Raw genomic sequence first — 55,654 nt, 5'->3', positions numbered from 1 at the left:
CGAGCGGGCCCGCATCCGGCAGGCGCAGGCAGCCCGCGCCCGGGCCGTCGCTGCCGCGGCGGGCACGGTGCTCGAGTTTATCGCCGCGTCGATCGCCGCCGCGGAAGGGCTCCGGGCGGCCGCCGAGCGGCGCGCGGCCGACGCCGAAGCCCAGCTGGGCCAGGCCCGGGCGGCTCATGAGGCGCTGGTGGCCGAACTGGCCCGCCTGACCGACGCCCTGCACCGCGACGAACTGGTCCGGGCCGGCCAGCGCCTGCGCATCGAGGCACTGGAGAACCGTTCGGTCGAAGAGCTCGGGCTCACCCCCGAACACCTCACGGCCGAATACGGGCCGCACCTGCCCGTCCCCTCGGCCACGGCGTCGGAGGACAAGTGGGCCGACCTGCGGCTCCCGGTGGACGACGACGGCCGCGTCATCGCCGAGGGCGTGCCCTTCGTGCGGGCCGAGCAGGAGAAGCGGCTCCGGCGCGCCGAGCGTGACCTGGCCGCCCTCGGGAAGGTCAACCCGCTCGCGCTCGAGGAGTTCGCCGCCCTCGAGGAACGCCATACCTTCCTCAGCACGCAGCTGGGAGACCTCAAGGCCACGCGCAAGGACCTCCTCGACATCATCCGCGAGGTCGACGAGCGGGTGGAGCAGGTCTTCACCGCCGCGTACCGCGACACCGCCGTCCAGTTTGAGCACGTCTTCGGGCGGCTCTTCCCCGGCGGCGAGGGACGGCTGGTGCTGACCGACCCCGAGGACATGCTCGCCACCGGGATCGAGGTGGAGGCCCGGCCCGCCGGTAAGCGCATCAAGCGGCTGTCGCTGCTCTCCGGCGGTGAGCGCTCGCTGACCGCCGTCGCCCTGCTGGTGGCGATCTTCAAGGCCCGGCCCTCCCCGTTCTACGTGATGGACGAGGTGGAGGCCGCCCTTGACGACACGAACCTGGGCCGGCTGCTCTCCATCTTCGAGGAGCTCCGGGAGTCGAGCCAGCTCATCATCATCACCCACCAGAAGCGCACCATGGAGGTCGCCGACGCCCTCTACGGGGTGTCGATGCGCGGAGACGGCGTCTCGGCGGTGATCAGCCAGCGGCTGGTGGGCGCCTGAGCCGTCAGGCCTTCGTAGGCGGTGCGGCCTTGCCGCGGGTGGGGAGCGTCTCCCGGGAGCCGAGCCACAGCACGAAGGCCGCCATGGTCAGCGCCCCGGTCACCACGAACGCCAGCGCGAACGACCCGGAGGGGAGCTGGTCGATGATGATCCCGGCGAGGATGGGGCCGAAGATGGCACCGGTGTCGCTGGCCATCTGGAAGACCGCAAGGACCTTGCCGCCGCTGCGCTCGCTGCCGACGACGTCGGCCACCACGGCCTGCTGGGCCGGGTTGAGGATGCCGGCCCCCACGCCGCCGATGACACAGATAGCGAGGAAGACCGGAACGTCTCCGGCGAACCCGAGGGCGGCCATGGCAAGGCCGTTGACGGCCAGTCCGATGAGGAGCATCGGACGGCGCCCCCAGGTGTCGGCGAGGCGGCCGGACACCGTCAGGGCCAGGGCCGTCCCTCCGGCGAAGAACGCCAGCGAGATGCCCGCAATGCCGGGGCCGGCGTCAAGCACGACGGTGGCGAACAGCGGCACCAGGGCCAGCCGCACGCCGAAGGAGGACCAGCCGTTGGCGAAGCTCGACAGCAGCGACGCCCGGTACGCCGAGTCCTTGAGGGCTTCCCTCACCGTGAGCACCGACTGGGCGGCTCCGGCCCGCCGGTCCCCGAGCCGGGTGTCCTTGAGCTGGAAGAACACGACGGCGGAAGCGATCAGCAACGCCCCCGCATAGACAAGGAAGGGAACCCGCAGCCCGAAGCCGGCCAGCAGCCCGCCGAGGATCGGGCCGCCGATGCTGCCGAGCAGGAAGGCCGACGCATAGGCGCTCGAGATCCGGCCCCGGATTCCGGCCGGCGCCAGGCGGACGATCAGGCCCAGCGCGGAGACCGTGAACATCGTCGAGCCGATACCGCCGAGCCCCCGGAAGATCAGCAGCTGCCAGTAGTTCTCCGCGAAGGCGCACGCCGCCGTCGAGAGCGCCACGATCAGCAGACCCACCACGTACACCGGCCGCTCGCCCAGGCGCTCGATCAGCCGCCCGCCGGCCGGGGCGAAGATGAGCCGGGTGAAGGCGAAGGCGCTGACAATCACCGAGGAGGCGGTCACTCCCACGTCGAAGCTCTGTGCGAACTGGGGGAGCACCGGGGCGACGAGCCCGAAGCCGATGGCGATGACGAACGCCGAGGCGATCAGCACCTTGATCTCACGCGGAATCCGCTCCTGCTCCTTGCGGATGGGCCGGCCGGCCGGAGGGAACGGAAGCAGCCTGCGAAGGGCGGAGCGCTGGGGATTTCGAACCATAGTAAGAAGAAGTCTTCCACTGCAGGCGGCCGGATGCTCAATCGCCTCGTGTGAGAAGCTGGAACAGTGAATGAGACTCTCCAGATCGTAATCTTTTTCGTGATCGCCATCGCGGTCGTCGGCTCCGCCGCCGTCCTGCTGCTCAAGGGGCGCCGCACGCCTCCCGGGGCCTACCCGACGATTCGGGATGCCGATGACAGGGGCGGTCTCAATGTTCACGGGGCGACCTCCGTCGACCTTGTCGACGGCGAGCTGGCGACCACCCCGGGCGTCGTCGTCCCCGACGATCTCAGCGGACTCGACGAGGCCGTCACCGAGCTGCCGACCACCGAGCGGCCGGAGCCGGTGCAGGGCAGGCTCGCCCGGCTGCGCGCCCGGCTGGTGCGCTCCAACACCGCCCTGGGCAAGGGTCTGCTCGCGCTGCTGTCCCGGGACAAGATCGACGAGGACGTCTGGGATGAGGTGGAGGAGACCCTCCTGCTGGCCGACCTCGGCACCGAGCCCACCACCGAGCTGGTCGACGCACTGCGCGCCCGGGTCAAGGTCTCGGGCAGCCGAAGCCCCGAAGAGGTCAAGGCGATGCTCCGCGAGGAGCTCATCAAGCTCGTCGACCCCACCATGGACCGGTCGCTGGCGACCGAACGCCACCTCGACCGCCCCGCCATCGTCCTCGTCGTGGGCGTGAACGGTGTGGGCAAGACCACGACCGTGGGCAAGCTTGCCCGGGTGCTCGTCGCCGAGGACAAGGACGTGCTCCTCGGCGCGGCCGACACGTTCCGCGCCGCCGCCGCCGAGCAGCTTGCCACCTGGGGCCAGCGCGTCGGGGTGCCCACCGTGAAGTCCGACATCGACGGCGCCGACCCCGCCTCGGTCGCCTTCGAGGCGGTCAAGGCCGGGATCGACCAGGAGGTCGATGTCGTGATGATCGACACCGCCGGACGCCTGCAGAACAAGGTCGGCCTGATGGACGAACTCGGGAAGGTCAAGCGGGTCATCGAGAAGCAGGGCACCGTCGATGAGGTGCTCCTCGTCCTTGACGCCACCACCGGTCAGAACGGGCTCAACCAGGCGAAGGTGTTCTCCGAGGTCGTCAATGTCACCGGCATCGTCCTCACCAAGCTCGACGGCACCGCCAAGGGCGGCATCGTCGTCGCCATCCAGCGCAGCCTTGGCGTGCCCGTGAAGCTGGTGGGCCTCGGCGAGGGTGCCGACGACCTGGCGCCCTTCGAGGCCGAGAGCTTCGTGGACGCCCTCCTCAACTAACGCCGGGCGGCGCTCCCCGGCTTCGGGGAGCGCGGCCGGGCACAGGGGCGGGACGGTCCGTGGTGCGGTGGGAAACACCGCCGAAACACGGCCGTCACCGCCCTTTTACGTGAGCGCGGAACCAGTAACCTGCGCGAAACCTAAACCCTCATGCCCGGAAACACCGGCACGTCACTCTTGAGGAGCGGGAAGTGCCCGCCACCTCTGAGAGGACGTGAATATGGATCTGACAGCAGGTCACGTCTGGGTCATGGTTTCGGCCGCCCTGGTACTGCTTATGACGCCGGGTCTAGCCTTCTTCTACGGCGGCATGACCCGCGCGAAGGCCGCCCTGAACATGATGATGATGAGCTTCATCGCGGTGGGCCTCGTGGGAATCGTCTGGGTGTTGTGGGGCTACTCAATGACCGGCGGGGACGGAGTGGCCCAGCTCTTCGGGAATCCCTTCGCCTCGTTCGGGCTTCAGGAACTGATCGGCACCGAGGACCTGATCGGCGCCGGCTACGGTGTGACGTTCGCGATCATCACCGTCGCCCTGATCAGCGGCGCGATCGCCGACCGGGCGAAGTTCGGCGCGTGGTCGCTGTTCGTCCCCATCTGGGTCACCCTTGTCTACTGCCCGCTGGCCTTCATGGTGTGGGGCGGCGGTCTCCTGAGCGCCGACGGCCTCATCGGCGGCGCCGTGGGCGAGGCGATCGACTTCGCCGGCGGCACCGTGGTGCATATCAGCGCAGGCGTCGCGGCGCTGGTGCTCGCCGTGATCCTGGGCAAGCGCCAGGGCTTCGGCAAGGACCCAGCGCAGCGCCCCCACAACATCCCCCTGGTGATGCTCGGCGCCGCCCTCCTGTGGTTCGGCTGGTTCGGCTTCAACGGCGGCGCGGCGTCAACGGCCGAGGAGGCCGGGCTGATCTGGATCAACACGATGGCCGCCCCGGCCGCCGCAATGGTCGGCTGGCTCGTCACCGAACGCTTCCGCGACGGACGGCCCACCTCCCTTGGTGCCGCCTCAGGCATTGTGGCGGGCCTTGTCGCCATCACCCCCGCCTGCGCCAACGTGAGCCCGATCGGCGCGGTCTGCCTCGGCCTCGTCGCAGGGTTGCTGTGTGCGCTCGCCGTGGGCATCAAGTACCGCCTTGGCTTCGACGATTCCCTGGACGTGGTCGCGGTGCACCTGGTGGCCGGCGTCACCGGCACCCTGGCCCTCGGCTTCATCGCCCTTCCGGTGGACGGCGCCGGCGGCGGCCTGTTCTACGGAGGCGGGGCTGCGCAGCTCGTCGCGCAGCTCGTCTCGGTCCTCGTCGCCATCACGCTGTCGGCCGTCATGACCGCACTGATCGGCCTGGCCATCCACCGGACCATCGGCTTCCGCATCACCTCCGACAACGAGGTGGCCGGCGTCGACCTGTCCGAGCACGCGGAGACGGCCTACGAGTTCGGCGGCCTCGGCGTCGGCGGGTCCTTCCACCCGTTCGCCGACCAGTTCCGTGACAGGAAGACCATCGAGCAGACGGAGAGCGTGAACTCATGAAACTGGTGACAGCGATTGTCCGACCGGACAAACTCGACAATGTGCGCGGCGCCCTTGAGACGTACGGCGTGCAGGGCCTGACCGTCAGCCAGGCCAGCGGCTACGGCAGGCAGCGCGGGCACACCGAGGTCTACCGGGGTGCGGAGTACACGGTGGACCTGCTGCCCAAGGCGCGGGTCGAGGTGCTCGTCTCTGACGAGTGGGTCCGCGACATCGTCGACGTCCTCGTCTCCACCGCCAACACCGGAAGCGCCGGCGACGGCAAGGTCTGGGTCATCCCGGTCGAGGACGCCGTCCGCGTCCGCACGGGGGAGCGCGGCGAGGCCGCGCTCTGAACCCTCCGCCGTCAACCGGCACGCGTTCAGGCAAACGGCATCAAAAAGGAGGCACCCCCGGCCGGGGGTGCCTCCTTTTGTCTGCGGCGACCTCTCGTCTGTGGCGATGTGGGCCGGCCCGCCTGGGCGGGCCGGCGGTCAGCCGGTCGGGGGAGTCCCCGCCGTCAGGCGCCCGGCAGCGGAGTGTCCAGCGTCGAGGTCTCCCACAACGTCGGGCCCTGGGATCCGGCGGGGTACTCCTCGAGGGGCACCTCACCGGCGGCCCACGCCGCAAGCACCGGCTCGACGATGCGCCAGCAGTCCTCGGCGATGTCGCTGCGCACCGACAGCGTCGGGTCGCCGGAGAGGACCCCGTCAAGGACTTCGCCGTACGGCAGCAGGTCCGTGGCGTTCAGTTCGGCCGTCAGGGTCGCGCGGTCGAGGGAGAACATGTCGCCGGGGCCGTTGACGTCGAGGTCAAGCTGAAGCGTGTCCGGGCCGAAGCCGATCCGCAGGCGCGTCGGGGTATCCATCCCGGTGAAACCGTCGGGCAGGTGGTTCACCGGTTTGAAGGTGATGAGGGCCTCCTTGCGCTTCACTCCGAGGGCCTTGCCGGACCGGAGGATGAACGGCACGCCCGCCCAGCGGTCGTTGTTGATGGAGACGGTCACCTCGGCGAGGGTCTCGGTGCCCAGGGAGCTGTCGACGCCGGGCTCCGCGGTGTAGTCGGGCACCTCACGGCCCTTGATGCTGCCGGCGGTGTACCGTGCGCGGCGGCTGCTGCCCGGAACACTGACGTCGATCGAGCTGGCGCGGAGCACCGAACCGATGTGGTCGCGGAGGTCGCGCTCGTGAAGTGTGGAGGGGGCGTTGAGGGCCAGCAGTGCCATGACGTGGAGCAGGTGGCTCTGGATCATGTCGCGCAGCGCACCGGCGCGGTCGTAATAGCGGGCACGGTTCTCAAGCGCCAGGTCCTCGTCGAAGATCACCTCGACCTTGTCGATGTGGAGGTTGTTCCAGACCGGCTCGAGGATCCGGTTGGCGAAGCGCATGCCCAGGATGTTGAACACGGTGGCCTTGCCGAGGAAGTGGTCGACCCGGTGGATGTTGTGCTCCGGGACCAGCCTGGCGAGGCCGAGGTTGAGCTGGTGGGCCGACTCACGGTCGGTGCCGAACGGCTTCTCCATCACCAGCCGCGTGTCGGCCGGAAGGCCGAACGGGGCGGCGGCGGTGCAGGCCAGCTGGCTCACCGTCGGGGGAAGGGCGAAGTAGATCGCGACGGGACCTTCGAGGGAGGCGACGAGCTCAGTGAGCACCCCTCCGGCCGTGACGTCGACGTGGTGGTAGGTGCTGGTGTCCCGCACCTCCTGCAGGGCCCGCCTGCCTTGCTCACCGCTGGTCTCAATCGCCGCAGCGAAGGACTCGTCGATCCGGGCGCGCCACTTTTCGTCGTCCCAGGGATCCGACCCGGCCCCGACGAGGGAGAGCCCCTTGGCCCGGCCGGTACGGATCAGCCGGGCGAGTCCGGGCAGCAGGAGCCTGCCGGTGAGGTCACCGGAGGCACCGAGGATCAGGAGCGTCCGGACGCGCTTATCGGCCGTGGCGGCAACCGTTCCGGGTTCTGTAAGGGAAGAAGTATTCACCCCTACACCCTGCCACTTTCGGGCGCTCATGTCTTGCGGTCGGGCGCCCGGCGGACCCGCTCCCGCAGCCTCCTTGGTACCCTTGAGGTTGAGTCTTTCCAACCTCCGATGAAAGTAGTTCACGGCCTGTGTTCAATTCACTCTCCGACCGGTTGACCGCGACGTTCAAGAATCTCCGCGGCAAGGGGCGCCTGACCGAAGCTGACATCGACGCGACGGTCCGGGAAATCCGCCGTGCCCTGCTTGACGCCGACGTCGCCGTTCCCGTGGTGCGGGCCTTCACCGCAAGCGTCAAGGAGCGCGCGCTCGGGCTCGAGGTGTCGCAGGCCCTGAACCCGGGCCAGCAGGTCGTGAAGATCGTCAACGAGGAACTCGTGGGCATCCTCGGCGGGGAGACCCGCCGGATCCGGCTGGCCAAGACGCCGCCGACGGTGATCATGCTCGCCGGTCTGCAGGGCGCAGGTAAGACCACGCTGGCCGGAAAGCTCTCCAAGTGGCTCAAGGGCCAGGGCCACAGCCCCCTCCTGGTGGCCGCCGACCTGCAGCGCCCGAATGCCGTGCGCCAGCTCCAGGTCAACGGAGAGCGCGCCGGCGTCCCGGTGTACGCACCGCACCCGGGGGTCAGCTCCGAATTCGAGGCCGCCACGGGGGACCCCGTCGCCGTCGCCCGCCAGGGCGTGGCCGAGGCCCGCACCAAGCTCCACGACGTCGTCATCGTTGACACCGCCGGACGGCTCGGCGTCGACGCCGAACTGATGCAGCAGGCCGCGGACATCCGCGCCGCGATCAGCCCCGACGAGGTGCTCTTCGTCATCGACGCCATGATCGGCCAGGACGCGGTGAACACCGCGCTCGCGTTCGACGAAGGCGTCAACTTCACCGGCGTCGTGCTGACCAAGCTCGACGGCGACGCACGCGGCGGTGCCGCCCTCTCCGTCGCCTCGGTCACGGGCAAGCCCGTCATGTTCGCCTCCACCGGCGAGGGCCTCGGGGACTTCGAGCTGTTCCACCCCGACCGCATGGCCTCGCGCATCCTCGACATGGGCGACATCCTGACCCTGATCGAGCAGGCCGAGCAGTCGTGGGACAAGGACGAAGCGGCGCGGATGGCGCAGAAGTTCGCCGACCAGGAGGACTTCACCCTCGACGACTTCCTCGCCCAGATGCAGCAGATCCGCAACATGGGCTCGATGAAGAAGATGCTCATGATGATGCCCGGCGCCGCCGGCATGCGCGAGCAGCTCGAAAACTTCGACGAGCGCGAGATCGACCGGGTCGAGGCGATCGTCCGCTCCATGACACCGCACGAGCGCCTCGCGCCCAAGATCATCAACGGGTCACGCCGGGCGCGCATCGCCCGCGGTTCGGGCGTCCACGTCTCCGAGGTCAATGGGCTGCTCGAGCGGTTCGGGCAGGCCCAGAAGATGATGCGCAAGATGGCCTCCGGCGGCGGCATCCCGGGCATGCCCGGGATGGCCGGCCCAGGAGGGTTCGGCGGCCAGCGCAAGAAGGCCGCCGCGGCCAAGGGCAAGAAGAAGGCCCGCTCGGGAAACCCCGCGAAGGCCGCCCAGGAACTTGCGGCAGCCGAGGCCCGGCGCAGCGCGGCCCGCAGCGCCGCACCGACCGGTGCGGCCTTCGGAAACGCCGGCGACTTCGACCCGGCGTCGCTGAACCTGCCCAAGGGCTTCGAGAAGTTCCTCGGCAAGTAGCACCCCGACCCGGCCCGCAGGCCCGGCCTGCCGGCACCGCCGGCGGGCCGCGGCACAGGCTGAAGGCAACAGATTGGCAGCATGACGCAGGAACGCATTGTCTTTGTCCATGGCAGCGGCTCGTTCGGAGCGGCCGCCTGGCCGCGGCAGCACGGACTGGCCCTTCGCTATGACTGCCTGTTCCTGCGCCGGCACGGCTTCGACGCCGAGGCCGAGCCGCTGCCGACCGACCACGGCGAGGACCAGCGCATCATCACGGAGGCGCTCGGCGACGGCGGCCACCTGGTGGCCCATTCCCAGGGCGCGATCTCGGCGATGATCACCGCCGTCGAGCGGCCCGACCTGATCCTCTCGCTCACCCTGATCGAACCGGCCTGCCTGTCACTCACCGCCGACCTGCCCGTCACGGCAGCCCACATCGAACTCGTCACCCCCCTGTTCGAGCAGCGCGGTGAACTCACCGACGAGCAGTTCCTCCAGCAGTTCGTCCGGCTGCTCTACGCGGCCGAGGCCGAGCAGCCCACCACGGAGGACGAGCGCCGCAGCGCACGGCGGCTGCGGCTGCAGGCCCCGCCCTGGACCGCGCCCCTGCACATCGTCCCGGGCGTGCCCACCCTGGTGCTGACCGGGGGCTGGGAGCCGCTGTACGAGGAGGTCGCGGGCTACCTTGCGGGAACCGGGGCCGTGCACCGCGTCACTCCCGGAGCCCACCGCCCCCACGACACCGACGAAGGGGACCGGGTGGTCCGGGACTTTCTGCGCTCGTCCGCTGCCTGACCACCGCCCCTCCGGGAATAAGTTGAAGCTTCAAGTGTTAACTCCATAAGGACTTTACCTAGGAGGACACCATGACCATCGATCTGCTGCCGCCGGACACCGGAATGGCAACCGTTACGCTCAAGGTCGGCAACCTGGACGCCATGGCCCGCTACTACACCGACGCCCTTGGCCTCGAGCAGCTTGCCGGGCCCGACGGCGGTGACGGGGCCGGGCTGTACCTGGGGCGCGGGTCCACCCCGCTGATCCACCTTTCCCCGGCCGCCGGGCTCCGCCTTCCGGCGCCCACCGAGGCGGGCCTGTTCCATACGGCGCTTCTCTTCGGCAGCCGGACGGACCTCGCGGCCACAGTGGCCAGCGCCGCACGCCACCCGGACAGCCGGTATGTTGGAAGCGCCGACCACCTCGTCAGCGAAGCGTTCTACTTCACCGACCCCGAAGGCAATGGGATCGAACTGTACTTCGACAAGCCGAGGACGACGTGGCAGTGGACCGGCACCGGCCCGTCCCGGAGCGTGGTCATGGACAATCGAGCCCTGCCGCCGGCTCAGTACCTCACCAACCACCTGACCGAATCGGCCGTCGGTGACCTGCGGAAGGCCGGCGCCGGCGTCGGGCACGTCCACCTCCAGGTCGGGGACATCGACACTGCGCAGGCCTTCTACGTCGACACCCTCGGCTTCGAGCGCACGGCGGGCTGGCACGGGCAGGCCCTTTTCGTATCCGCTGGCGGCTATCACCACCACATGGCAATGAATGTCTGGAACAGCAGGGGGGCCGGGCCGCGGCAGGACACCCTCGGGCTCGGCGAGGTCCTCATCACCGTGTCGGCTGCCGACGACGTCGACGCACTCGCCGACCGGCTGCGGTTCGCGGGCATCGAGCGGCACTCGACGGGGGCGGAACTGCGCTTCCGCGACCCCTGGAACAACAGCATTAGGGTCGCCGTGGGCGCGCCCGCCGCAGGAATCGCCCAAACACCCCACCGTCTGGCACAATAGATTCGTACTCGATCCGTGCAGCCCCTCTCTCTGTGCGTGAATTGTGTCCTTTGAACCCCTCCGAATGGCCCGCCCCACGGGAGCAGGATGACGGGTTCGCCCCTTTCATTATCAAGGAGTGACCACACAAGTGGCCGTAAAGATTCGCCTCAAGCGCATGGGCAAGATCCGCGCACCTTTCTACCGTGTCGTCGTCATGGATGCACGCGCCAAGCGTGATGGCCGTGCCCTCGAGGAAATCGGTAAGTACAACCCCACCGAGGAGCCCTCGTTCATCGAGATCAACTCCGACCGTGCGCAGTACTGGCTCGGCGTCGGCGCCCAGCCGACCGAGCAGGTCTCGGCACTGCTGAAGATCACCGGTGACTGGCAGAAGTTCAAGGGCCTGGAGGGCCAGGAAGGCACTCTGCGGACCAAGGCACCCAAGGATGCATTCGTTGCTCCCGAAAAGGGTTCTGTGATCGTCCCCGAGGCCATCACGCCCAAGGCTAAGAAGGCCGACGAGGCCGCGGAAGCACCCGAGGCCGAGTAAGTTGCTTGCTGAAGCGCTGGACCACCTCGTCCGCGGCATCGTGGATCACCCGGACGACGTCCAGGTGTCCGCAAAGAGCAACCGCCGCGGCGAGACCCTCGAAGTGAGGGTCCACCAGGAGGACCTGGGCCGTGTCATCGGCCGCCAGGGCCGCACGGCACGCGCCCTGCGCACCGTCGTTTCAGCACTTGCGGACGGCGAGCCGGTCCGGGTCGACGTCGTCGACACCGACCGCCGGCACGCCTGAGCCCGCACCCCTGCTTTACCGTTCGGCCCCTCACCAGTTGATGGTGGTGGGGCCGAACCCGTTTCGCCGCAGAATTTTCCCCGATGTCCCTCACCGGAACGCAGGAGCAGCACCATGGAAGTACTCGTCGCAAGGATCGGCAAGCCCCACGGAATCCGGGGTGAGGTCACCGTCCAGCTGTTCACCGACGCCCCCGAGGACCGCTTCGAGCCCGGGGCGGTCTTCCGCGCCGAGGGCATCGCGCTGCCGGAGCTGACGGTGGCCAAGGCCCGCTGGAATAAGGACACGCTCATCGTCGCCTTCGAGCAGGTGCCCGACCGGAATACGGCCGAGACCCTCCGCGGCGGAACCCTCTTCATCGACAGCGACACCACCGACGATGAGGACGACGACGCCTGGTACGAACACGAACTCGTCGGACTCGACGTGCGCCACGAGGGGAACGTCGTCGGGAAGGTGACCGCACTTCGCACCATGACCGTCCAGGACCTGCTCGTCGTCGAGCTCACCGACGGCCACGAAGTCCTCGTTCCGTTCGTTGGGGAGATCGTCCCCGAGGTCAACCCCGAGGAGGGGTTCGTCACCGTGAATCCTCCCGCCGGCCTGTTCGAGCTGAACCTGCCCGGCTCCAACTCCGCGCCGGATGACGGGGAGGACGAGCTGGACGGCGACTCCAGCGACGCCGGTGAGCTGCCCGACAGTGCAACCCGGGCGGCCGGGGAAGGCCGATAGTGCGCGTCGATGTCGTCACGATTTTCCCGGAGTATCTGGCGGCCCTCGATGTCTCCCTGATCGGCAGGGCCCGGAAGGACGGCCTGCTCGATGTGCACGTCCACGACCTGCGGGACTTCACCGTCGACAAGCACCGCACGGTTGACGACACCCCGTACGGGGGCGGCGCCGGAATGGTCATGAAGCCCGAACCCTGGGCGCTTTCCCTTCTCTCGATCTCCGAGCAGAGTCCCGCGGGCGCGCGTCCCCTCCTGGTGGTGCCCTCACCCGCCGGCACGGTGTTCAACCAGGCCCTGGCCCACGAGTTCGCCGCTCGCGAGCACCTCGTCTTCGCCTGCGGCCGCTACGAAGGCATCGACGAGCGCGTGCTCGACTGGGCGTCGGAGTCCTTCGACGTGCTGCCGGTCAGCCTCGGCGACTACGTCCTCAACGGGGGAGAGGTGGCGGTGCTCGCCATGGTCGAGGCCGTCGGCCGCCTCATCCCCGGCGTCGTCGGCAACCCCGAATCCCTCGTCGAGGAGTCCCATGCCGACGGGCTGCTCGAATACCCCGTCTACACCAAGCCCTCCTTCTGGCGCGGCCGCGGCATCCCGCCCGTGCTGCTCAGCGGCAACCACGCGAAGATCGCCGAGTTCCGCCGCACTGAGCAGTTCCTCCGCACCGCCGCCCGGCGTCCGGACCTGCTGGACGCCATCGACGTCCCCTCGCTCACCGCCGCCGACCGTGCCGCCCTGGCCAAGGCGGGCATCGACATCGTCGATGGGCGGCTCGTTCCCCGCCCGGACGCCGCAGATTAGCCCCTGTCTGTTCTCTATGGAATAATTGGGGCTTGTGCCTGCTGGGCCCGCCCCTGCCACAGGGGGAGCGCAGCCAACAGCTCGGCACGCCGGCCCCGGGTAGCGGTGCAGCCGGCTAACTTTCTTCGGCGGTAATTGCCTGCTTCACCGGCCTTGACCGCTGCGACCAACGTGAATGACCTGTGGCGTTCACCAGGAGTATAAAGATGCATATTCTCGACTCGGTCGACGCCGGTTCACTCCGGAACGACATCCCGGACTTCCGCGCCGGCGACACCATCAACGTCCACGTGAACATCATTGAAGGCAAGAACACCCGTGTTCAGATCTTCAAGGGCTTCGTGCTCGGACGCCAGGGTGACGGCATCCGCGAAACCTTCACCGTCCGCAAGGTCAGCTTCGGTGTCGGTGTGGAGCGTACCTTCCCGGTTCACTCCCCGGTCCTCGACAAGATCGAGGTCGTCTCCAAGGGTGACGTGCGCCGCGCCAAGCTGTACTACATGCGCGATCTGCGCGGCAAGGCAGCCAAGATCAAGGAAAAGCGCGATCCCAAGACGGTCAAGTAACCCGTTTTTGGTGCGGAAAGACAAAGCTCCCGGGCCTCCGGCCCGGGAGCACACAAAACGCCGGTCTCCTGTGTGGGGCTGGCGTTTTGTGCTACCGGTCCTGATTCTCGCAATCGTGCTCACCTCCGTCCTGCGGGCGCTGGTCATCGACGTGTTCTTCATTCCGTCGGCCTCGATGGAACCCCTGCTGCGCCAGGGCGACCGCATCCTCGTCAGCAAGAGCGCCTTCGGCGACCGGCCGATCCAGCGGGGCGACGTCATCGTCTTTGACGGCCGCGGGTCCTTCGATCCGATCAGCGATCCGCGCAGTACCGCCCAGAAGGCCGCAGGGATGGTGGGGCAGTGGCTTGGGCTGCGCGGGTCCGATACCGTCTACGTCAAGCGGGTCATCGGCGTCGGCGGCGACCGGGTCGAATGCTGCGGAGAGGATGGCCGGGTGAGCGTCAATGGAAAGACCCTCGATGAGCCGTACGTCTCCGTCGGCGACGCGCCCAGCGAGACTCCCTTCGACGTCACCGTTCCGGAGGGTAGGTTGTGGGTGATGGGTGATCACCGCTCCGAATCGGCCGATTCGCGCGCGCTGCTCGGCGCTCCGGGCGGCGGATTCGTGTCCGAGGAGCGCGTCCTGGGGCGGGCGGAACACCTGGTGTGGCCGCTGGACCGGGCCGGCGCCATCGATTGACCGGGGGAGGGCGTTGAGCGGAACGCCACAGAGATTCAGTAGGAACAGAACGGCAGCTCCACCGCCGGCCAAGATGCAGAGGATTTCCTAAATGCCACGACGCTTCCACTGGAAGTCGGCCGCCCGAGCCGGCGGCCCGCAGCCGGCCGGTGCCACCCCCGCTGGACCCGACGCTGTACCCGCCGACGGTGGCGCAACGGGTCCTGAGCCCTCTGCCGGTGCGGGATCTTCTGCGGGTGCAGGCTCAAGGGCCGCAGCGAAAGATTCCGGCGGCAAGGGCGGCGGCTTCCTCGGCTGGCTCAAGGAGATCGCGACGATCGTGGTCATCGCCCTCGTCCTCTCCTTCCTGATCAAAACCTTCCTCTTCCGGGCCTTCTTCATCCCCTCGGGATCAATGGAGAACACGTTGCAGATCGACGACCGGATCTTCGTCAACCAGCTCGTGCCCGAACCCTTCGCGCTGGAGCGCGGCGACGTCGTCGTTTTTCGGGACGATGAAAAGTGGCTGCCCGAAGCGGCGGCCGACGCCGACACCAGCTGGCTCAGCGAAGCGCTCGTGTTCGTGGGGCTCGCCCCGGACGAGTCGCAGCAGCACCTCGTGAAGCGCGTCATCGGGCTCGAGGGTGACCGGATCGTGTGCTGTGACGCCGAGGGCCGCATGACCGTCAACGGGGAACCGCTTGACGAGCCGTACCTCTTCCCGGGGGCGGCGCCGTCAGACACCCCCTTCGACGTCACCGTGCCCGAGGGCAAGATCTGGGTGATGGGGGATCACCGCAACGCCTCCGCGGACTCGCGGGCCAACCAGGACAAGGACGGCGGGTTCATCGACGTCGACGCCATCGAAGGCAAGGCCTCGGTCATCGCCTGGCCCCTGAGCAACGCCTCCGGCCTCGACAGCTACCCCGAGGTGTTCGAGAACATCCCCGCACCGGCCGAAGGCGCATCGGGGAACTGATGGCTTCGGTCCGTACCGCCCGTTCCAAGGCACCCACCCTGTCCTTCGAGCGCACCTTCACTTCGACCGGCCACCGGTATGTCGCGGGGTGCGACGAGGTGGGCCGCGGAGCGCTTGCCGGTCCCGTGTCGGTGGGCCTGGTGGTGATCGACCTCGACGCGGTCAAGGGACTGCGCGGGGTGCGGGACAGCAAGCTCCTCTCGGCCGCCGACCGGACCGCCCTGGTGCCGCGGATCCGGCGCTGGGCCGCCGCCTACGGCGTCGGGCACGCGAGTGCGGCCGAGATCGACGCCGACGGGCTGATGGCCGCCCTCCGGGCGGCGGGCAACCGGGCGTGGGAGCAGGTCCTCGCGACCGTCCGCCCCGACGCCGTCATCCTTGACGGCAACCACGACTGGCTCTCGGCGGGCGGCCAGGGCAGCCTCTTCGACACCGGACCCGTGCCCACCGGCTGCGACTCGCCGGTCACCACCCGCATCAAGGCCGACCTCGACTGCCTCAGCGTCGCGGCCGCGAGTGTCCTGGCCAAGGTCGAACGGGATGACCTGATGGCGTCGCTCGCCCGGGAGCACCCGGAGTACGGCTGGGAGGTCAACAAGGGCTACGCGACGGCCGCCCACCGGGCCGCCATCGACGGCCGCGGACCAACCGACTACCACCGCCGATCCTGGCGGCTGGGAAGCACTGAACGGCCGGGAAGCCCCGGCCTCGAAATTGGGGGATGATGGATTCATGAGCGCCGAAGATCTTGAAAACTACGAAACCGACATGGAGCTCCAGCTGTACCGGGAGTACCGCGATGTCGTGGGTCTCTTCAGCTATGTCGTCGAGACCGAGCGGCGGTTCTACCTTGCGAACCACGTCGACCTGCAGGCACGCTCCGCGGACGGTGAGGTCTACTTCGATCTCACCCTGCAGGACGCCTGGGTGTGGGACGTGTACCGGTCGGCGCGCTTCGTGAAGAACGTCCGGGTCATCACGTTCAAGGACGTCAATGTCGAGGAACTCTCGAAGTCGGACGACCTCGCATTGCCCAAGGACGGGCCGTTGGGGGGCTAGGCTTCCGGTTTTGGTGCCTGCGCACGTCGATGGGCGGCGTGCCCCTCGGCAGCGCCGGGCCGTTCCTCAGGCGCGGCTATTCCTCGTCGCTGTCCCGCGGGTATTCCGAATCGGAATCTTCGGGCAGGTCAACGGACTGTTCGAGGACGTCGGCCTCCGAGCCACCGTTGCCTACGGCGAAAACCCCGGCGCTGGCATCATCCTCGCCGCCATCCGAAGCGACCGGCGTCTGCTGCTCAAGCTGGTCCGCCTCCGACCCTCCGGCCGTCCTGTCTTCGATGGGTGTCATTGCTGGTCCCTCCTCGTGCGCGGTTGATGAGCCGGTTTTATAGCATGCGAGCTTACTCGCCTTCGGACTCCATGGCGTCGGCGTACCGCATACTTCCTTGGTGAATCTCTGGCTTAGGGCTGAGCCGCGTTCGATCTCGACCGGCGGGTTATCCACATAGCGGCTGTCGCTCATCAGCTTCGCCCGAGAACCTTCCATCCTTGTCGTGGAGGTGGCGTTGATGGCGGCGAAGGACGAACTGGGACGGCGGGGCGAGGAGGCCGCTGCGGCGTTCCTCGAAGCGCGGGGACTGCAGGTGGTGGACCGGAACTGGCGGTGCCCCACCGGCGAGATCGATCTGGTGGCGGTGGACGGCGCGACCCTGGTCATCGTTGAGGTCAAGACGCGCACCTCCCAGGATTTCGGGCACCCGCTGGAGGCGATCAGCACGGCGAAGCTGGAGCGGCTCTACGTGCTGGCCTCCAAGTGGGCCCGGGCGCACGGGCAGCGCTTCGCAGGTTTCCGCGTCGACGCCGTGGCCATCCTCGATGATGGTGCGGGCAGTCCTCAGATCGAACACGTCCGGGCGGTGATCTAGGTGGCGTTGGGCCGCGCGTACTCGGTCGCGTTGGTGGGGCTCAACGGCTACATTGTGGAGGTCGAGGCCGACATCGGCCAGACGCTGCCGGCGTTTGTCCTCCTTGGCCTGCCGGATGCTTCTTTGAACGAGGCGAAGGAACGCATCCGGGCGGCCGCGCGGAACGCGGGGGTCCCCCTCAGCCGCCGCAAAATCACCGTTAACCTCGTTCCGGCGTCGCTTCCAAAGGGTGGTTCCGGTTTCGACCTTGCCATCGTGATGGCGGCGCTGGCCGCCGCGGGGGACATTCGGGGCTGCGGACGGACCGTGTTCCTCTCCGAACTCGGCCTCGACGGTCGGCTCCGCCCGATCCGAGGCGTGCTTCCGGCGGTCATGGCGGCCGTATCTGCCGGATACAGCGACGTCGTCGTGGCCCTCGGCAACCAGGCGGAGGCTGCACTTGTCCCGGGCGCCGAGGTATGTGGTTACCGTTCACTTGCAGAGGTGCTCCTGGCATATGGTGCCGATCCTGCTGCCGTGCAGTCGCTCAATGGGAGTGAGCCCGAGCAGCAGGAGGCAGACCCAGCCCAGCCGGAGGCGGGAGCGCAACGCGATCTTGCGGATGTTGCAGGCCAGGCTGAGGCACGGTTCGCCCTGGAGGTCGCTGCCGCCGGCGCCCACCATCTGATGATGGTCGGTCCACCCGGTGCGGGAAAGACGATGCTCGCCGAACGGATGCCTGGCATCCTGCCGGACCTTGATGACCAGCACGCCATGGAGGTCACGGCCATTCACTCGCTCAGCGGTACGCCGTGCAATTCGCTTCGGCGTCGCCCGCCCTTTGAGAACCCTCATCACACGGCAACGGCGGCCGCGATCATCGGAGGTGGGAGTGGCATACCGCGACCCGGGGCGGCCTCCCGTGCGCACCGGGGCGTTCTGTTCCTCGATGAGGCTCCCGAGTATGAGCGGCGGGTGCTTGAGGCCCTGCGTGAGCCGCTTGAGAGTGGTTCCCTGGTGCTCCACCGCTCGGCGGGAACGGCGGCCTATCCCGCCCGGTTCCAGCTCGTGCTCGCCCTCAATCCGTGCCCGTGCGGCCTCGCCTCGGGCAAGGGTACTGAATGCCAGTGCACTGCACAGCAGCGCCGTCGTTACTTCAATCGACTGTCCGGTCCCTTGCTTGACCGGGTCGACCTGCAGCTTGCGGTCAACAGGGTTGCACTGAACGACTATGTCAGCGGGACGGCAGGGGAGAGCAGCTCCGCCGTTGCTGCTCGGGTGCACACGGCGAGGAGCGCACAGGCTCAAAGACTTTCCCGCTGGGGTTGTTCGACGAATTCGGAGATCCGGGGCAGGATCCTGCGGGATGAACTCCGCCTGCCGCGCGGGGTCACCGCAGCATTGGACAGGGCCCTGGAGCGCGGCCTGGTCAGCGCCCGAGGCTGGGATCGGGTGCTCAAGGTCGCCTGGACCGTTGCGGATCTCGCTGGACACGTTCACCCCGACCCCGACGACGTGTCGGTAGCTCTGGGCTTCCGCCTGCAGGAGCGGGCCGCATGAACGTCCCCCAAGACAGCAGGACCGCGGTCGCGCGCGCAGCTTTGTCCCGGCTATTTGAACCTTCGGACGCCGTCGGACTCGCCCTGGTGGCTGCGGCCGGACCTCTTGACGCGCTCCGCATTGCCACCGGAGGTCTGAAAGCGGCCGGCGACCTGAGGCAGGAGATCCAGGAGCTGCTCGCGCCGGGCGAAGGCCAGAGCAATTTGCTTGACCGGGCGCTCGAACGCTGGGCACCCCGCCGGAACGACCTGGCACCCGAACGGGACCTCGCGACACTGGCCAGATTTGGCGGGCGCCTGCTGACCCCCGAAGCGGAGGACTGGCCGGCCGCCCTTGAGGACCTCCAGCTTGCAGCACCGGTGTGCCTCTGGGTCCGCGGATCGGCTGAAGTACCCCCGCTCCAGCGGATGGTGGCGATCGTCGGATCCCGCGACAGCACCAACTACGGTGCCTCGGTCACGGCCGAAATGGCATCTGGTTTGGCCATGAAGGGCCTTACCGTTCTCTCCGGCGGAGCCTACGGAATCGATGCCCAGGCCCACCGCGCAGCGTTGGGAACGTCAGGCACGGCCCAGCCTCCGACGATCGCCATCATGGCATGCGGTGTGGACCGCTATTACCCGGCGGGGAACGAGGAACTGCTGCGTACCATCGCGCGGGACGGACTCGTCATCTCCGAGGTTCCGCCGGGCTCTTCCCCTACCCGATGGCGCTTCCTGGCGCGGAACCGGCTCATCGCAGCTCTGGGCGCCGTCACGGTTGTCGTGGAGGCCCGATGGAGGTCCGGTGCCCTCAACACCGCCCACCACGCCGCCGGGCTCGGGCGTCCCGTAGGAGCCGTCCCGGGATCGGTCTACTCAGCGAATTCCGCTGGCTGCCACCGCCTTCTCCGCGACGGAAGCGCGATCTGCGTGACGGATGCGTCCGAGGTGGCTGAGCTCGCTGGTCCACTCGGGACCCATCCTGAGACTGATGTGTCCGTTCCGTCCAGCGACCACGATGGGCTGGCCGTTCAGGACATCCTCCTGCTTGATGCCCTCCCGCTGAGGATTTACTCCTCCATCGACAAGCTCGCCTCGGTGGCCGGGCTCGGATCACGGGACGTCCTGGCCGGGCTGGCCCGCCTCGAGCTCGCAGGCCTCGCCCTCCGCGGCCCGGAAGGGTGGAGGCGGGCACCGAAATCCTGACAGAAGAAACCGGGAAGAATCCTGCACCTCAAGAAGAACGAGGAGAATCTGCGATGAGACAGCATTACCGCATCGAAAGTCCTATCGGCGGCTTGATTCTTGTGGCGGCACAAGGCGGACTCGTCGGTGCCTACCACGAACGGCACGACCCGCAGCCCGGAGTGGTGCTGCTGGGGGAGCCCTGGCAGGAACACCGGCCGGGCCACCGGGATGCCGGACACCCCAAGGCAGGGGCCCCGCCGGGCAGCGAGCCGAGCGTTACCGCCGGCACGGTAGTGAACGGGATCGTGCCAAGGGAGCACGGAGGCTCTACGGGAAGGGATGCGGGCGGAGTCCTCATCGACGCAGCCCGACAGCTCGAAGAGTACTTCGCGGGAACCCGACGCTCCTTCCAGCTGCTGCTCCTCCCAGCCGGCACGGGGTTCCAGCACCGCGTGTGGGCCGCCGTCGCTCGAATTCCCTACGGCCAGACACGCACCTACCGAAGCATTGCCGCGGCACTGGGCAACCCCGCCATGGGCCGGGCCGTCGGTGCCGCGGTACGGGCGAACCCCCTGTCGATCCTCATCCCGGGCCATCGGGTTGTTGCGGGAAACGGGGCGCTCGCGGGCTATGCAGCCGGGATCGACGCCAAACGGTTCCTGCTTGACCTCGAGGGAGCGGCCGTTTCGGAGGAGGTCAACACAGCGCGAAGTGCCGCCGGGGAATCAGGGCGGACAGGGATCACCGCCGGGCCGGTCATCGCAACGGATACCGCGGGCGTCTCGGCGGAGGGGAGTTCGGCCCTGAGAGCTATATCGGGAGCGGGCAGCCCACGGGGCGGCACTGGGCGGGGGCGGTCCCGTGGACAACAAAGGGACCTCGTGTCCGGAGCGCCTGTTGGACGCGGTCATCAGGAAGGAGCAGAGTAGAGGTCCAAGAATTGTACAAAGCCGGAAGGGAGCTGGACATCGCTGTTGCGAAGACTCCCGCAGGCAAGCCGGCGGCCGACCTCTCACCGTCCTTCGCTGACGCGGTCGACAGGTACAGGCGGTATCTTGAGGCCGAACGTAACCGTTCTGAGCACACGGTCAGGGCCTACCTGACCGACCTCGAACTGCTGCTGGGCTTCGTCCGGGCCCGGGGCACCGAACGGCTTGAGGACGTGGAGCTCAGCGACTTCCGGGCCTGGCTGGGCTCGCTCGACAGCGCGGGGCTGTCCCGCTCCACCATCGCCCGGCGCGCGGCGACCGCCCGCAGCTTCATGGCCTGGGCCGAGCGCGAAGAACTCATCTCGGTCAATCCCGCCCTCCGGCTGCGGGCGCCGAAGCGGGAAAAGTCGCTGCCCCACGTCGTCACCCGGGCCCAGCTTGACTCCATCTTCGCCTCGCTGGAGGAAGCCGCTGCGGCGGGGGAGGGAGGCGCCCTCCAGGCCCGCGCCATGGTCGAACTCCTCTACGGCACCGGCATCCGCGTCGGAGAGCTGACCGGACTGGATATCGACGACCTCAACACCGAGCGGCGCACCCTCACGGTGCTCGGCAAGGGCAACAAGGAGCGGACGGTTCCCTTCGGAGTGCCTGCGGCCCACGCGCTGGATGACTGGCTGCGGCGCGGCCGGCCCCAGTTCTCAACCGCAGCCAGCGGGCCGGCCGTGTTCCTCGGCCGGCGCGGCGGCCGGATCGACCAGCGCGCGGTGCGCGGCACCGTCCAAAAACTGTTCGCCGCACTCGGCGGCACCTCGGCCTCGGGGCCGCACGCCATCCGCCACAGCACCGCCACACACCTCCTCGACGGCGGCGCCGATCTGCGGGCCGTCCAAGAGATCCTCGGCCACAACAGCCTGGCGACAACCCAGATTTATACGCATGTCTCGGTGGACCGGTTGCGCCGGAGTTACGAGCAGTCTCATCCCCGCGCATAATACGTCCCGTGGACCGGAATTCAGAGGCTCGCCGGAAAGCAAGTAATTTCTGCAATTACCTGAGTAGTTACAGTGGCGCTCCGGTGAGTTGTACGGCACAATGATTCCTAGTTAGTCATCCGGCACACTGCACACAGGGCAGTGTCGTCAAAGCACACGCAAAGCTGCACCGTTTCATCTGCCATGCAGGTCGTTGGGGAAGACGTACCTAAAGCTATGGAGGATGGAATGTCTGTTGTGATGGCCCGCGGTGTTTTGTACGTGCACTCAGCCCCTTCCGCGTTGTGCCCTCATGTCGAGTGGGCCATTGGGTCGGTGCTCGACAAGCGGGCCGACCTGGACTGGAGGCCTCAGCCCGCCGCGCCCGGAATGCACCGCGCCGAGCTCTCCTGGACCGGACCCCAGGGCTCGGGAGCGCAGCTCGCGTCGGCCCTGCGCGGCTGGGCGCACCTCCGCTACGAGGTCACCGAGGAGCAGAGCGCCGGTGTCGACGGCGGACGCTGGTCCCACACCCCCGAACTCGGCATCTTCCACGCCACCACCGACGTCCACGGGAACATCATGGTCTCCGAGGACCGCATCCGCTACGCCTACGAGGCAGGCGCCGGCGATCCGTCGGCCGTCTACAACGAGCTGTCCCTCGCACTCGGCGAATCCTGGGACGAAGAGCTCGAGCCATTCCGCCACGCAGCCGAAGGCGCTCCCGTCCGCTGGCTCCACCAGGTCGGCTAACAGGCACCCGGCAGCTGCTGCCGGTTCGGCAAGGGGCCCTTGAGCAGAAGCGCGGCCGTACTGCCATAGCACAAAGAAGGGCACTCCCGGATGGGGGTGCCCTTCTTTGTGCTAGGTGAGGCTAGACGTTCCGGATGACGACGACGGCATTGTGGCCGCCGAAGCCGAACGAGTTGCTCAGCGCCACTATGTCTCCGCCGGGAAGCTTGCGCTCGGAGGTCACGACGTCGAGGGGGATCTCGGGGTCCTGGTTCTCCAGATTGATCGTCATCGGGGCGCTCCGGTCGTACACGGCCATGACGGTCATGACGGCCTCGACGGCGCCCGAGGCACCGAGGAGGTGGCCGGTCTGCGACTTGGTGGCCGAAACCGCAACGTTGCCGATGTGCGAGCCGAGCGCTTCCTTCAGCGCGATGTACTCTGGCTTGTCACCGACCGGCGTGGAGGTGGCGTGGGCGTTGATGTGGACGACGTCCGAGGGCAGGGCCCGCGCGTCGAACAGCGCGGCCTTGAGGGCGCGGGTCGCGCCCAGTCCGCCCGGGTCCGGTGCGGTGATGTGGTACGCGTCGGCGGTGACGGACGTGCCGGCCAGTTCGCCGTAGATGCGGGCGCCGCGGGCGAGGGCGTGCTCCTCTGCCTCGAGCACCAGGGCGCCGGCGCCCTCACCCATGACAAAACCGTCACGGTTGAGGTCGTACGGCCGGGAGGCGTGCTCGGGGTCGTCATTGCGGCGCGAGAGGGCCTGCATCGAGGCGAACGCGGCCATCGGCATGGGGTGGATCGCCGCCTCGGCGCCGCCGCACATGACGACGTCGGCCTTGCCGGAGCGGATCAGTTCGAGGCCCTGGTGGAGGGCCTCGGTGCCGGAGGCGCAGGCCGAGACGGGGGTGTGCGCGCCGGCGCGTGCTCCGATGTCGAGGCTGACCGCAGCTGCCGGACCGTTGGGCATCAGCATGGGCACGGTCATCGGCAGGACGCGGCGGGGGCCCTTTTCGCGCAGGGTGTCCCAGGCATCGAGCAGGGTCCACACTCCGCCGATGCCGGTGGCGAAGGCAACGGCCAGGCGGTCCGGGTCGACCTCTTCAATGCCGGAGTCGCGCCAGGCTTCGCGGGAAGCGACGACGGCGAACTGGGTTGAGGGATCCATCCGCTTGGCCTCGACGCGCGTGAGGACTTCGGTGGCCGGTGTGGAGACCTGGGCCGCGAACGTGACGGGAAGTTCGTATTTCTGGACCCAGTCGGCCTCGATGGTGTGAGCACCGGAAACACCCTTGAGGGCGTTTGCCCACATGGTGGGTACGTCACCGCCGATGGGCGTTGTCGCACCGAGGCCGGTGATGACTACTTTGCGGGGCATGGGGTCACTCTTTCAAAGCGTTGGGTCGGTCGACGCCTTCCGGCGGGAACCTAGGGTGAAGAAGGGCGGCTGCCTCCGGCGCTCGGGCCGGAGGCTGCCGCCGTCGCTCCTCGCGGAGCAGGTGTTACGCCTGCGCGCCGGCGATGAAGGTAACGGCGTCGCCTACGGTCTTGAGGTTCTTGACTTCTTCGTCCGGGATGCGGACGCCGAACTTCTCCTCGGCGTTGACGACGATGGTCATCATGGAGATCGAGTCGATGTCGAGGTCGTCGGTGAAGGACTTGTCCATCTGGACGGACTCGGGAGCGAGGCCCGTTTCCTCGTTGACGATCTCGGCCAGACCGGCCAGGATTTCTTCGTTGTTAGCCATAGTGGCTCCTTTTCTGTTACTGCCGGGCGGTCCCGGCGTGGTTGGGTCAAACCGCTGTCGGCGGCTTGGGCGTGGAAAGTCAGGGAAGGACGACGACCTGGGCGCCGAAGACGAGCCCGGCTCCGAAACCGATCTGCAGGGCGAGCCCGCCGCTCAGTTCCGGCTGTTCCTTCAGCAGCCGGTGCATGGCCAGCGGAATCGACGCAGCGGAGGTGTTCCCCGCATCGACTATGTCACGGGCCACGCTCACGTGTTCGGGAAGCTTCAGCTGCTTGACCATCTCATCGATAATACGGATGTTCGCCTGGTGTGGCAGGAAGGCCGCGAGGTCGTCGGCAGAGATTCCCGCAGCATCGAGTGCCTGCTGGGCGACCTTGGCCATCTCCCACACCGCCCAGCGGAACACCGTGGGTCCGTCCTGGCGCATCGTGGGCCACAGGGAGGCCTGCTCCGCGTCGGAGTCGGCGGCTTCGCCGTCGCCCTCCGAAGCGGCGAGGGCGCCGAGGGAGTAGTCGCGGATGTCGATGAGGGAGCGGGTCATGCGGATCGACTCGTGCTTGCTGCCGTCCGAGCCCCACACAGACGGGCCGATGCCCGCCGTGGTCGACGGGCCGACGACGACGGCGCCCGCGCCGTCACCCAGCAGGAAGGAGATGGTGCGGTCGGAGTTGTCGATGAAGTCCGAAAGCTTTTCGACGCCGACGACCAGGACGTACTCCGCCGTACCGGCGTGCACGAGGGCGTCGGCCTGCGCAATGCCGTAGCAGTAGCCTGCGCATGCCGCGGAGATGTCGTACGCCGGGGCGGGGGTCGCGCCGAGCCGGTCCGCGAGCTGCGCGGACGCCGAAGGAGTGGCGTAGGGGTGGGTGACTGTGGAGACGAGCACCCCGCCGAGCTGCTTCGCGTCGATGCCGGCGTTGGCCAGGGCCTCGCGGGCGGCCGCCTCGGCCATGTCGATGACGCTCACGTCGCGCGGAGCGCGGTGGCGGGTGACGATGCCCGTGCGCTGGCGGATCCATTCGTCGGAGGAATCGATCCACTGCACGACGTCGTCATTGGTGACGATCACCTCGGGCCGGTATGCCCCGACGCCGAGAATGCGGGTGTAGTCGCGCAGGGGAGCCTGCTGAAGAGCCGGAGTGCTCACTGATGTCCTTCTGCCAGGGATGAGTCGGTATCCAGGAGACGCGAATGCTCGTCGATGAAGGCGCGGGCCGCGTCGAGGTCCTCCGGAGATTTTACGGGCAATGCGGCCGTACCGCGCATTCCGCGTTTCGCCAGCCCGGTCAGGGTGCCCGCCGGGGCCAGCTCCAGCATGCCGGTCACCCCCATTTCCTGCATTGACGCCATGCACAGATCCCACCGCACCGGGCGTGACACCTGGGCGATGAGGCTGTCAAGGTTCGCCTCACCGGTGCTCACCGGCTGCCCGTCGTAATTCGAGAGCAGGGTCGGCAGGGGTTCGGCGGGAGTGAGCGAAGGGCGCAGGGCCTCAAGCGCGGTCACGGCCGGGGCCATGTGGAAAGTGTGGAACGCGCCGGCGACCTTCAGCGGGATCACCCGGGCCTTGGCCGGCGGCTCGGCGGCGAGGGCGGCGAGCTGCTCGAGCGTCCCGGCGGCCACCACCTGGCCGCCGCCGTTGGCGTTCGCGGCGGTGAGGCCGAGCCGGTCCAGGACCTGCGCGACGTCGTCGGGATCGCCGCCCAGGACGGCGCTCATGCCCGTGGGCACGGCCGCGGCGGCTTCGGCCATGGCGGTGGCACGGACGCGGACGAAGGCGATCGCGTCGGCCTCGGTAAGGGCGCCCGAGATGGCCGTCGCGGTCAGCTCACCCACCGAGTGGCCCGCGACGACGGTCCCGGCGGTCATCGGGCGGTTCTCGAGGAGCACCCGGGCGGCGACCAGCCCTGCGGCAACAATCAGGGGCTGTGCGACGGCGGTGTCCTTGATGGTGTCCTCGTCGGACACCGTGCCGTGCTTGACCAGGTCGACGCCGGCCTGGTCGCTGAGGAGGGCGAGGTGCCCGGCGACGCCGGGCAGTTCAAGCCACGGGCTGAGGAATCCTGGCGTTTGGGACCCCTGGCCGGGGCAGGCGATTGCGAGCACGTTTCCAGCTTTCCAAATCGGCGGTGCTTTCTCGGGTGTTTCGTCGAACCAAGCTGCGGCGGACGCTTTGTAGGAACTCTACAAGGTCCAGCCCTAGCCGGAGCGGGTCGGCGACCGTTCCGGGGAGGACTTGGAGGGCTGATAGAGCCGCCCGACGACCAGCGCCGTCTGCAGCACAAACGCCTCCCGGGGGAGCAGCGGGTCCCATCCGGTGACGTCGCACACCCGGCGGAGCCGGTATCGAACGGTGTTGGCGTGGACGAACAGCGCACGCGAGGTGGCCTCGAGCGAGTGCCCCAGCGTCAGGTAGGCGGAGAGGGTCTGCTCAAGGCCGTTTGAGGCGTTGATCAGCGGCCGGTAGATGTTGTGGACCAGGGCCTTCCGCGCCGAGTCGTCGCCGGAGACGACCCGCTCGGGCCAGAGGTCCTCCGCGGACACCGGCCGGGGCGCCGTCGGCCAGGCCTTCGCTGCGGTGAGGCCGGCGAAGGCGGCCTGCGCGGAGCTGCTTGCCGCGACGAGGGACTCCGCCTCCGGGCCGTACACCACGGGGCCCGGCCCAAACAGTTCGCTGAGGCGGGTGTAGGAGGCGTCGCGCTCGTGCACGCCGCCGAGGACCAGGATGAGGCGGTCGCCCTGGATACCGACGAGGGTGTCCTCCGCCAGGCGTCCGGTGACGCGCCGGAGTTCGTTGAGGAACCCGGCGTTGGGTTCGGGCGGCGCGCTGCCCACCATCACCGTGATGCGGCCCGTGGAGTTCCACCCGACCGCGGCGATGCGGGACCGCAGGGCATCGGAGCTCTCACCGCGCAGGATTGCATCGACCACAAGGGCCTCGAGCCGGGTGTCCCAGGATCCGCGCGTCTCGGCGGCACGGGCATAGACGTCGGCGGCGGCGAAGGCGACCTCGCGGGAGTAGCGGAGCACCGCCTCGCGCAGCGGTGCCTGATCGGCCGGCGGCGCCAGGAAGGGCACCTGGTCCTCGACCACCTGAACCACGACACGGATCAGCTGGAGGGCCTTCTGGAGGCTGATCGAGCGCGTCAGCTCCGTCGGGGCGGTGCCGAAGACGTCGCTGAGCACCCAGGCAGGGGAGACGGGCCGCTGGTACCAGTTGACGAAGGAGGCGATCCCCTTCTGGGCGACCATGCCTAGCGCCGAACGTTCATCGGGGCGCAGCCCGCGGTACCAGGGGAGGTCGGAGTCAAGCTGCTTCAGGGTCGCCGTCGAGAGGGCCCCGATCTTCGAGCGCAGCCGCTCCACGGTGTCGGGATCCGGAGGCGCGGCCGATGACCCTCTGGCGGCCCCGGCGGTCCGGGGCGGGGAGGCAGGGCTGTCGGGGAGCGGCATGAACCGAGCATACGGTTTTCGCCCGGGAAGCTCCATTTTGTGGGACAGCTACAAAGAAAGTGCTTAAACGCAATGGCGGGCGGTGGACTTTCGTCCACCGCCCGCCGTCACCGGGTCAGGCCCGGGGACCCCTTGAGCAGGATCAGCTGTCGCCTCCGGCGTTGCCGGTGGTTCCGGCGTTCACGTCGAGCAGCGAGTACTTCTCGATGGCGTCCTTCGGTGCATTCGCATCGACCTCGCCGCGGCGGGCGAGCATCTCCAGCGCCCGGACGACGACCGAGTGGCTGTCGATCTTAAAGAACCGGCGGGCGGCGGCACGGGTGTCGGAGAAACCGAACCCGTCGGCGCCGAGCGTTGCGAACTCGTTCGGCAGGAACTGCCGGATCTGGTCCGGAACGGCCTTCATGAAGTCGCTGACGGCGACGATGGGGCCGGTGGCACCCTCCAGCTGCTGGGTGACGAACGGCTTGCGGGCCTCCCCGCCGGGGTTCAGGAACGCCTCCTCCTCGGCGGCAATGCCGTCGCGGCGCAGTTCGTTCCAGGACGTGACGGACCAGACATCGGCCGACACCCCCCAGTCCTCCGCGAGGATCTGCTGGGCCTCGATGGCCCAGGGCACCGCCACGCCGGAGGCGAGCAGCTGCGTGCGCGGGCCGTCGACCTTCGCCGGCTTCAGGAGGTAGATGCCCTTGAGCAGGCCCTCGACGTCGAGTTCCTCCGGTTCGGCCGGCTGCACGAACGGCTCGTTGTACACCGTGAGGTAGTACATGAGGTTCCGGTCGGACTCCGAACCGCCGGGGTTCTCGCCATACATCCGGCGCAGGCCGTCGCGGACGATGTGCCCGATCTCATAGCCGTAGGCCGGGTCGTAGGTGACGACGGCGGGGTTGGTCGAGGCCAGCAGCGGCGAGTGCCCGTCGGCGTGCTGGAGTCCCTCGCCGGTGAGCGTGGTGCGCCCGGCGGTGGCTCCGATGATGAAGCCGCGGGCCATCTGGTCGGCGGCCGCCCAGATGGAATCGCCGGTGCGCTGGAACCCGAACATCGAGTAGAAGACGTAGACCGGGATCAACGGTTCGCCGTGGGTGGCGTAAGCCGTGCCCGCGGCGGTGAAGGCAGCCACCGAACCGGCCTCGTTGATGCCTGCGTGCAGGATCTGGCCCTGAATCGACTCCTTGTAGGCCAGGACGAGGTCCCGGTCCACCGACAGGTAGTTCTGGCCCTTGGGGTTGTAAATCTTCGCCGTGGGGAAGAAGGAATCCATGCCGAAGGTGCGCGCCTCATCAGGAATGATGGGCACGATCCGGTTGCCGAACTCCTTGTCCCGCATCAGATCCTTTAGCACGCGCACGAAGGCCATGGTGGTGGCTGCCTGCTGCTTGCCGGAGCCGCGCTTGGCGACCTCGTAGGCCTTCTCGCCGGGGAGCGCGACCGGGGTGTGCTTGGTGCGGCGCTCGGGCACGAACCCGCCGAGCTCGCGGCGGCGCTCCAGCAGGTACTTGATCTCCGGCGCGTCGGGGCCCGGGTGGTAGTACGGCGGGTTGTAGAGGTCGTTGTCGATCTGCTCGTCGGTGATGGGGATCCGCAGGTGGTCGCGGAAGGCCTTCAGGTCCTCGAGGGTCAGCTTCTTCATCTGGTGGGTCGCATTGCGGCCCTCGAAGTGCGGGCCCAGGCCGTAACCCTTGACGGTCTTGGCGAGGATGACGGTGGGCTTGCCCTTGAACTCGGTGGCCGCCTTATACGCCGCGTACACCTTGCGGTAGTCGTGGCCGCCGCGCTTGAGGTTCCAGATCTGCGCATCGGTCATGTCCGCGACCATCGCCTTGGTGGCCGGCGACCTGCCGAAGAAGTGGTCCCGGACGAATCCGCCGGACTCGGTCTTGAAGGTCTGGTAGTCGCCGTCGGGGGTGGTGTTCATGATCTCCACCAGCGCCCCGTCATTGTCCTTCTCGAGCAGCGAGTCCCACTCGCGGCCCCAGACGACCTTGATGACGTTCCAGCCGGCGCCGCGGAAGAACGCCTCGAGCTCCTGCATGATCTTGCCATTGCCGCGCACCGGGCCATCGAGGCGCTGCAGGTTGCAGTTGATGACGAAGTTCAGGTTGTCAAGGTTCTCGTTGGCGGCGAGCTGCAGGAGGCCGCGCGATTCGGGCTCGTCCATCTCGCCGTCGCCCAGGAACGCCCAGACCTGCTGGTCGGAGGTGTCCTTAATGCCGCGGTTGTGGAGGTAGCGGTTCGACTGCGCCTGGTAGATGGCGTTCATCGGACCGATGCCCATGGACACGGTGGGGAATTCCCAGAACTCGGGCATGAGCCGCGGGTGCGGGTAGGAGGAGAGCGCGTGGCCCTCCTTCGACTTTTCCTGACGGAACCCGTCGAGGTCCTCTTCGGTGAGGCGCCCTTCGAGGAAAGCCCGGGCGTACATGCCGGGGGAGGCGTGGCCCTGGAAGAACACCTGGTCGCCGCCGCCCGGGTGGTCCTTGCCCCGGAAGAAGTGGTTGAAGCCGACTTCATACAGAGTTGCCGCTCCGGCGTAGGTCGAGATGTGCCCGCCCGCGCCGATCTCGGGCCGCTGTGCCCGGTGCACCATGACCGCCGCGTTCCAGCGCATCCATGCGCGGTACTTGCGTTCGATCTCCTCGTCGCCGGGGAACTCGGGCTCCTGGTCGGCGGGAATGGTGTTGACGTAGTCCGTGGTGGTCACCATCGGAACGCCGACGCTCTGTGCTCCTGCCCGCTGGAGCAGCGAACGCATGATGTACTGCGCCCGCTCGGTGCCCTGGGTGCGGATGAGCTGATCGAGGGACTCGATCCACTCAGCTGTCTCCTCAGGGTCGCCATCGGGCTTGCCCACGGTCAGACCACTCAAAATATCTGCCGTACCTTCTTCTGCAGCCACGCGAAAACCTCTCCACTTGTCGCCGATGATGTCAGCGACGCTTATGACTTTGAGCTTCGGATCGATTGCCCGAATGATTGTGCAGGTCCGGCCGGGGGCTGATTAACCGAGGCCGTTCACCGAATCACTCTATCGCCGCGGCGGGCCGGATGCGTAGCCGCAGCTTCGCGCTGGGCGAAACCGCGGACCGCAGGGCCGCAGCCGCCCGCCGGTGGACGCCGTGCAGGGCGGCGTCGGACGGTGGATGGGCCCGGCGCGGCGGTAAAGAGGGGCGCGGCGCCGACAGGTGGGGCCCGCAGCCGCCCGGGCAAAGGTCATGCCAGCTTGAAGCGTGGCGTATAAAGGTGTTGGCTGGTAGTAATACAAGACTACCTTTGTGCGGATTCGTCATCTGGACGGTCCCGGCGTTCTTCAGGAGGAACTAAGTGAGCGAGGCCGAAGCCGCCACTGCAGTAAGTGTGGCGGGCAAGTTGGGTTTGAAGACCGGTGACCTTGTTCAGGAGCTCGGCTACGACGAGGACGTCGACTTCGACTTCCGCGACGCGCTCGAGGCCGACATCGGGTCGGAACTTCTGATGGAGGACGACCAGGACGTCGTGGACGGCGTCATCCTGTGGTGGCGCAACAACGATGGCGACCTCGTTGATGCGCTCGTCGACGCGCTGGTTTCCCTCGGCGAAGGCGGCGTCATCTGGGTCCTCACCCCCAAGCCCGGGCGCGAGGGCTACGTGGCTCCATCCGAAATCCAGGAGGCCGCGCCCACTGCGGGCCTCCACTCAACCTCCTCCGCGGGAGTCTCGAAGGAGTGGGCCGCAACCCGCCTGGTGAGCCGGCGGAAGCAGTAACGTGACGAGGCTCCCTGTTCCGGGTGAGCCCGCACCCGATGCCGAGCTGGTGAACCAGCATGGCGAAACGGTTCGTTTGAGTGCCCTTCGGGGTGCACCCGCGGCGCTCGTCTTCTTTCCCTCAGCCTTCTCCCGGGTCTGCACCCGGGAACTGTCGGACCTGCAGGCTTCCCGGGCCCTCTTCTCGGCCCATGGTGTGCGGCTGCTCGGTCTCTCGACCGACTCCAAGTACGCCCTCCGGGCATACGCCGAGGCCGAAGGCCTCACCTTCGATCTCCTTTCAGACTTCTGGCCCCACGGCGCCGCAGCCCAGGCCTTCGGCGTCTTCGACGTGCGGGCGGGCCACGCCGGGCGGTTCACCTTCTTCCTCGACGCCACCGGCGTAGTCTCCTCCGTCGTCAGTTCCGGCCCGGGCGAGCCCCGCAGCGCGGCCGACTATGCCGCCGCCGTCGCCTCGTTGGCGGGTGCGGCGTGAGCGCGCAGCCAGGACAAGATCCCCCCGGCGATCCCGTGCCGTCGGATCAGGCAGCTCATCCGCGCTTCGGACTCACCGGATTCGCGACGGACGGCTCCGCCGCCCTGGCACCCCTCGATGCCGATGCTCTAGCCCGGCTCGATGCGGCCGTGGAGCTGCTCTCCGGCCTGCGGCTTGCCGTCCTGACCGGGGCGGGCCTCAGCACGGACTCGGGCATTCCCGACTACCGCGGGCCGTCGTCGCCCCCGCGCAACCCGATGACCTACCAGCAGTTCGTCGGCGATGAAGCCCTCCGCCGGCGGTACTGGGCCCGCAACCACGTGGGCTGGCGCCACCTGCGCCACGCCGACCCCAACCCGGGCCACGCCGCCGTCGCCCGCCTCGAGCAGCGCGGGCTGATCACCGGGCTCATCACCCAGAACGTGGACCGGCTCCACTCAACGGCCGGCAGCGTCAACGTCATCGACCTCCACGGCACCTACGACCGGGTTGTCTGCCTCAACTGCAGGACGCCGTTCCGGCGGGCCGAGATCGCCGACCTGCTCGAGAAGCTCAACCCCGGCTACCTGGAGCGCGAGTCCGACGCCGGGGACGTCGCCCCCGACGCCGACGCCGATGTCGACGACACCGCCGATTTCGTCATCGCACCGTGCCCGGTCTGCGGCGGCATGCTCAAGCCGGACTTCGTCTACTTCGGCGAGAACGTCCCGAAGGACCGGGTCGCCGAGGCCTACCGCATGGTGGACGAGGCCGGGGCCCTGCTGGTCGCCGGGTCCTCACTCACCGTGATGAGCGGGCTGCGGTTCGTCCGTCACGCGCACAAAGCAGGGAAGCCCGTGGTCATCATCAACCGCGGTGCGACCCGGGGCGACGACCTGGCGACCCTGCTCATCGACGCCGGGGTCTCGGAGTCACTGACCTACCTCGCGGAAAGGCTGCCTGCGCTGGAGAATTGAGCGCGGGCTGCCCGTGTGCCGGGTGCCAGCGATTGGCGCGCGCCGTCGGTCATCGGGTAGAGTCAGTCCTCGGAATGAGCGCCCTTCCGGATTTTCCCGGCGGCGACGCATTCACGAATTTGGGTCTTTAGCTCAGCTGGTAGAGCGCCACGTTTACACCGTGGATGTCATCGGTTCGATCCCGGTAGGACCCACCACCGAAACCCCGTTTCCCGGCTTAGATGCTGCGGGAACGGGGTTTCTGCGTGAGTGCGGCTGTTCCCTGAAGGACTCGGCGCCGCTGTCCCACGAAGGCAGTGGGCACCACCATCAGCACTTCGACTGCGCCCGACTGGCGCGACGGCTGACTCCACCTCGAACTGGTCGAAAATCAAGTGATCAGGGTAGAGAGTCCCAGCAATTTAGGGTAGAAAGTCACTCCAATTCAAGGTAGAAACCGGCTCCAATTAGGGTATGGAGTCATTCCAAATTGGGTTGCGCTCGATGGATCGGCCCCTCCAGACTTGACGCACTGGGGATCCATCTTTAAATCCAGGGGGCAACTGGTGCTGGACTCTGCTTTCTTCTCACTTCGCCGTCGTGGTGACGGCCGCAGGACTTCTCAATTTGGATTACGGCGCAGAGGTGGTCCGCGTCCCCGCGGGCCGCAGACTCTGCGGATCAATGCGGTGCTGACGGCGCTGCTGGTTACGGTGGGCGCCGTGGTGATGCCGGTCGCGGCATCCGGCGCGACCGGCGATGTCGGGGTCGAGGGTCCGTCGCATTCGGGGACGGGGACGCCGACGGGCACCAAACGGGCCACCAGCAATCTGTGGTTCCACGACGGGCTGTGGTGGGGCAACCTGTGGGACACGTCCAGCTCGGACTTCCATATCTTCAGGTTCAACCCCTCGACGAACTCGTGGGTCAATACGGGGGTGAAGACCGACACGCGGTCGAGCACCCACCATGACGTGCTGTGGGACGGGTCGACCCTGCATGTGGCGAGCTACCGGTTCGTCAACGACGGCCTGCCGGCCGAGCCGGGCTTCCCGACCACCATGAAGCGCTACAGCTACAACGCGAGCAGCAAGACGTACACGCTGCTGAGCTCCACCCAGATCAACAACTCGAAGGTTGAGGTCCTGACCATCGACAAGGACTCCACCGGCCGGGTCTGGGCCACGTGGCAGCAGGGGAACCGGATCTACCTGAACGTCACCGGCACCGACGGCAAGACCTGGGGGACGCCCTTCGCGCATCCTGCGTCACGGAGCAGCGTGTCAGTGGATGACACCGCGGCCTTGGTTGCCTACGGGCCCGGGAAAATGGGTCTGATGTGGAGCCGGCAGGTCGGTGACTCAACCGACGGCATGTACTTCAGCTTCCACGTCGATGGAGCATCGAACACCTCCTGGTCCACTCCCGTGGCGGCGGTGTCCGGGCAGCGCAGCGGTGATGACCATATGAACCTGAAGTGGCTGGATTCCTCCGGTGGTCGGGTCTTCGCCGCCATCAAGACGTCGTACACGTCGTCGTCCCAGCCGCTGATCCAGCTGCTGGCCTTGAACAACTCGACGTCGACGTGGTCGGCGCACACCATCGCAACCGTGGCCGAGTGCCCGAACCGGGTGATCGTCCTGATCGATGAGAGCACGCAGAGGCTGCGTACCTTCGCCACCTATCCCAAGCCAAGTGGCACGACCAACTCCGGTGCCTGCACCAGCTCCGGTGGTGCGATCTACGAGAAATCCACGCCGCTCAGCACCATCAGCTTCACCACCTCAAAGACGGCGCGGATCGTCGACGCCGACCAGTACGTGCACAACGCGACGTCGACGAAGCAGAACCTCAACAGCTCGGCGCGCGGCACGGCCAACAGCGGTCTGCTGCTGCTCGCCGATGTTAACGCCACGAGCCGGTACTGGCACTACTACGACGGCAGCGGCGGCAGCGGTGGCGGTGGCGGTGATACGACGGCACCGACGGTGACTGCCACCTCCCCAACCGCCGGCGCGACGGGTGTGGTGGTGACGACGAACGCAACGGGAACATTCTCGGAGGCGATGACTGCCTCGACGATCACGCCCTCCACCTTCACGCTGACGGCACAGGGGTCGACGACGCCGGTGCCGGCCGCCGTGACCTACAGCGGCAACGTTGCGACGTTGAACCCAAGTGCCGACCTGGCGGCGGGTACGACGTACACGGCGACGATCAAGGGTGGATCCTCCGGGGTGAAGGATGCCGCGGGTAACGCGCTGGCGTCGGACAAGACGTGGACCTTCACCACCGCTGCAGCGGGCGGCGGCGGTGGGACTCCGGAGACCGTCACGCTCAATGCCACGGCCGACAGCTACGTGGAGAGCGGAACGACGGGCACGAACTACGGCACATCGACCATGTTGGGTGTGGACGCCAGCCCGGTGGAGGTCTCGTACCTGAAGTTCGACCTTTCGGCCTATGCCGGCAGGACGCTCGAGAGTGCGACGCTGCAGCTGCGGAGTGCGGGCAGCGGGTCGGTCGGTACCCAGAACGTCAAGCTGGTCGCCAACGACGCCTGGACCGAGACGGGGATCACGTACAGCAACAGGCCGACGCTCGGCAGCAGCATCGGCACGCTGGGCCCGACCTCGGCCAACGCCAACTACAGTGTTCCGCTGACGGTCAGCGGCGTGACGGGTGAGCTCGGCCAGCAGCTCTCCCTGGGCATGGACTCCACCAACAGCGACGGCCTTGACCTCAACTCCCGGGAGGCCGGCAGCACGGTGGCACCGAAGCTGGTCCTCACCTTCAGGTAGGAGCAGGCCGCACGCGTTCACGACGAGCGCACCCGAAAACGACGACCGCACCGGATAAAACCGGTGCGGTCGTCGTTTTCGGGTGCGCGGGACGCTTTGCGGCGCGGTGGTCGTTTTCGGACCGCGTCAGTCGGCCGCAGCGAGCTGTCCGCAGGCCCCGTCGATCTCCTGGCCGCGCGTATCGCGCAGCGTCGTCGGGATGCCGGCGTCGCGGAGCCGGTTGATGAACTCCGCGGTGACGGCGGGCTCCGACGCCGTCCAGATGGACCCCGGCGTCGGGTTCAGCGGGATCGGGTTGACGTGCACCCAGCCGCGGCCGCGCTTGTTCAGCTTCTTGGCCAGCAGGTCCGCACGCCAGGGGTGGTCGTTCATGTCCTTGATCAGCGCGTACTCGATGCTCACCCGGCGCCCCGTGGTGGCGAAGTAGTTGTAGGCGGCGTCGAGGGCCTCGTCCACCTTCCACTTGGTGTTTACGGGGATCAGTTCGTCCCGCAGCTCGTCGTCGGGCGCGTGGAGGGACAGGGCGAAGGTGACGGGAACGTCCTCGGCCGCGAGCTTGTTGATCGCGGGCACCAGTCCGACCGTGGAGACGGTGATGTGCCGGGCCGACATGCCCAGGCCTTCGGGGGAGTCGTCGACGAAGCGGTGGACGGCGGCCATCACGCGCTTGTAGTTCGCCAGCGGCTCGCCCATGCCCATGAAGACGATGTTGGTGACGCGGTCGGCGTCGTGCCCGCCGTCGGTGCGGGTCCCGCCGAGCTCGCCCGCGGCGAGGACACGGTTTGCGGCGACGACCTGGTCGACGATCTCAGCGGTCGACATGTTGCGGGTCAGCCCAGCCTGGCCGGTGGCACAGAAGGGGCAGTTCATGCCGCACCCGGCCTGCGAGGAGACGCACAGGGTGACCCGGCCGGGGTAGCGCATCAGGACGGACTCGACGAGCGCGCCGTCGAACAGCCGCCAGAGGAACTTGATGGTGTCGCCGTTGTCGGTCTTGAGCTGCTTGACCTTGGTGAGCAGCGGCGGGAACATCGCCTCCACCATGTCCGCCCGGCCCGCCTTGGGGAGGTCGCTCATCAGCTCGGGGTCGGTGGTGTAGTGGCTGAAGTAATGGGTGGAGAGCTGCTTGGCCCGGTACGCCGGGTAGCCGAGTTCCTTCAGCCGTTCCTGGCGTTCGGTGAGCGTGAGGTCGGCCAGGTGCACCGGCGGCTGCTTCACGCGCGGGGACTTGAACTGGAGCAGCGGACGCCCGTCGCTGCCGACGACCGGGGCGGCGCCCTCCACCTCCGGGCGGACCTGGGGGCGGGAGGCGGGAGCAGGGGAAAGAATCGCGTCAGTCATCGGTTCCATTGTTTCATGACTTGTTTACCGGCGGGTCCGCAGCCGGCGGCGAATGTTACCGAGGCCATATGCCGTCCTGTGGCTTCCGGAGCGCTGCCGGTAATAGGCTGAGGAGTAAGGGATGGGGGCGAAGATGCCCCCACTCAGCGCAGGCGCCAACGACGCGCCTCGAAGCATCGGAGAAATAATTGAGTGCACAAATTGGAGTAACCGGGCTTGCCGTCATGGGAGCCAACCTCGCCCGCAACCTGGCCCGCAACGGCTACACCGTGGCCCTGCATAACCGGTCGATCGAAAAGACGGACGCCCTGCTCGAGAAGTACGGCCACGAGGGCGACTTCATCCGCACCGAATCCCTCCAGGAGCTCGTCGACTCGCTTGAGAAGCCCCGCCGGGTCCTGATCATGGTGAAGGCCGGCAAGCCGGTGGACTCCGTCATCGATCAGCTGGCACCGTTGCTCGAGCCCGAAGACATCATCATCGATGCGGGCAACTCCCACTACGAGGACACCCGCCGGCGCGAGGCAGCGCTGGCCGAGAAGGGCCTGTTCTTCGTCGGCGTCGGAGTGTCGGGCGGCGAGGAGGGCGCGCTGCTCGGGCCCTCGATCATGCCCGGCGGTTCCCGCAAGTCCTACGAGTCGCTCGGCCCCATGCTTGAGAAGATCTCGGCCAAGTACAAGGGCGAGGCGTGCTGCGCCTGGGTCGGCACCGACGGCGCGGGCCACTTCGTGAAGATGGTCCACAACGGCATCGAGTACGCCGACATGCAGGTCATCGGCGAGGCCTACGACGTCCTCCGTTCGGCCGCCGGCATCGAACCGGCCGAACAGGCCGACATCTTCACCGAGTGGAACAAGGGCACCCTCTCGTCCTTCCTCATCGAGATCACCGCCGAGGTGCTCCGCCACACCGATCCGCGCAGCGATAAGCCGTTCGTCGACATCCTCGTCGACTCCGCCGGCCAGAAGGGCACCGGCCGCTGGACAGTCGTCTCGGCGCTTGAGCTCGGAAGCCCGACGTCGGGCATCGCCGAGTCCGTGTTCGCCCGCGGCCTGTCGTCCCAGCGGGAGCAGCGCGTGCTGGCCCAGGAGACGCTGAAGGGCCACGAGTCGAGCGTTGAACTGCCCGAGTCGTTCGTCGAGGACGTGCGCCTTGCCCTCTACGCGTCGAAGATCGTCAGCTACGCCCAGGGCATGGACATGCTCGGCGCCGCCGCGAAGGAGTACGGCTGGGAGCTCAAGCTCGACGAGATCGCCTCCCTCTGGCGGGCCGGCTGCATCATCCGCGCCGAACTGCTCGACGACGTCATGAAGGCCTACGCCGGCGCGGACCGCCCGGCCAACCTCCTGCTCGCGCCGGCCTTCACCGAGGCCATCGCCGAGGCCGTCCCGGCCTGGCGCCGCGTCGTGGCCACGGCGGTGCAGCTGGGCATCCCCGTGCCCGTCTTCTCCTCGTCGCTGGCCTACTACGACGGCCTGCGCCGCAAGCGCCTGCCCGCCGCCCTGACCCAGGGACTGCGCGACCTCTTCGGCGCCCACACCTACAACCGGGTCGACGCCGAGGGCACCTTCCACACCCAGTGGAGCGGCGACCGCTCGGAGATCGAAGCCGTGGACACCCACTAGTCCAACGGGCTTAGACACGAGAAAGGCCCCGGGGAACCGGGGCCTTTCTTATGGGGGGCGAAGGCTAGATGAAGATGGCCGGGTCGACGTATTCGGCCGGATCCACCGCGGGAAGGGTCTCCCGGCGGGCGTCACGGTGCCGGTAGGTCGCGGGGATCCCGGTGATGATCGATTCCGGCGGCGTGCTCTTGACGACGACGGCATTGGCTCCCACGGCGCTGCGGGCTCCGATGGTGATGGGGCCGAGGATCTTCGCCCCGGCGCCGATGGTGACGCCGTCGCCGATGGTTGGGTGGCGCTTGACCTTCTCCAGTGACCGCCCGCCCAGGGTGACGCCCTGGTACATCATGACGTCGTCACCGATTTCGGCGGTTCCACCGATCACGACGCCCATGCCGTGGTCGATGAAGAAACGGCGTCCGATGACCGCCGCGGGGTGGATTTCGATGCCGGTCGCGGCCCGGGCCAGCTGGGCCAGGATGCGCGCCGGAAGGCGCAGCCCCGGCCGGGTCCACATCCGGTGCGTGAGCCGGTGCACCCAGATCGCGTGCAGGCCGGAGTAGACCAGGGTGTTCTCGACCGCGCCGCGCGCCGCTGGATCGTGGGTGCGGGCCGTCTCCAGGTCCTCGCGCAGTCTCCCTAAAAAGCTCAAGGCTTCCTCCTCATAGAGGGCGGGTCAGGCGCGGATGTCGTCGAAGAGCACCGTGGAGATGTACCGCTCGCCGAAATCGCACACGACCGCCACGATGAGCTTACCGGCGTTTTCGGGCCGCTTGGCCAGCTCAAGGGCGGCCCAGACGATGGCTCCCGAGGAAATGCCGCCGAGGATTCCCTCCTTTGTCCCCAGGGCACGGGCAACGCGCACCGAGTCTTCCACGGAGGCATCGATGACCTCGTCGTAGGCGTCGGTGTCGAGGATCTCCGGCACGAAGTTCGCGCCGAGGCCCTGGATCTTGTGCGGACCCGGCGCCCCGCCGTTGAGGATGGGGGAGTCGGCCGGTTCGACGGCGACGATCTGCACGCCGGGCTTGCGCTTCTTGAGGACCTGCCCGACGCCGGTGATGGTGCCGCCGGTGCCGACGCCTGCGACGAAGATGTCGACGGCGCCGGCGGTGTCTTCCCAGACCTCTTCGGCCGTGGTGGTCCGGTGGATCTCCGGGTTGGCGGCGTTGGCGAACTGCTGGGCCCAGATGGCGTTCTCGGTGTTCGCCACGATCTCCTTGGCGCGTTCCACCGCTCCGCGCATCCCCTCGGAGCCGGGGGTCAGGACGATCTCGGCGCCGTAGGCGCGGAGCATGACGCGGCGTTCGGTGGACATGGTCTCCGGCATGGTGAGGATGACCTTGTACCCGCGGGCCGCGCCGACCATGGCGAGGGCGATGCCCGTGTTGCCGGAGGTCCCCTCGACGATGGTGCCGCCCGGGCGCAGCGCACCGGAACGCTCCGCGGCGTCGACGATCGCGACGCCGATGCGGTCCTTCACACTGTTGGTGGGGTTGTAGAACTCGAGCTTGACCACCACGTCCGCCCCCAGGCCCTCAGCCAGGTGGTTGAGGCGCACCAGGGGCGTACCGCCGACCAGTTGGGTGACGTCATCGTAAATCCGTGCCATGTAATGAGCCTGCCTGATCTGGTCTGCCGCGGGGGACGGGTGGATAAGGGAACTAGGGCGCTGGGCTGCCGGAGTCAGCCTAGTTCCCGGCTTGTGCCTCGACTACGCGGCAAGCCATTGTGCGTAATATTTGCGCGCCTTGGCGAGCTTGGGGTTGATAATCACCTGGCAGTAGCCCTGCTCGGGGTGCTTCGCGTAGAAGTTCTGGTGGTACTCGGCGGCCAGGTGGAAGGAGGGGAGCCTCGTCACCTCGGTCACGATGGGGTTGTCCCAGTTCTCCTGGTTGCGCTCGATGGCCTCTTCGAAGAGCTTCTTCTGCTCGTCGTCCGAGTAGAACATCGCCGAACGGTACTGGGGTCCGACGTCGTAGCCCTGGCGGTTCAGGGTGGTGGGGTCGTGTGACACGAAGTACATGTCGAGGATCGCCTCGGCCGGGATGACGGTCTCGTCGAAGGTCACGGCGACGACCTCGGCGTGGCCGGTCAGGCCCGTGGCAATGTTTTCGTCGTTCGGGTGGGGCTCATGCCCTCCGGCGTATCCTGAGAGGACCTCTGTCACGCCGCGTGTCTGCTGGTAAACGGCGTCGAGGCACCAGAAGCAGCCTCCGCCAAGCACAAAAGTTTTCATACTTTGTACAATGCGCGGGACCCCCAGAAGATTCCCACCAGTGGCAGGAGGCACACCGGTATCTCTCGGACGTCCGATACCAGCCCGTTCGCCGGATGATGCCGCGACACGCCGAAGTTGACCGAGACCACATAATTGGTCGGCGGCGCGGCGCGCGGGGTACAACTGGTCCTATGGAAGAGAACCTGCAGCCCTCCAGCCCGGAACAAAGCGGGACGGAAACGGTTCCGACAGTCGGTGAGGTCCTGCTGGCCATCGAGGAACTCTGGCCCGAAAGCCTCGCCGAAGGCTGGGACGCCGTCGGCCTCGTTGCCGGCCGCGCGGACGCCGAGGTCAGCCGCATCCTCTTCGCCGTCGATCCCACCAGCGAGGTGCTCGACGAGGCCCTTGCGTGGGGCGCGCAGCTGATCATCTCCCACCACCCCCTGCTCCTGAAGCCGGTGAACTCGGTGGCTGCCACCGGCCCGAAGGGGGAGGTGCTGCACCGGCTGATCGAAAGCGGCTGCGCCCTGGCCACGGTCCACACCAACGGTGACAGCGCCGTGGGCGGAGTTTCCGATGTACTGGCCGACGCCTTCGGACTCAGTGAGGTGAAACCGCTCGTACGCTCCCAGGACGGCCTGCCCGAGGAGGGCATCGGCCGGGTGGGAAACCTCCCGGATGCCACGACCCTCGCCGACTTCGCCGAGTCCGTCTTCTCCATCCTTCCGTCGGTGGCCGGCGGCGTCCGGGTCGCGGGGGACAAGGACGGGTTGATCCGCAGGGTCGCCGTCTGCGGCGGCGCGGGCGACAGCCTGTTCGACGCCGTGCGCGCCAGCCAGGCGGACGTCTTTGTCACGGCCGACCTCCGCCACCACCCCGCGTCCGAGGCCCGGGAGCGGGCGGCGGGCGGACGGCCCTACCTGATCGACGTGTCGCACTTCGGCAGCGAATGGCTCTGGCTCACGCCGGCCGCCGCGGCGCTCGGCAACGTCCTGACCGACCAGGGTTTCCTGACCGACATCCGGGTCAGCAGCGTCAACACCGACCCCTGGGACTTCGTCCTCACCCCCGGCCACCCCTGAGCCGCACACCGGGTGGAACCCGCGCCCGGCCGCGCGCCCGCGCCGCCGCTGACGGCGCAGCCGGCGGGATGGGCGCCGTGGAGGCCTCCGCCGTAAGTGCAATAGGCTAGGACGGAACGTCAGTCGCCCACACACCGGAGGTTAACCGTGGCCAAGGCTCCACCAGAGGAACAACTGCGACTGCTGGATCTGCAGGCGCTTGACTCCCGGCTGAACCAGCTGCAGCGGCAGGCCGCGGTGGTGCGGAACAACCCCGAGATCGCAGCCCTCCAGGCGAGGGTCGCCACGGTCGACGGCGAACTGGTCAAGGCCACCACTGAACTGGCCGACCTCGAGCGGGAGCTGACCCGGGCCGAGGACGATGTCCAGGCCGTCGTGACGCGCCTCGAGCGCGATGAGCAGCGGCTCAACAGCGGCACGGGAACCTCGAAGGACCTCACGGCCCTGCAGAGCGAGGTCGCCTCCCTGACCCGCCGGCGTTCGGACCTCGAAGACGTCGAACTCGATGTCATGGAGCGGGTCGAGCAGGCCCGCGCCGCGCAGCAGGAAGTCCAGCAGCGCACCGACACCGTCCGCAGCGAACTGACGGCCCTCGAAGCGGCACGGGATGCCGAGCTCGAAGCGCTCGGGGCCCAGCGCGCCGAGGTGCAGGTCCAGCGCGATGAGCTCGCCTCAACCTTCGACGCCGCGCTGCTCGGCCTCTACGAGAAGACGCTGGCACGCCGCGGCGTCGGGGCGGCGAGGCTTTTCCACGGCAAGTCCGAGGGCTCGGGCATGCAGCTCAGCCCCGGCGACCTCGCTGACATCTCCAAGGCGGCGCCCGACGACATCGTGATGTGCCCCGACTCGGGCTCCATCCTGGTGCGTTCCGCGGAGTGGGGACACTGACACCCGTGGGATTCGATGCAGAACTGTTCGACCCGCATGCCCGCGCCGGCGCGGACCCGTCGGGGGATGCGCCTCTGCTGGTCGTCGAGGCCGACGGCGGCTCACGCGGCAACCCCGGGCACGCCGGCTGCGGCGCCCTGGTCCGCGACCCGAAGACCGGCGCGATCCTCGTCGAGAAGGCCGAGTACATCGGGAAGGCCTCAAACAATGTGGCCGAGTATTCGGGGCTTGTGGCGGGCCTCGAACTGGCCAACGAGATCAATCCGGCCAGCCGGATCCACGTCAAGATGGACTCAAAGCTCGTCGTCGAGCAGATGTCGGGCCGCTGGCAGATCAAGCACGCCGATATGCGCACCCTGGCCGCCCGGGCCCGGAAGATCGTCGACCCGCGCCGGGTGACCTATGAGTGGATCCCCCGGGAGCGGAACAAGGACGCCGACCGGCTCTCCAACGAGGCGATGGACGCCGGCATGGCAGGGGTTCCGTGGAAGCCGCGCACCCCCGCCTCGGCGGCGAAGGCGCCCGAGGCGGCTCCCGAGCCCGCGGCACCGCCGCGCGCGCCGGGGCGGCTGCATCATGTCGAGGTATGGGTCGCGGACCTCCAGGCCGCCCGGAAGAGCCTGGGCTGGCTGCTGGAGCGCCTGGGCTTCGCCGAGAAGGACTCCTGGGCCGACGGCGTGAGCTACAGCGGCGAGGGGTTCTACCTTATCCTTGAGTCCGGGCCCGACGTCCAGGCGGCACCGCACGAGCGTCGCCGTCCCGGCGTGAACCACCTGGCCTTCCGTGCCGGCACCCGCAGCGAGGTGGACCTGCTGGCCCGCCGTGCCGCGAGCCACGGCTGGACGCTGCTCTTCCCGGAGCGGCATCCGTTCGCCGGGGGAGCCGACCACTATGCGGCGTACCTCGAGAACGCCGAAGGGTTCGAAGTGGAACTGGTCGCCGACGCCGACTAGCGGTATCTCGGGTTCCGGCAGCGCACCCGCTTAGAGAGTGCGCGTCGCCCGGGAGCGCACCCGCTTAGATAGTGCGCTTTGCCCGGCGGCGCACCTGTTCGAGCAGTGCACCCGGGGCGGCCGGACCTACCTCAGGCGTCGAGGACGAGGTTCAGGCGGGCCGGCTTCTTCCCGGAGGCCGGCTCAAGCTCGGCCCTCCAGGCCTCGGATGCCGCCGACAGCAGCTGCTCCGGCGTCGAGGGGGCCTTGCCCCGCCGCGTCAGCAGGTGCCGGGCGAGGGCGCCGCGCGTGTGCTTGGCGAAGTGCGACACCACCGTGCGCTTTCCGTCCCGCTCGGAAAAGACGTTGACGGCGACGGTGCGCTCCGCCGGGGAAGTCCACGCCGAGGCATAGGTGCTGGAGCGGCAGTCGATGATCAGGGACCCTTCCGAGTGGGCGCGCAGCGGAGCGTCGAGGACGCTCTTCCAGAAGGAGCCGAGCCTTCCGGCCCCGGGCAAGGTTACGGACATGGCCAGGCGGTACGCGGGAATCGGGTCGCCGAAGCGCACCGCGCCCCAGAGCGCCGAGACGACCACGATCTGCTCGCGGGCCTTCCGGCGCTGCGCGGGGGTCATCCCGTTGTAGTCGAGCGCGTCGTAGAGGACGCCCGTGTAGATGCTGTGGGCCGGGGCCGCGGGCTCGGTGTGGAGGACGGTGTTGCGCAGGACCTCGGCCCTGAGCGATGCGCCGACGCCGAGCACCTCGTGCGCGTCGGCTGCGGCGCTCACGTCGCGCAGCGCCTGCAGGACCCGTTCACGGGAGGGGTTCAGTTCGGGGAAGTGGAGATCGTCGAGGGATACCGGCACGCCCTGCGCCGCCGCGGATTTTCCTTCGGACGGGGGCAGCAGAATCAGCACCCGAATACTCTACCGATTCCGGCCCGTGTCCGCGTTCACCGTACACTTGGAGGCGGATGGGTCGACCAGGCGGCCGCGTTGGCTCGGGGTCGAAAGATGCCGCAGTCACCGAGGAACGTCCGGGCTCCGCAGAGCAGGGTGGTGGGTAACGCCCACTCGGGGTAACCCGCAGGCCAGTGCCACAGAAAACAGACCGCTTCCCGGGACCCTTGCGGCCGCGGGAAGTAAGGGTGAAAAGGTGGTGTAAGAGACCACCAGCATGCCGGGTGACCGGCATGGCTCGGTAAACCCCACCCGGAGCAAGGCCAGACAGGGCGCGTTTGAGGGCTGCTCGCCCGAGTGTCCGGGTAGGCCGCTGGAGGGCGTCGGCAACGGCGTTCGTAGATGGATGGCCGCCGCTCCCGCACCGGCAACGGAGCGGGAGAACAGAACCCGGCGTACCGGTCGGCCCATCCCCCGAACCCCTCAAATTCCCCACCAATTCGCGGGAGTTTGGGGTTCGGCTGGGGGAGAGGTCTCGAATCGTTCCCCCCAAATCCCCCCAACTACCCGTCCCTGTGTGGGTTGCGCCGGCATGCGCTGGCTTCCGCCCCGGCGGTGCGGGCCCGGCTGAACTCCACCCACTGCAGCTGCACGAGCTCCTCAGTCCACGCCATCGCCAGGCCTTTGACGGTCTTCCTTGACCCGTTCTCGTAGGTCAACTCGGCCCACACCGGCGGGGCCTTCTCCGGCGTCCAGTGGATTCCCTCGGCGGGCTGCTCGAGCTGGATCGGGGGAGTGAAGCGGTCGGCCGACGGCGGGGTACCCTGCCAGGAACCATACGCGCCGGTCATACATCCACGGTAGCGGTCGGCGACCACACTAAGGTACAGCCATGACAACAATGAGATGGCGCGACGGCCACATACAACTGACCCACAGCGAACAGACGAATGACCCAATGACGGGTGACCTGCATGAGGAGGTATTTGGGGAGATCACTGCCCCTCCCGAATGGTGGCTGGAGGCTGTCGTTCATATCATCGCCATGCTTCCAGGGAAACCGAACGCCGACAATACGGGGTACGTCCTCGGGCCTGCGAACAGCGACCCCGACATGATCGGGACGTTGATTGCTACCAAGCTGAAGGAGTTCAGCTGAGGCTCGTTCGGACAACTGCGCCCCACCTCCGAAGAGGTGGGGCGCAGTTGTCAGGCTTCGTGCATGCCTTCGTAGGCGGGTGGTGCGGCGGCCAGCCAAGGCATGGACCGCTTGATGAACTCGTTCACCGCGGGGATCGCCATGACTCGGGTCATGCAGGCCGGGACGACTTGCGAGCCGGAGACCCACTGCCATTCCTGATCGAGGCCGAGTTCCTCCACGATGAGCGCCCACATGCAAGCGAATGCGACTAGGGTGCGGAGGTCGCCCGCTAGGGGTACTCGGTCTGGGTCCCAGCCATCAGTCACTTCCCTTCGAGCTTGGTGAGGATCAGGTCGAGCTTCCCGTCGATCCGGCGGGCGAGCACGAGCAGGGAGGCGACGCCATAGGCCGCCGTCTTCGCGAAGAGGAAGCTGAGGTATGGCAGGTGCTTGGCGGAATGCTTGGTGCCGTAGAAGGTAAGGAAGGGTGATGACCTCATCACAACCCGCTAGGCGGTCAGTTCGCCCGGTGAGCGGAGAGCGGCGGGCACGATGGTGGGCACCTGTTCCCACTGTGCTTCGGTGAGGTTGAGGGTGTTCAGGATGGACCGGATGGACCGGATGGCTTGAGCGACGAGGTCGCCTTGTGATTCGGCGAGACGGACCCGGCGCTCCTGGAGCCGGCCTTTAGGGCCGCGGTGGTGACGGCGACGAGGTGCTTCCGCTCCGCAAGGTACAGCTGGTACAAGGTATTGAACCCTGCGGCTTCGGTGGTGGTGTCGACGGGCCCCTGCTTACCGATGCCGGTCTGCGTTTCAGCCTTCCCTCAGACGAGTTCGTCGGGCTGGATCTCCCGAACCTTGTCCCGCAGCCACAGCCTCGCCCCGCGCGTCCGTGAGATCTCGTCGAGGAGGGTTTTCGCCGGGTCGATGTCCACGGGCAGGCCCAACGTGGTGACGGCTTTCTCCATGGTGGCCTTCGCATCCTGCTCAGCCAGGCGGGCGGTCGCGGCGCGTTGAGCCTGCGGTGACTTGCCCCCGTGCCGGGCACACCGCCGCTGGCCCTTCATCGCAGGGGCGCCACACGACTCCTCGGACTTCTTCTTCGCGCCGCACTCAGCCATTAGTGGTCACCGCTTCCTTCCTAGGTTCGTTCGGCTTTGGCGCGGCGGCCACGATTGCAGATGCCTCTCCTTTCATCTTTCGTAGCGTTTCCGCACGTGAGTTCACCGAAAGCTGCCACGCAGCAACCAGCTCAAGCCAATTCGTAGTAAATTTACTCAGCTCGAGAACCAGTTCTTGGTATTCTTCCCTGGCGCCCTCTCTCCTGCCGATCTGATTGGCGAGCGTGGAGAGACGGGCGAAATATGCCAGGCTCCCGGCGTGCCAGGTCTGGGCATGATTGAAAGTCTCAGCACTCACGTGTCGTATTTGGTTCGCCCATAAAGTCCAACTCACAGCAATTTCTGAGATGGCCTTTAGTACATTGGGCGAGTACTTATCGAAATCGGTTTGTCCGTCCCGCAAGGAAGTCATGTAGCGCGCAAGGGCATTGATCGCCCGATCCTCGCGAGCCAGACGGTCTTGGCTGGCAACTTGTTCCTCCATGAGGCGTCGTTGCTCGACAACCTGGCGCTCGATTTCACGGACTTGAGCAGAGCTATCCCTCTCCATCTGACGCAAGGTCCTGCGAGATGTGAGCCACGCGAGCAGGGCGAAGGCAGCGAGAAGAAAAGTTACCAGAGCTGTGAGCACGTCGCCGATCGTGGACCAAAGCTGCAGGTGGTCGAGAGGGGGAACGGAGCATGTGAGCTCGTCATTCTTGATGGCGTTGGGGATAAGCTCGCACGTCAGAGTGTCATTCCGGATCATTCCTTCACCCTAACGCCCTGAGTCTTGAGCCAATCCCGCCACATTTTCCTCGTCAATGAATTCAGTCTTCCGTCTCTGTGCGGTGGTAAGTTGCCCAGCCGTCATCGGCGATCCGAAGATCCCTCAAGCGTTCAGATACGCGGCTCGTCTCCAGGGAATCACTGAGCCGAGAATTTTCGTTTGTGGTGAGGAGGTGCCGGAGAGAAATGGCCCGCACCACGAGAAGTCCCATCCGTCCGATTTCCCGGGTGACGACGCCCTCCGGTTGGCGGTTCTGCTCGTAGTGCTTGGTCTTGTTGTATACCTGCGCAAACGCCTTTGCCAACGCCTCATGGGAGTGCCCTGACGCTGAAAGGTCGAGTTTGCTGCCAGCGATGCACCGATACATCCAGGTAGCTGTGGTCCTTTGCGTTCCACTCCGTCCGCCGTAAGTGCACTCCTCGCCTGATGCCGCCTCAAGTCTCTTGCCAATTGTCTCTATGGATATGCCCACAGCCAGAACTCGATCTTCGACCGTGTACGACTCGCGCTGTAAAATCCCCAGCACGGGACCACTGACTCGAGACCAGTAATCCCGGTCGCTTAGCCATTCCACCAGTCGATTTAGATCAACCTCTTGCATCGAGGAGAGCCCCAAAATGCTCTCCCGCTTGCGAGCTGCCTCCTTGGCGGCATCCGTGAAGGTCGAGACGTGTGTCATCTCAAGCTCATTTTGTGCTGCCCCTGGCCTTACACGATGTCCGGAGATCCACGCGCTTCGACCGTAATTGAGGGCTAAAATCGCTCGCATCTGCCTGTGAATCATGAGGTGCTCCTCCACATTCACCGCAGAGGCAAATGAAGTTTCGAACCATGCAACGGCATACATGTGCAGTTCCAAGCCATTCTGGATAGAACTGCGCCAGCTTATGGTGAGGGACACCTCGCAGTTACCTACCTGCATCGTAATGGCATCGGGGGAGCGAACCGTTGCGGAAAAGGACTGGGACCGACCCTCTTCATCAGCCTCTCGATTCGTTTCGAAGACACTCTTGCCGATGAACTCACCGAGCCCGGATATACTCGATTTCATCCAATTGAGTTTCAGCGGTTGGCCGAACTCCGGCTCAAAAAAATTGAAGATGACCGTCTCAGGACGCAGCGTGAAGTTCACCCCAGTGGTGAAATTTTCCTTACTTCTGAGCAGCGCGCATCCGTAGAGGGTCGCTTGGCCGTCGGCCGAGGAGAAGTGAAGCACATCAGGCACTGCGTCGGGCTCCTGCGCCCATCTATGCACTTCGGTGTGTTGGCCAGTCTCTGGCTGTTCATCGGAAAACTGTAGAGGGTAGCTGAATTCTAAGGTCGGTCCCCAATGTTCGTCGATTACTAAGCTCGCATGGGCGTACGGGGTGTCATCGACTCCGTCGATAATGAAGCCGGCGAGTGAATCTCCTACAGTCATCTCCGTGATCTTCAATACTTCTCCTGTAAAAAATCGATGGCTGGCGACATCGGACTACCATCAATCTAGCGATCTGCACGGACAAATCGTTCGCAGCGAAGGCAGCCGCGGAGACGTTCGCCAACTCCAAGAAGAACGAGACGCACCCCGGGGTGGACGTCGGCCCAGAGAGCTCGACCCTCGTGCGGGACTTTGCGGTGCGGTGGCAGGAGCAGCAGATCCACCAGTGCGCCTCGTCGCGTGAGGCGATCGCCAAGCGGGTGGAGGAGAACATCCTGCCCGTCCTCGGGGATAAGAGGATCGAGCAGGTGAGCCGCCAGGACGTGCAGGAGGCGGAGATCCTCGGGCACGAGACGCTGGCCGCCCGGACGGTGAAGAGGACGAACACCTACTTATCCGGCATAATGAAGCCCACCGTGCTCGATGGGCTGATCAAGGCGACGCCGTGCGTGGGGGTCAGATTGCCGCGGGCCGAGCACGAGCGGGTCCGGCCGCTGTCTACAGAGACGGTGCAGGCGATCGCCGACGTAGATCGGTCTCCCTATATACCGATTGTGGTTTTCTGTGCGGCGACGGGCATGCGCGGGGGAGAGATGCGCGGGTTGACCTGGGATCGGGTTGACCTCGTGAGGGGGTCGGTGACGGTGGACCGGCAACTCATCTCCCGCGACTCTCGCACGCCGGCGTGGGGCCCGGCAAAGTCAGCCTCGAGTGTGCGGACAGTCAACATCGGTGCGGCGACGGTCGAAATGCTCAAGAACCTCCCGCAGGCAGGACCGCTGGTGTTCCATCACGCGGGCCGGTCGCTGACCAGGCATGCAGCGGCGGATCCGCGGCGGGCGGCCCGGTTGAAGCTGCCGGGCATCGGGGATGGGTGGCACCAAGTTCCCCACCACCACACGTGCAGCTCATCGCAGGGGGCATGTGGCTGATAGCTGTGACCATAGACTCGGACACAAGAACGCCACCGAGACGCTGCAGACGTACAGCCATTTGTGGGTCGATGACCACACGAAAGCGGCCGAAATCAGCGACGGTTTGATCACCGTTTCCGAGCCTGGATTTCCGGCGTTCCCCCCAGATTCCCCCCGGTGAAAATGAAACGGCAGGTTAGGGGTGGTATGAAAGGATACCCAGCGTGCCGGTCGGCCCATCCCTCGACCGGCCCTGCGCGGCCGCCGGCGCGGGCAGGGTTACCAGGCGGTAATGCCGCCGCGAACAATAGGTAGACTTAGTAAAAGGGTCAACCCAAGGGAAAGTTTTTCTTTCCGAACCGCCGTCCGAGTGATAGCAATCACACGCGCTCCGCTACTCTGTGTCAATGACCGACACCGCCCCGCCGCGAAGGCACCTTCTGGTGCGCAACGCGGACTTCCGGGCGTTGTGGATTTCGGGTACGGCGGGGATCTTCGGCAATGCCGTGACCGCCGTCGCCCTGCCGGTGGTGGCCGCCGTCGAACTCAACGCAAGCAACTTCAAAGTTGCCGCCCTCGCGGGAATGGTGTTCCTGCCCTGGCTGCTCTTCGGCCTTGTCATCGGCGTCTGGGTCGACCGGCTCCCGCGCAAACCGGTGATCCTCTGGTCGCTGGTGGTGCGGGTCGCCGTCCTGCTGACCCTTCCGCTGGCCTACTGGCTAGGCGTGCTCACCACCGTCCATCTGTTCGCCGTCGCGTTTGCGGCCGGACTCACGTCGGTGTTCTTTAACCTTGCCGATACGGCCCTGGTGCAGCAGGCCGTCTCAAAGCATGAACTCGTTGAAGGGAACGGGCTCATGACCGGCTCGGGAGCCGCGGCCGATGCCGCCGGACGTTCCCTGGCCGGCTGGCTGACGACGATCGCCGGAGCGTCCAATTCACTCCTGGTGCAGGTGGGGGCCTCGCTGGTGTCCCTCGCGGCGGTGTCGCGCCTGAAGGTGCAGGAAGTGAAACCCGCAAAGACCGAACACCGGCTGCTGCGGGACATGGCAGACGGCATGAAATACACCTTCAGCACCGGGCCCCTGCGGGCCATCCTTTTCAACGCGGCGCTGTGGAACCTCGGCGGAAACATCGCCGCATCCCTGATCGTGCTGCTCGTGCTGCGCACGCTCGGTGAATCCGAGGTGTGGCTGGGTCTGCTGCTCGCCAGTGCCTCCGCCGGAGGAGCGGTCGGGGGGATCTCCGCCAAGGCCATGAGCGAACGGTTCGGGTCCGGCCCGCTGTGGCGCTGGTCGATGGTGCCCGGAGTGGCGGGTTACGGGTCCCTGCTGGTGATGACCCCAGGGTGGGGCATGCTGATCGGTGTGCTGGGAATGTTCGTGATGGGCGCCTCGGTGGCCTGGAACATCGTCGTGGGTGCCAGCTTCCGCCAGCAGGTCTGCCCACCGGGGATGATGGGCCGGCTCGGCGCTGCTTCCCGCACGGTGAGCTGGGGGATGCTCGCCCTTGCGAGCTTCGCCGCGGGGACCCTCGCCCACCTCTTCGGCGTGCGGGAGGCTGTTCTGATCGGTATCCTCATCGCCTGCGGCGCGCCGCTCATCGCCCTGATGGGGCCGCTGCGCCGGGTGCAGCGGCTCGAGGACCTCGAGCCGGCCCCCGAGGCGGACGGCGCCCGCGCCTGACCGAGCCCAACTCTGACTGCGCCCAAGCACCCTGACTACGGCCACCGCGGGGCGGCAGCCGGCTTGTGCGTGGGGCGGTACGTCAGTGGCCGAACGGATCCGGGTCGACGCCCGGCAGCCAGGTGAGGCCCGGAACGCCCCACCCTTGGGCCTTCACCGCCTTCTTGGCCTTGCGGCCCTGGCGTGCGTTGAGCCGGTCCACATACAGCTTCCCGTCGAGGTGGTCGTACTCGTGCTGCATGCAGCGGGCGAACCAGCCGGTGGCCTCGAACTCGACCGGTTTCCCGTCGCCGTCGAGACCGGTAACCTTCACCCATTCGGCCCGCTTCAGCGGATAGGCCTCGCCGGGCACCGACAGGCACCCCTCGGACTCCTCCTCGGGGTCCGGCTCGGCGCCCGAGATCTTGGAGGTGACCAGCGTGGGGTTGACCAGGACGCCGCGCGGCGGCACGCCATCGTCGTTGGCCATGCCGTACACGAAAATGCGCAGGCCCACACCGATCTGCGGGGCGGCGAGCCCGACGCCGTTCGCCTTGTCCATGGTCTCGAACATGTCGGCGATCAGGGCACGGAGCTCGTCGTCGAACGTCTCGACCTCGGCCGCCCTGCGGTGCAGGACGGGGTCTCCGACGATGGTCACTGGGTGAACAGCCATGGGTCCTTCCGGTGGTGCCGGGAGGACGGCCAGGGGCCTCCCGGGATGTTGACGTGGCGCTGCCGCTAGCCGGCGATCGAGCGGCCCACGGTCTCGCGCATGATCTCGCTCGTGCCGCCGAAGATGGTCAGCAGGCGTGCGGCGAGGAATGCCTGCGACACGGGGTACTCAAGGATGTAGCCGTACCCGCCGTGCAGCTGGAGGCAGCGGTCGGTGATGGACTTGACCCGCTCACTGGCCCAGAGCTTGACCCGGGCGGCGGAGACGGCGTCGAGCCTGCCCTCGTTGAAGGCCATCATGGCAGAATCCACGTAGGTCTCGGTGACCTCGACCTCGGTAAGGATGTCGGCGAGTTCGAACCGGGTGTTCTGGAAGTCCAGGATCCGTTCACCGAACGCGTTGCGTTCACGCGTGTAGGCGAGCGTCTGGGTGTAGATGGCGCGGGCGACGGCGGCCGACGCCACCGCGATGCCCAGCCGGCCCTGGGGGAGCTGCTCGATGCTGTAGCGCAGTCCCGAGCCGACCTCGCCCACCACGTTGTTGCCGGGCACCCGCACGTTGTCGAAGAACAGTTCGGCGGTGTCCGAGGCCTTCAGGCCCATCTTGTCCAGCTGGCGGCCGGTCGAGTAGCCCTCGGTCTTCTCCACCATGAACAGCGTGAAGGAGTCGCTGGCGCCGCGGCCGCTCCCGCCGTCGGTGCGAGCGAGCACGAGCGAGGCATCACCGGTGATGCCGTTGCCGATGAACGTCTTCTGCCCGCTCAGCAGCCAGTCGTCGCCGTCGCGGACTGCCTTGGTGCGGATCCCGCGCAGGTCGCTGCCGGCGCCAGGTTCCGTCCACGCGACCGAGGTGACCATTTCGCCGGAGACCATGGCGGGCAGCCAGCGCTCCTTGAGGTCATCGGAACCGTAGGCCAGCAGATGCGGCAGGACCATGTCGTCGTGGAGGTGGAAGGCGAGGCCGACGGCGAGGTGGTTGCTCCGTGCGAACTCCTCATCGAGGACGGCCCGGAACCGGTAGTCGGACATTCCGGCCCCGCCGAACTCCTCGGGCACGGCCATCCCGAGCAGGCCCTGCTCGCCGGCGGCTTCCCACAGCCGTCGCGGCATGCGGTGTTCCCTGTCCCACTCCGCGTAATGCGGGGCGACCTCCCGGACGTTGAACTCGCGGGCAACTTCGCGGAATAGCTCGTGATCTTCTTCGAACACTCGGCGCTCCATGCGGCACTCCTCAGCGGTGTCAATGGCTCGGTTCCTTCACCGGCCGGCAAAGCCCTGAAAAAACAACTGCCGCCCCGGAGGATCTCCGAGGCGGCTCGTTGTGCCGGCCATTGAATCGACCGGCCTCTTCGGGTGAGTAACGGGGGTTGAACCCGCGACCTCCTGGACCACAACCAGGCGCTCTGCCAACTGAGCTATACCCACCATGCAGCCTTTTCGTTCCCCGGCCCGGTCTGCACCCGGCCTTGGATCGATTCGCTAAAGGCAGCGGAAACAAGTTTACACACTTTTTCGGATGCTTTTGCCACCGCCCGTTCCAGCGCGGCAGACCGGGCACCCGGCGCGGCGAATCAGGCGTCCAGTTCCTGCGCCAGGGCCTTGCTCGCCGCCGAATCCGGGCCCGGACTCGGCACGAACACCGCCCGCCGGTAGTAGCGAAGCTCACGGATCGAGTCCTGGATGTCTCCCAGCGCCCGGTGTCCGCCCAGTTTGGCCGGGGCCTGGAAGTAGGCGCGGGTGAACCACCGGCGTGCCAGTTCCTTGATCGTCGAGACGTCGATGATCCGGTAGTGGAGGTGCTCGATGACCCGGGGCATGTCCCGAGCAAGGAAGTTGCGGTCAGTCCCGACCGAGTTGCCCGCCAGCTGGGCCTTGCGCGGCTCCGCCACCCATTCCTGGATGTACGCGAGCACCTTCTCCTCCGCCTCCTCCATGGACATCCCCTGGGGAAGCTCCTCCAGCAGGCCGGAGGTGGTGTGCATGGTGCGGACGAATTCTCCCATCTGGGCCAGGGCTGCCGGGTCCGGAGCGATGACGACGTCGACGCCGTCACCCAGGACGTTCAGTTCCGAATCGGTAACCAGGACCGCCACCTCGATGAGGGCATCGGCCTCGAGGTTGAGGCCGGTCATTTCGCAGTCGATCCAGACGATGTGTTCATTTGAGATTGGCACCCGACCAATGTACCGCGCTGACGCAGTCCGTCCGCGGCGGTTGGGCGGCTCCGGCCGGGAGTATTCCGCGGCGGTTGCAGGGGTCCCCGGCGGGTCAGATGACGGCGTCGGCGGGGCCGGGCCGTGCTGCGCCGGTGCTAATATCGAGGCAGTCTGGGCGGAATCCCCGCGGCCGGCCGTCCCGGAACCTCGGGCCGCTCGATCCGCATATCGGGAACCACCGGGTGCCCGGTCGTTCCGCTCCGTCGTCCGATCCGGTGCTGCCGACCGAGGGTAGTGGTGCGCCCAGTCCCGCCAGTGCCGACCAACGATTGGATACCCGTAGATGACCGCCCAGGTCCCAGTGACTGAGCCCTCATCGACGCCGCGCGTCGACCGGCCGAACACGGCGATCCTCCAGGGCTTCATCGGTTCACTGATGATGTGGGCCGGATCCCTCGGGGTTGGGTGGCTCTCCCTGGCATCGGTCGAACTGCGGCGGATCCCGCTGATCATCTGGCTGAGGTTCGAACCCGCCGGCGCCCTGGTGTCGGTGCTGGTCCTGGCTGTGGGCGGGATGCTGCTCGTCCGGTCCTGGCTGCGCCTCGGGCAGCGCCTGCACGGCTGGGGGCCGGAGACGCGCCCCTACGTGCTCAAGGCCGTCATCGCCTGGGCGGCGCCGATGGCGGTGGCGCTCCCGTTGTTCAGCCGGGACGTCTTCGCGTACATCGCCCAGGGGCAGGTGATGGTCGCCGGCCTCAATCCGTATCGAGACGGCTATTCGCAGATCTCGAACTACCTGCAGATCGGCGCCGACGACCTCTGGGCCCAGAGCCCCACCCCCTACGGGCCGGTGTTTCTCTGGCTCGAGGAGCTGGTGGTCCGTATCACCGGTGGGCAGCCCGACTTCTCCATCATCCTCTTCCGCGTGATCGCGCTGGCCGGGGTGGCGCTGTGTGTGGTGATGGTGCCCAAACTTGCGGCGCTTCACGGCATCAACGCGAACCGCGCCCTGTGGCTGACCGCGGCGAACCCGCTGTTCCTGACAAACTTCGTCGCCTCGATCCACAACGATGCGCTGATGCTGGGCCTGGCGCTCGCCGGCCTGTACCTCGCCGCGGTTCGCCGCCCGCTCTGGGGCATCCTCCTGGTGACCCTCTCGGTCGCCATCAAACCCATCACCCTTCTCTTCCTGCCGTTCATCGGACTGATGTGGGCAGGCAAGGGAGCGTCCTGGAAGCGCAAGTTCGCCTACTGGGG

General features: G+C 67.3%; 57 protein-coding genes, 2 tRNA genes and 1 other RNA gene (2 of these 60 running past the window's edge). 36 read left to right on the top strand and 24 right to left on the bottom strand.

Going from position 1 to position 55,654, the window contains the following annotated elements; translation table 11 throughout:
• Nucleotides 1–1,090: the 3' portion of a chromosome segregation protein SMC gene (gene smc / locus I6N91_RS03425; protein WP_198810554.1), read on the top strand. Its footprint begins 2,549 nt before the window's first position; the window shows 1,090 of its 3,639 coding nt (coding positions 2,550–3,639); the start codon falls outside the window, past its left edge; the stop codon is at nt 1,088–1,090.
• Between the two features lie 4 nt (nt 1,091–1,094).
• On the opposite strand, the gene I6N91_RS03420 is transcribed toward smc, so the two are convergent.
• Nucleotides 1,095–2,381: an MFS transporter gene (locus I6N91_RS03420; RefSeq protein ID WP_198810552.1), complete on the bottom strand. Its 1,287-nt coding sequence runs from the start codon at nt 2,379–2,381 to the stop codon at nt 1,095–1,097.
• Nucleotides 2,382–2,447: 66 nt separating this feature from the next.
• Between I6N91_RS03420 and ftsY the strand changes: the two genes are divergently transcribed.
• From ftsY to I6N91_RS03405, 3 genes are all read left to right on the top strand, one after another.
• The gene (gene ftsY / locus I6N91_RS03415; protein ID WP_198810550.1) at nt 2,448–3,644 is read left to right on the top strand and encodes a signal recognition particle-docking protein FtsY; all 1,197 of its coding nucleotides are present in this window, start codon (nt 2,448–2,450) and stop codon (nt 3,642–3,644) included.
• Nucleotides 3,645–3,864: 220 nt separating this feature from the next.
• Nucleotides 3,865–5,172: an ammonium transporter gene (locus tag I6N91_RS03410; protein WP_198810548.1), complete on the top strand. Its 1,308-nt coding sequence runs from the start codon at nt 3,865–3,867 to the stop codon at nt 5,170–5,172.
• On the top strand, nt 5,169–5,507 hold the full coding sequence (locus I6N91_RS03405) for a P-II family nitrogen regulator (protein ID WP_120165335.1): 339 nt from the start codon (nt 5,169–5,171) through the stop codon (nt 5,505–5,507). The genes I6N91_RS03410 and I6N91_RS03405 overlap by 4 nt, the downstream gene beginning before the upstream one ends.
• Before the next feature lie 164 nt (nt 5,508–5,671).
• On the opposite strand, the gene I6N91_RS03400 is transcribed toward I6N91_RS03405, so the two are convergent.
• Nucleotides 5,672–7,159, bottom strand: a complete 1,488-nt coding sequence (locus tag I6N91_RS03400; protein ID WP_198810546.1) for a glucose-6-phosphate dehydrogenase — start codon at nt 7,157–7,159, stop codon at nt 5,672–5,674.
• Nucleotides 7,160–7,257: 98 nt separating this feature from the next.
• Between I6N91_RS03400 and ffh the strand changes: the two genes are divergently transcribed.
• From ffh to I6N91_RS03340, 12 genes are all read left to right on the top strand, one after another.
• Nucleotides 7,258–8,838, top strand: coding sequence for a signal recognition particle protein (gene ffh / locus I6N91_RS03395; RefSeq protein WP_120165337.1), 1,581 nt, complete (start codon nt 7,258–7,260; stop codon nt 8,836–8,838).
• A gap of 81 nt (nt 8,839–8,919) precedes the next feature.
• On the top strand, nt 8,920–9,615 hold the full coding sequence (locus I6N91_RS03390) for an alpha/beta fold hydrolase (RefSeq protein ID WP_198810544.1): 696 nt from the start codon (nt 8,920–8,922) through the stop codon (nt 9,613–9,615).
• A 71-nt stretch (nt 9,616–9,686) separates the two neighbouring features.
• Nucleotides 9,687–10,616, top strand: a complete 930-nt coding sequence (locus I6N91_RS03385) for a VOC family protein (RefSeq protein ID WP_198810542.1) — start codon at nt 9,687–9,689, stop codon at nt 10,614–10,616.
• Between the two features lie 130 nt (nt 10,617–10,746).
• Nucleotides 10,747–11,148, top strand: a complete 402-nt coding sequence (gene rpsP / locus I6N91_RS03380; RefSeq protein WP_198810540.1) for a 30S ribosomal protein S16 — start codon at nt 10,747–10,749, stop codon at nt 11,146–11,148.
• Between the two features lies 1 nt (nt 11,149).
• A complete protein-coding gene (locus I6N91_RS03375) occupies nt 11,150–11,395 on the top strand; it encodes an RNA-binding protein (protein ID WP_198810538.1) in 246 nt (81 codons plus the stop codon).
• 114 nt (nt 11,396–11,509) lie between these two features.
• Nucleotides 11,510–12,127 carry a ribosome maturation factor RimM gene (rimM, locus tag I6N91_RS03370; protein WP_198810536.1) on the top strand — a complete coding sequence of 206 codons (618 nt, stop codon included), beginning with the start codon at nt 11,510–11,512 and terminating at the stop codon, nt 12,125–12,127.
• A complete protein-coding gene (gene trmD / locus I6N91_RS03365; RefSeq protein WP_198810534.1) occupies nt 12,127–12,924 on the top strand; it encodes a tRNA (guanosine(37)-N1)-methyltransferase TrmD in 798 nt (265 codons plus the stop codon). Before rimM ends, trmD begins: the two co-directional genes overlap by 1 nt.
• A gap of 206 nt (nt 12,925–13,130) precedes the next feature.
• The gene (gene rplS / locus I6N91_RS03360; protein WP_120165344.1) at nt 13,131–13,490 is read left to right on the top strand and encodes a 50S ribosomal protein L19; all 360 of its coding nucleotides are present in this window, start codon (nt 13,131–13,133) and stop codon (nt 13,488–13,490) included.
• A gap of 10 nt (nt 13,491–13,500) precedes the next feature.
• Nucleotides 13,501–14,172 carry a signal peptidase I gene (lepB, locus tag I6N91_RS03355; RefSeq protein ID WP_374058907.1) on the top strand — a complete coding sequence of 224 codons (672 nt, stop codon included), beginning with the start codon at nt 13,501–13,503 and terminating at the stop codon, nt 14,170–14,172.
• Nucleotides 14,173–14,263: 91 nt separating this feature from the next.
• A complete protein-coding gene (gene lepB / locus I6N91_RS03350; protein ID WP_198810530.1) occupies nt 14,264–15,130 on the top strand; it encodes a signal peptidase I in 867 nt (288 codons plus the stop codon).
• Nucleotides 15,130–15,855: a ribonuclease HII gene (locus I6N91_RS03345; protein WP_198810528.1), complete on the top strand. Its 726-nt coding sequence runs from the start codon at nt 15,130–15,132 to the stop codon at nt 15,853–15,855. The genes lepB (I6N91_RS03350) and I6N91_RS03345 overlap by 1 nt, the downstream gene beginning before the upstream one ends.
• Nucleotides 15,856–15,862: 7 nt before the next feature.
• Nucleotides 15,863–16,189: a DUF2469 domain-containing protein gene (locus I6N91_RS03340; protein ID WP_120165348.1), complete on the top strand. Its 327-nt coding sequence runs from the start codon at nt 15,863–15,865 to the stop codon at nt 16,187–16,189.
• A gap of 76 nt (nt 16,190–16,265) precedes the next feature.
• On the opposite strand, the gene I6N91_RS03335 is transcribed toward I6N91_RS03340, so the two are convergent.
• Complete coding sequence (locus tag I6N91_RS03335) at nt 16,266–16,478, bottom strand: hypothetical protein (protein ID WP_198810526.1); 213 nt, start codon at nt 16,476–16,478, stop codon at nt 16,266–16,268.
• A 211-nt stretch (nt 16,479–16,689) separates the two neighbouring features.
• Here I6N91_RS03335 and I6N91_RS03330 point away from each other — a divergent pair, with 211 nt between their 5' ends.
• From I6N91_RS03330 to I6N91_RS03305, 6 genes are all read left to right on the top strand, one after another.
• Entirely contained in the window at nt 16,690–17,055 is a 366-nt protein-coding gene (locus tag I6N91_RS03330; protein ID WP_198810700.1) for a YraN family protein, read from the top strand.
• Nucleotides 17,056–18,594 (top strand): YifB family Mg chelatase-like AAA ATPase, encoded by a 1,539-nt coding sequence (locus I6N91_RS03325; RefSeq protein ID WP_198810524.1) that lies wholly within the window; start codon nt 17,056–17,058, stop codon nt 18,592–18,594. It begins immediately after the preceding gene.
• Nucleotides 18,591–19,781 (top strand): DNA-processing protein DprA, encoded by a 1,191-nt coding sequence (gene dprA, locus I6N91_RS03320; RefSeq protein ID WP_198810522.1) that lies wholly within the window; start codon nt 18,591–18,593, stop codon nt 19,779–19,781. The genes I6N91_RS03325 and dprA overlap by 4 nt, the downstream gene beginning before the upstream one ends.
• A gap of 53 nt (nt 19,782–19,834) precedes the next feature.
• Entirely contained in the window at nt 19,835–20,692 is an 858-nt protein-coding gene (locus tag I6N91_RS03315) for a methylated-DNA--[protein]-cysteine S-methyltransferase (protein WP_198810520.1), read from the top strand.
• Between the two features lie 38 nt (nt 20,693–20,730).
• Nucleotides 20,731–21,684 carry a tyrosine recombinase XerC gene (locus I6N91_RS03310; protein WP_198810698.1) on the top strand — a complete coding sequence of 318 codons (954 nt, stop codon included), beginning with the start codon at nt 20,731–20,733 and terminating at the stop codon, nt 21,682–21,684.
• A gap of 228 nt (nt 21,685–21,912) precedes the next feature.
• Nucleotides 21,913–22,416, top strand: a complete 504-nt coding sequence (locus I6N91_RS03305; RefSeq protein ID WP_198810518.1) for a DUF3145 domain-containing protein — start codon at nt 21,913–21,915, stop codon at nt 22,414–22,416.
• Between the two features lie 121 nt (nt 22,417–22,537).
• On the opposite strand, the gene fabF is transcribed toward I6N91_RS03305, so the two are convergent.
• The 6 genes from fabF to aceE all read right to left on the bottom strand — a co-directional run bounded on the left by fabF (nt 22,538) and on the right by aceE (nt 30,492).
• Nucleotides 22,538–23,773 carry a beta-ketoacyl-ACP synthase II gene (gene fabF / locus I6N91_RS03300; RefSeq protein ID WP_198810517.1) on the bottom strand — a complete coding sequence of 412 codons (1,236 nt, stop codon included), beginning with the start codon at nt 23,771–23,773 and terminating at the stop codon, nt 22,538–22,540.
• Between the two features lie 124 nt (nt 23,774–23,897).
• A complete protein-coding gene (locus I6N91_RS03295; protein ID WP_120165357.1) occupies nt 23,898–24,143 on the bottom strand; it encodes an acyl carrier protein in 246 nt (81 codons plus the stop codon).
• A gap of 79 nt (nt 24,144–24,222) precedes the next feature.
• The gene (locus I6N91_RS03290; protein ID WP_198810515.1) at nt 24,223–25,290 is read right to left on the bottom strand and encodes a beta-ketoacyl-ACP synthase III; all 1,068 of its coding nucleotides are present in this window, start codon (nt 25,288–25,290) and stop codon (nt 24,223–24,225) included.
• Nucleotides 25,287–26,249 (bottom strand): ACP S-malonyltransferase, encoded by a 963-nt coding sequence (locus tag I6N91_RS03285; protein WP_198810514.1) that lies wholly within the window; start codon nt 26,247–26,249, stop codon nt 25,287–25,289. The genes I6N91_RS03290 and I6N91_RS03285 overlap by 4 nt, the downstream gene beginning before the upstream one ends.
• 93 nt (nt 26,250–26,342) lie before the next feature.
• Nucleotides 26,343–27,596 carry a PucR family transcriptional regulator gene (locus I6N91_RS03280; protein WP_374058906.1) on the bottom strand — a complete coding sequence of 418 codons (1,254 nt, stop codon included), beginning with the start codon at nt 27,594–27,596 and terminating at the stop codon, nt 26,343–26,345.
• A gap of 142 nt (nt 27,597–27,738) precedes the next feature.
• On the bottom strand, nt 27,739–30,492 hold the full coding sequence (gene aceE, locus I6N91_RS03275; RefSeq protein WP_198810512.1) for a pyruvate dehydrogenase (acetyl-transferring), homodimeric type: 2,754 nt from the start codon (nt 30,490–30,492) through the stop codon (nt 27,739–27,741).
• Between the two features lie 425 nt (nt 30,493–30,917).
• Between aceE and I6N91_RS03270 the strand changes: the two genes are divergently transcribed.
• From I6N91_RS03270 to I6N91_RS03250, 5 genes are all read left to right on the top strand, one after another.
• Nucleotides 30,918–31,337 (top strand): DUF3052 domain-containing protein, encoded by a 420-nt coding sequence (locus I6N91_RS03270; RefSeq protein ID WP_159616933.1) that lies wholly within the window; start codon nt 30,918–30,920, stop codon nt 31,335–31,337.
• A 1-nt stretch (nt 31,338) separates the two neighbouring features.
• Nucleotides 31,339–31,812, top strand: coding sequence for a redoxin domain-containing protein (locus I6N91_RS03265; RefSeq protein ID WP_198810511.1), 474 nt, complete (start codon nt 31,339–31,341; stop codon nt 31,810–31,812).
• A gap of 35 nt (nt 31,813–31,847) precedes the next feature.
• A complete protein-coding gene (locus I6N91_RS03260; RefSeq protein WP_198810696.1) occupies nt 31,848–32,768 on the top strand; it encodes an NAD-dependent protein deacetylase in 921 nt (306 codons plus the stop codon).
• A 121-nt stretch (nt 32,769–32,889) separates the two neighbouring features.
• Nucleotides 32,890–32,965 (top strand) — tRNA-Val (locus tag I6N91_RS03255).
• A 471-nt stretch (nt 32,966–33,436) separates the two neighbouring features.
• Nucleotides 33,437–35,548 carry an Ig-like domain-containing protein gene (locus I6N91_RS03250; protein WP_307843217.1) on the top strand — a complete coding sequence of 704 codons (2,112 nt, stop codon included), beginning with the start codon at nt 33,437–33,439 and terminating at the stop codon, nt 35,546–35,548.
• A 126-nt stretch (nt 35,549–35,674) separates the two neighbouring features.
• Here the strand turns inward: I6N91_RS03250 and rlmN are convergent, their stop codons facing one another.
• Nucleotides 35,675–36,889, bottom strand: a complete 1,215-nt coding sequence (gene rlmN / locus I6N91_RS03245) for a 23S rRNA (adenine(2503)-C(2))-methyltransferase RlmN (protein ID WP_233091383.1) — start codon at nt 36,887–36,889, stop codon at nt 35,675–35,677.
• A 188-nt stretch (nt 36,890–37,077) separates the two neighbouring features.
• On the opposite strand from rlmN, the gene gndA reads away from it, so the two are divergent.
• Complete coding sequence (gene gndA / locus I6N91_RS03240) at nt 37,078–38,514, top strand: NADP-dependent phosphogluconate dehydrogenase (protein ID WP_198810509.1); 1,437 nt, start codon at nt 37,078–37,080, stop codon at nt 38,512–38,514.
• A 64-nt stretch (nt 38,515–38,578) separates the two neighbouring features.
• Here the strand turns inward: gndA and epsC are convergent, their stop codons facing one another.
• The 3 genes from epsC to msrA all read right to left on the bottom strand — a co-directional run bounded on the left by epsC (nt 38,579) and on the right by msrA (nt 40,753).
• Entirely contained in the window at nt 38,579–39,166 is a 588-nt protein-coding gene (gene epsC, locus I6N91_RS03235; RefSeq protein WP_198810508.1) for a serine O-acetyltransferase EpsC, read from the bottom strand.
• 24 nt (nt 39,167–39,190) lie between these two features.
• Complete coding sequence (gene cysK / locus I6N91_RS03230) at nt 39,191–40,126, bottom strand: cysteine synthase A (RefSeq protein ID WP_133402211.1); 936 nt, start codon at nt 40,124–40,126, stop codon at nt 39,191–39,193.
• Nucleotides 40,127–40,228: 102 nt separating this feature from the next.
• Nucleotides 40,229–40,753, bottom strand: a complete 525-nt coding sequence (gene msrA / locus I6N91_RS03225; protein ID WP_159616921.1) for a peptide-methionine (S)-S-oxide reductase MsrA — start codon at nt 40,751–40,753, stop codon at nt 40,229–40,231.
• A 173-nt stretch (nt 40,754–40,926) separates the two neighbouring features.
• On the opposite strand from msrA, the gene I6N91_RS03220 reads away from it, so the two are divergent.
• From I6N91_RS03220 to I6N91_RS03210, 3 genes are all read left to right on the top strand, one after another.
• Nucleotides 40,927–41,817: a Nif3-like dinuclear metal center hexameric protein gene (locus I6N91_RS03220; RefSeq protein WP_198810506.1), complete on the top strand. Its 891-nt coding sequence runs from the start codon at nt 40,927–40,929 to the stop codon at nt 41,815–41,817.
• Nucleotides 41,818–41,964: 147 nt separating this feature from the next.
• Nucleotides 41,965–42,705, top strand: a complete 741-nt coding sequence (locus tag I6N91_RS03215) for a zinc ribbon domain-containing protein (protein WP_198810504.1) — start codon at nt 41,965–41,967, stop codon at nt 42,703–42,705.
• Between the two features lie 5 nt (nt 42,706–42,710).
• Nucleotides 42,711–43,658: a reverse transcriptase-like protein gene (locus I6N91_RS03210; RefSeq protein ID WP_374058904.1), complete on the top strand. Its 948-nt coding sequence runs from the start codon at nt 42,711–42,713 to the stop codon at nt 43,656–43,658.
• A 131-nt stretch (nt 43,659–43,789) separates the two neighbouring features.
• Here I6N91_RS03210 and I6N91_RS03205 read toward each other — a convergent pair whose 3' ends face one another.
• Nucleotides 43,790–44,554: a YaaA family protein gene (locus tag I6N91_RS03205; RefSeq protein WP_198810502.1), complete on the bottom strand. Its 765-nt coding sequence runs from the start codon at nt 44,552–44,554 to the stop codon at nt 43,790–43,792.
• Nucleotides 44,555–44,611: 57 nt separating this feature from the next.
• Between I6N91_RS03205 and rnpB the strand changes: the two genes are divergently transcribed.
• An RNA gene (rnpB, locus tag I6N91_RS03200) (RNase P RNA component class A) lies at nt 44,612–45,010 on the top strand.
• Between the two features lie 89 nt (nt 45,011–45,099).
• Here rnpB and I6N91_RS03195 read toward each other — a convergent pair.
• On the bottom strand, nt 45,100–45,387 hold the full coding sequence (locus tag I6N91_RS03195; protein ID WP_198810500.1) for a hypothetical protein: 288 nt from the start codon (nt 45,385–45,387) through the stop codon (nt 45,100–45,102).
• Nucleotides 45,388–45,428: 41 nt separating this feature from the next.
• Between I6N91_RS03195 and I6N91_RS03190 the strand changes: the two genes are divergently transcribed.
• Nucleotides 45,429–45,695: a hypothetical protein gene (locus I6N91_RS03190; RefSeq protein ID WP_198810498.1), complete on the top strand. Its 267-nt coding sequence runs from the start codon at nt 45,429–45,431 to the stop codon at nt 45,693–45,695.
• A 50-nt stretch (nt 45,696–45,745) separates the two neighbouring features.
• Here I6N91_RS03190 and I6N91_RS03185 read toward each other — a convergent pair whose 3' ends face one another.
• The 5 genes from I6N91_RS03185 to I6N91_RS03165 form a co-directional block, all read right to left on the bottom strand.
• Complete coding sequence (locus I6N91_RS03185) at nt 45,746–45,931, bottom strand: hypothetical protein (RefSeq protein ID WP_198810496.1); 186 nt, start codon at nt 45,929–45,931, stop codon at nt 45,746–45,748.
• A 68-nt stretch (nt 45,932–45,999) separates the two neighbouring features.
• On the bottom strand, nt 46,000–46,176 hold the full coding sequence (locus I6N91_RS03180) for a hypothetical protein (RefSeq protein ID WP_198810494.1): 177 nt from the start codon (nt 46,174–46,176) through the stop codon (nt 46,000–46,002).
• A gap of 326 nt (nt 46,177–46,502) precedes the next feature.
• The gene (locus I6N91_RS03175; RefSeq protein WP_198810492.1) at nt 46,503–46,799 is read right to left on the bottom strand and encodes an HGGxSTG domain-containing protein; all 297 of its coding nucleotides are present in this window, start codon (nt 46,797–46,799) and stop codon (nt 46,503–46,505) included.
• Complete coding sequence (locus tag I6N91_RS03170; RefSeq protein WP_198810490.1) at nt 46,792–47,547, bottom strand: hypothetical protein; 756 nt, start codon at nt 47,545–47,547, stop codon at nt 46,792–46,794. The genes I6N91_RS03175 and I6N91_RS03170 overlap by 8 nt, the downstream gene beginning before the upstream one ends.
• 61 nt (nt 47,548–47,608) lie before the next feature.
• Nucleotides 47,609–49,003 carry a hypothetical protein gene (locus I6N91_RS03165; protein ID WP_198810488.1) on the bottom strand — a complete coding sequence of 465 codons (1,395 nt, stop codon included), beginning with the start codon at nt 49,001–49,003 and terminating at the stop codon, nt 47,609–47,611.
• Between the two features lie 137 nt (nt 49,004–49,140).
• Between I6N91_RS03165 and I6N91_RS03160 the strand changes: the two genes are divergently transcribed.
• Together I6N91_RS03160 and I6N91_RS03155 are read left to right on the top strand one after the other, a co-directional pair.
• A complete protein-coding gene (locus tag I6N91_RS03160) occupies nt 49,141–49,920 on the top strand; it encodes a site-specific integrase (protein ID WP_198810486.1) in 780 nt (259 codons plus the stop codon).
• A gap of 389 nt (nt 49,921–50,309) precedes the next feature.
• Nucleotides 50,310–51,587 carry an MFS transporter gene (locus I6N91_RS03155; RefSeq protein WP_198810484.1) on the top strand — a complete coding sequence of 426 codons (1,278 nt, stop codon included), beginning with the start codon at nt 50,310–50,312 and terminating at the stop codon, nt 51,585–51,587.
• Nucleotides 51,588–51,669: 82 nt separating this feature from the next.
• Here the strand turns inward: I6N91_RS03155 and def are convergent, their stop codons facing one another.
• From def to orn, 4 genes are all read right to left on the bottom strand, one after another.
• Nucleotides 51,670–52,242, bottom strand: a complete 573-nt coding sequence (gene def / locus I6N91_RS03150) for a peptide deformylase (protein WP_198810482.1) — start codon at nt 52,240–52,242, stop codon at nt 51,670–51,672.
• 65 nt (nt 52,243–52,307) lie between these two features.
• Nucleotides 52,308–53,462 (bottom strand): acyl-CoA dehydrogenase family protein, encoded by a 1,155-nt coding sequence (locus I6N91_RS03145; protein ID WP_198810480.1) that lies wholly within the window; start codon nt 53,460–53,462, stop codon nt 52,308–52,310.
• 131 nt (nt 53,463–53,593) lie between these two features.
• Nucleotides 53,594–53,666 (bottom strand) — tRNA-His (locus I6N91_RS03140).
• 146 nt (nt 53,667–53,812) lie between these two features.
• Nucleotides 53,813–54,415, bottom strand: a complete 603-nt coding sequence (orn, locus tag I6N91_RS03135; protein ID WP_198810478.1) for an oligoribonuclease — start codon at nt 54,413–54,415, stop codon at nt 53,813–53,815.
• A gap of 325 nt (nt 54,416–54,740) precedes the next feature.
• Here orn and mptB point away from each other — a divergent pair, with 325 nt between their 5' ends.
• On the top strand, nt 54,741–55,654 hold the 5' portion of the coding sequence (gene mptB, locus I6N91_RS03130) for a polyprenol phosphomannose-dependent alpha 1,6 mannosyltransferase MptB (RefSeq protein ID WP_198810476.1). Its footprint extends 607 nt past the window's final position; only the first 914 of its 1,521 coding nucleotides appear in the window; the start codon lies at nt 54,741–54,743; its stop codon lies off the right edge, out of view.

The organism is Arthrobacter sp. MSA 4-2 (assembly GCF_016405885.1).
Lineage (GTDB): Bacteria > Actinomycetota > Actinomycetes > Actinomycetales > Micrococcaceae > Arthrobacter_D.
This window is presented reverse-complemented; position numbering and strand designations above follow the sequence as displayed.

What these genes read in the sequence shown, in the direction of transcription:
- I6N91_RS03420 (WP_198810552.1), bottom strand. Translation starts at nt 2,381, where the DNA reads ATGGTTCGAAATCCCCAGCGCTCCGCCCTTCGCAGGCTGCTTCCGTTC.
- I6N91_RS03410 (WP_198810548.1), top strand. Translation starts at nt 3,865, where the DNA reads ATGGATCTGACAGCAGGTCACGTCTGGGTCATGGTTTCGGCCGCCCTG.
- I6N91_RS03405 (WP_120165335.1), top strand. Translation starts at nt 5,169, where the DNA reads ATGAAACTGGTGACAGCGATTGTCCGACCGGACAAACTCGACAATGTG.
- I6N91_RS03400 (WP_198810546.1), bottom strand. Translation starts at nt 7,159, where the DNA reads ATGAGCGCCCGAAAGTGGCAGGGTGTAGGGGTGAATACTTCTTCCCTT.
- I6N91_RS03390 (WP_198810544.1), top strand. Translation starts at nt 8,920, where the DNA reads ATGACGCAGGAACGCATTGTCTTTGTCCATGGCAGCGGCTCGTTCGGA.
- I6N91_RS03385 (WP_198810542.1), top strand. Translation starts at nt 9,687, where the DNA reads ATGACCATCGATCTGCTGCCGCCGGACACCGGAATGGCAACCGTTACG.
- rimM (WP_198810536.1), top strand. Translation starts at nt 11,510, where the DNA reads ATGGAAGTACTCGTCGCAAGGATCGGCAAGCCCCACGGAATCCGGGGT.
- rplS (WP_120165344.1), top strand. Translation starts at nt 13,131, where the DNA reads ATGCATATTCTCGACTCGGTCGACGCCGGTTCACTCCGGAACGACATC.
- lepB (WP_198810530.1), top strand. Translation starts at nt 14,264, where the DNA reads ATGCCACGACGCTTCCACTGGAAGTCGGCCGCCCGAGCCGGCGGCCCG.
- I6N91_RS03345 (WP_198810528.1), top strand. Translation starts at nt 15,130, where the DNA reads ATGGCTTCGGTCCGTACCGCCCGTTCCAAGGCACCCACCCTGTCCTTC.
- I6N91_RS03340 (WP_120165348.1), top strand. Translation starts at nt 15,863, where the DNA reads ATGAGCGCCGAAGATCTTGAAAACTACGAAACCGACATGGAGCTCCAG.
- I6N91_RS03335 (WP_198810526.1), bottom strand. Translation starts at nt 16,478, where the DNA reads ATGACACCCATCGAAGACAGGACGGCCGGAGGGTCGGAGGCGGACCAG.
- dprA (WP_198810522.1), top strand. Translation starts at nt 18,591, where the DNA reads ATGAACGTCCCCCAAGACAGCAGGACCGCGGTCGCGCGCGCAGCTTTG.
- I6N91_RS03315 (WP_198810520.1), top strand. Translation starts at nt 19,835, where the DNA reads ATGAGACAGCATTACCGCATCGAAAGTCCTATCGGCGGCTTGATTCTT.
- I6N91_RS03305 (WP_198810518.1), top strand. Translation starts at nt 21,913, where the DNA reads ATGTCTGTTGTGATGGCCCGCGGTGTTTTGTACGTGCACTCAGCCCCT.
- fabF (WP_198810517.1), bottom strand. Translation starts at nt 23,773, where the DNA reads ATGCCCCGCAAAGTAGTCATCACCGGCCTCGGTGCGACAACGCCCATC.
- I6N91_RS03295 (WP_120165357.1), bottom strand. Translation starts at nt 24,143, where the DNA reads ATGGCTAACAACGAAGAAATCCTGGCCGGTCTGGCCGAGATCGTCAAC.
- I6N91_RS03280 (WP_374058906.1), bottom strand. Translation starts at nt 27,596, where the DNA reads ATGCCGCTCCCCGACAGCCCTGCCTCCCCGCCCCGGACCGCCGGGGCC.
- rlmN (WP_233091383.1), bottom strand. Translation starts at nt 36,889, where the DNA reads ATGACTGACGCGATTCTTTCCCCTGCTCCCGCCTCCCGCCCCCAGGTC.
- cysK (WP_133402211.1), bottom strand. Translation starts at nt 40,126, where the DNA reads ATGGCACGGATTTACGATGACGTCACCCAACTGGTCGGCGGTACGCCC.
- msrA (WP_159616921.1), bottom strand. Translation starts at nt 40,753, where the DNA reads ATGAAAACTTTTGTGCTTGGCGGAGGCTGCTTCTGGTGCCTCGACGCC.
- I6N91_RS03220 (WP_198810506.1), top strand. Translation starts at nt 40,927, where the DNA reads ATGGAAGAGAACCTGCAGCCCTCCAGCCCGGAACAAAGCGGGACGGAA.
- I6N91_RS03195 (WP_198810500.1), bottom strand. Translation starts at nt 45,387, where the DNA reads ATGACCGGCGCGTATGGTTCCTGGCAGGGTACCCCGCCGTCGGCCGAC.
- I6N91_RS03190 (WP_198810498.1), top strand. Translation starts at nt 45,429, where the DNA reads ATGACAACAATGAGATGGCGCGACGGCCACATACAACTGACCCACAGC.
- I6N91_RS03185 (WP_198810496.1), bottom strand. Translation starts at nt 45,931, where the DNA reads ATGTGGGCGCTCATCGTGGAGGAACTCGGCCTCGATCAGGAATGGCAG.
- I6N91_RS03180 (WP_198810494.1), bottom strand. Translation starts at nt 46,176, where the DNA reads ATGAGGTCATCACCCTTCCTTACCTTCTACGGCACCAAGCATTCCGCC.
- I6N91_RS03175 (WP_198810492.1), bottom strand. Translation starts at nt 46,799, where the DNA reads ATGGCTGAGTGCGGCGCGAAGAAGAAGTCCGAGGAGTCGTGTGGCGCC.
- I6N91_RS03170 (WP_198810490.1), bottom strand. Translation starts at nt 47,547, where the DNA reads ATGATCCGGAATGACACTCTGACGTGCGAGCTTATCCCCAACGCCATC.
- I6N91_RS03155 (WP_198810484.1), top strand. Translation starts at nt 50,310, where the DNA reads ATGACCGACACCGCCCCGCCGCGAAGGCACCTTCTGGTGCGCAACGCG.
- def (WP_198810482.1), bottom strand. Translation starts at nt 52,242, where the DNA reads ATGGCTGTTCACCCAGTGACCATCGTCGGAGACCCCGTCCTGCACCGC.
- I6N91_RS03145 (WP_198810480.1), bottom strand. Translation starts at nt 53,462, where the DNA reads ATGGAGCGCCGAGTGTTCGAAGAAGATCACGAGCTATTCCGCGAAGTT.